The following is a 57,671-nucleotide window of genomic DNA, read 5'->3' on the forward strand; positions in this document are numbered from 1 at the left end:
ATTTTCGCCACGGGCATCGGTGTATACGATTCGAATCTTGCTGTTTTTTCCTTCTTCGCTAGGAGCAATAGGGAAAGCAAAGGTATATTCGATCGTCTCCGGTGAGTATCCGGTACTTACATAGATTGTAATCTCTGTACCAGGTGCAACCGAAGCCCCTGCATCAACCGGCCATTGCTGAGTAACTTTCCCTTTTTCCACTTCAAAACTGGCTTCTTCCTTGACTTCAGCAAGCTTCAGGTTGTTATTCTTAAGCAGTTTTTCAGCTTCAGAGCGTGTTTTATTAATTAAATCCGGCACAGTAACCATTTCTGGACCTTTGCTGACCGTTAGAACAATCTCTGCCGTTTCTGGGTCAAAATCTAAACCTGCAACGATAGACTGGCTAATCACAGTCCCAGTTGGTTTGTCACTAAAACCTTCTTCTTTTTTGATCTGATTTTCATTCAATTCAAGACCAAGCAGCTTCTGAACAGCATCTTCGTAATTTTCTCCCGTTACATCAAGCATCTTTTCTAGTGGTTTTTCAGCACCAATGGTCAGATCAATCAATGAGCCTTTCTTGACGACACTACCCTCAGGTCTGCTCTGCTCAAATACAATTCCAGGATCGACTCCTTCCTTGTATTCCGCAACCACTTCATCGACTTCCAGTCCAACTTCGGTAAGAAGCTGGCGAGCTGCATCTTCGTCCAGCGTAATAACACTTGGTACTTCAACATTAGGTACAACTAGTACCTTCTCTACGTACCAGACAACTCCAGCAAGGGCAATGAGAACAATAAGGGTTAAAGTCACCCAAAAAGCAGCCCTCTTCTTAGATTTCTTACTTGGCTTTGTTTTCTTATCTGTACCCTCTTGCTTCACTTCGGTTGATTCCGTCTGAACTGCTGTAAGCTGATCAGGCTTGATAGCAGGAATGACACGAGTTTGATCCGTGTCAAACTCATCATCAAAGAGAAGTTTGGGCTCTTCCAACCGGTCAGGGAACAAACATGTCTCAAGATCGCTTTGCATCTCCAGCGCAGATTGATATCGTTCACTCGGATTTTTACGCATCGATTTGAGAATAATATTCTCAACACTTTGCGGAATGAGTGGATTTACAAGCCTTGGCTCTTCAAAATCTTCCTGCAGATGTTTCAGTGCAACACTGATTGGACTCTCCCCTAGGAAAGGTAATTGCCCTGTCAGCATTTGATAAAGAACAATACCAAGTGAATAGAGATCTGACTTTTCGCCTGTCACTACCCCTTTTGCATGTTCAGGAGAAAAATAATGCACCGAGCCGACAACCGACCCGGTTTGTGTAATGGTCGTAGACGTCACGGCTCGCGCGATACCAAAGTCTGTCACTTTGACCCGGCCGTTTCTTCCAATAAGAATATTATGTGGCTTAATATCGCGATGAATAATCTGGTTATGATGCGCATGATCTAATGCATCCGCAATTTGACATGCAATTCTTACAGCCTCTTCCACTTGCAGTGGTGCACGTTCTTTAATAATCTCGTTCAGGTTTTGTCCTTCAATATATTCCATTACGATGTAATGAATCTCATCTTCCTGACCTACATCATAAATACTGACCACATTCGGATGAGACAAAGAAGCAGCAGATTGTGCTTCTCGGCGAAAACGCCTAATGAACTCTTCATCATGAACAAACTGCTGACGCAGGACTTTAATGGCTACATTACGGTTCAGCAAAATATCATGCGCCTTGTAAACCAAAGCCATTCCGCCTCCACCAACACGTTCAATCACTTCATAACGACCGCCAAGTTGGTGCCCGATCATAAGTTACCCCCCTCTTCCGTGCCGCCATGTACCGTTTCAGGCATTTCAAAAAGGGCAACCGTAATATTGTCATCTCCGCCAGCAAGCAGTGCGAGCTGAAGCAGTCTTTCTGCTCTTTCAGAGAGTAAAAGATCAGCTTGTCCAACAACGGTGCTGATCTGTTCACTGCTCACTAAATTGCTCAAACCGTCACTGCAGAGCATAAGTACATCTCCAGGCTCCATTTGAACAGGATAGAGGTCTACATTGACTTCCTCATCTGTGCCGAGCGCTCTTGTAACCACATTTTTAAGCGGATGAACATGAACTTCTTCTTCGCTGATCTGACCGTTCTTAAACAGCTCATTCACAAGTGTGTGATCTTCAGTCAGCTGTATCGTTTTACGACCAGATATCAGATAAGCTCTGCTGTCACCAATATGGCCAATAATGCCTGATGAATCACTCATCAGAACAGCAACGACCGTGGTCCCCATATTATGAAATTTCTCATCTTCTGCTGCCTGACGAAATATAACCTCATTCGCATGCAAAATTGCATCACTAAGCGCAGCTGATAACGTCGATATAGGCAATTCAGTCTCGAGTCCGGCTAGGTCCTGTGAGACGGTTTCTACCGCAAGACGACTTGCTGTATCACCGGCTAGATGACCACCCATGCCATCCGCTACGATACCAAGAATATAACCTTGATCCAATTGGTGGACCCAGGCTGAATCTTCATTCACGGAGCGAACCCGCCCTACGTGGCTGACATGTACTGTATTCATCACCGTAATCACTCACCTCATGCTTCCATGTGCTTGGCGCGCAGCTGTCCGCATGCTGCCGCAATATCGTGTCCTTGCTCTCTACGGATCGTTACATTAACGCCTTGCTCGGCAAGGATTTTTTGGAACTGGAATATATCTTTACGCGCAGTTCTTACGTATTTTCTCTCCGGTACATGGTTAACTGGAATCAGATTCACGTGACATATCATGTCTTTAATTACGCTTGCGAGTTCCTCAGCATGTTCAGGCTGATCATTGACTCCACCGATTAGTGCGTATTCAAATGTAATTCGGCGTCCTGTTTTTGCCTGATAATAACGCAAGGATTCCATTACATCGTCAAAAGGAAAACGGCGATTTACTGGCATCAGTTTTGAACGTAATTTATCATTCGGTGCATGAATGGAAATCGCGAGATTAATCTGCGTATCCTCATCAGCAAATTGATAAATATTAGGAACGATACCGCTTGTGGAAACCGTAATATGACGTTGACCAATATTAAGTCCTTTTTCATGGATCATCGTTCTAAGGAATTTCATTGTTTCATCATAGTTCTCAAACGGTTCACCCGTTCCCATGATAACAATACTGCTTACACGTTCACCGCGTTCATCCAGGATCTGCTGGGAGCGGACGACCTGTGCAATAATTTCACCTGCAGTAAGGTTACGCTTCAATCCCCCTAGTGTGGATGCACAGAAAGTACAACCTACACGGCAGCCGACTTGAGTCGTTACACACACACTATTACCATAGTTATGCTTCATGATTACCGTTTCAATAGCATGGTCATCATGCAGTCCAAACAAGAACTTCACTGTTCCATCCTTAGACTCGAACTTCGTAATTTCACGCAAAGTAACAAACTGGAACTGATTATCAAGTTTTTCACGCAGTGCTTTAGAGAGATTGGTCATTTCTGCAAAGTCATTTACGCGCTTAACATAAATCCAGTCGTAAATTTGAGCAGCACGAAATTTGGGTTCTCCATTCTCAAGAGCCCACGCTTCCAACTCTTCGAGCGTGTAATCATATATAAAAGGCTTTATCATTAGTTTCAACACCTGTTCTTTCTTGAATAAAATTATCTTAGGGCATAATCATTGTCATCTTATCATTCTACCCATTTTAACATATAATCCCGCATTCATCCATGTACGCTGTCTATACCGAACCTATAATGAGAACATGAGAGGTACTTATGACAAGTATCTTCAAGCAACAAGAAGCCGCCTAAACCTTCCGGTTTACAGCGGCAATCATTCACATATCATTATAAAATCTTATAAAGCTTAGCAGACATCTGCCAAGGATACAACATCCTTTTTCATACAAAAACTATACAAGACGTGTCAGTCTGGCTATATAAAAACCGTCACTATCAAACTTCTGAGGAAGGATTTGAATACCGTATCCCTCTTCTGTAACACAGGCTTTAACCTCTTCATTCATCGTGTCTGCAAGACCAGCAACTGCATAATCGGGATGTGCTGATAAAAAGTTACGAACAACGAGGTCATTTTCTTTTTGTTCCGTAGTACAGGTACTATAGACTAAAATGCCGCCTGGTTTCAAAAGTTTTGACGCCCGGCTGAGAAGTTCGCTTTGCAAGCTGCTAATCGATTCTACATCCTCCGGAGTTTTGGTCCAGCGCAAATCCGGTTTCCGCCGAATCACGCCAAACCCTGAACATGGTGCGTCAAGCAAAATCCGGTCAAAAGAAGCTTCCGGGTAATGAGAGGAAAGGTCCAGTGCATCATGGCAAACCGTTTCAATACTTGCCAGACCAAGCCGATCTGCCTGATCCTGAATCAATTTCACTTTGTGAGGGTGAATGTCGTTAGCAATAATAGAACCACGGTCCTGCATCTTCTCACCTATATGTGACGTTTTGCCGCCCGGTGCAGCACAACAATCCAGTACTGTCATACCTGGTTCCGGTCCGACCGCCTCGGCAACGAGCATTGAACTTTCGTCCTGTACAGACAACATACCATCTTTGTACCAGGAGGTGAGTGCCATATTACCACCGCTTGTCACGATAATTCCGTCTTTGCTGAGCTTAGAAGGCAGCACGGTATGTCCAGCAGCTTCCATCTCCTGCATTAATTTATCGCGAGAGGTCATTGTCGTATTAACACGAACACTAACCGGGGGAGCTTCATTATTGGCACGGCACATCGCTTCGGCTGTATGCTCTCCGTACTGGGCGACCCATCTCTTCACTAACCATTCCGGATGAGAATGAGTTAAGGCAATCCGTTTCACTACAGGTAAATCTTCTGGAACTTGTAACTGATCGAGATTACGCAGCATATTGCGAAGTACGCCATTTACCATTCCTGAAATGCCTTGATGACCTTTACGTTTTGCAATATTTACTGCCTCACTGACTGCCGCATGATGCGGAATCCGGTCCAGATACAAAATTTGATATAAGCTGAGGCGAAGCAAATTCCGAACCCAAGGCGTCAGCTTTTTCAAACCTTTGGCTACATAGGATTCAAGAAAGAAATCCAAAGTATTGCGCCGAGCAATCGTACCATACACCAATTCTGTAGCGAGACCTGCGTCGGCGGGACTAAGGTTTGCCCCTTTTAACACCTGATTTAAGAGTAAATTGCTATATGCGCCTTCCTCTTCCACTGCGGTCAAAATGTTCATGGCAGCTTCCCGACTGGTCAGGTTCCGTTTCTTAGCTGTAGAAGGAGCGGATTGCTTCTTAAAGGCATTACGTTGCTCTGAGGACTTCACTTCAGCACCGTCCCTGCTTTGAGTGATCCGCCGCGAGCAAAATCTCCAGCTGACATCGCTTTTTTACCCGCAGGCTGTACTTCTGTAAGCCACAACGAACCATCTGATGTTTTTATTTCAACACCCAGTTTGGACAAAGATAATACTGTCCCTGCTTCCACTTCCTTTTGACCGCTGGACGCCTTAATGTACTCATCTGGCATTGCCAAAGGATTAACCGCTGCCCACACTTTAAACACCTGCTCGTCCCACAGTGTAAAAGCACCGGAATAAGGAACAAGACCACGAATCTGATCGTAAATTTCTTTCGCAGAACGCGACCAATCTATTTTCTCATCATCTCTTGTCAGGTTTTTCGCGTAGCTCGCTTCCTCATCATTCTGAGGTGTAGCAGTCACTTTACCGCTAATCAGGTTAGGCATTTCGCTGATGAGAAGATCAGATCCGGCTTCACTCAGCTTAGCAAACATTGTCCCTGATGTATCTTCATCCGTAATAGGAACTTCTACTTTGGAGATCATATCTCCCGTATCGAGTCCTTCCGCCATATACATCAGCGTAACCCCTGTAATCTTTTCCCCATTAATAATGGAACGCTGTATCGGTGCTCCTCCGCGGTATTTCGGCAGCAAGGAACCATGCACATTAACACAACCATACTTCGGCATATCAAGAACAGCTTTAGGTAAAATCTGACCGAAAGCAGCCGTAATAATTAAATCCGGCTCCCACTTCGCAAGTTCGGCAACCGATTCTTCATCACGAAGACGACGAGGCTGAAACACAGGAATTCCGTGTTTCAGCGCTGCCTCTTTTACAGGAGTTGGAGTTAATATTTTTTTGCGTCCTTGCGGCTTGTCGGGCTGAGTAACAACGAGTTTCACAGAATACCCTTCCGCCAGTAGTTTTTCTAGTGAAGGAACGGCAAAGTCCGGTGTCCCCATAAAAACAATATTCATATCCTTACCTCCTGTTGCTACGATTCGGTATTTCGTCTCCGATTTCATATATTTTCTCAGCGAGATCTGTAAAAAGAATCCCATTTAGATGATCAATTTCATGTTGGAAAGCACGTGAGAGCAGACCACTTCCTGTGATCGTAATTTCTTTTCCTTCACGATCTAGTCCTTTTACCGTTACCGTCTCTGCACGGCGTACATCACCGTTAAAACCAGGGATGCTCAGGCAACCTTCTGGACCAAATTGCTCCCCTTCCATGGATACGATCTCAGGATTAATCATTTTGATCAAACCTTGTTCGTCACCTGCATCAATAACAATGAGGCGTTTCAAAATTCCTACCTGCGGAGCAGCAAGACCTACCCCTTCAGCGTCATACATTGTATCTGCCATATCATCAAGCAACTTCTGTACATTCGGAGTAATTTTGGTAACTTCTTTAGCTACTTTGTGTAGTACTTCATCAGGCTCTTTAACAATTAATCGAATTGACATACTTCCGACACCATCCTATACGCTATAAATTATGTTCTATTCTATGATAAAACCGCTTGGCTTACATCAGCATTTGCGGATCAACATCAATACTAATTAATAAATCTTTTCCTTGAAAATCTTGTTCCAATTGGCGAGCAATGTCCCGTACAAGCCGGGTAGCATCCACATCCCCACGCCATTTTACCATACATTGAAATCTGTATCTATTTTTCAGTCTCGGCATCGGAGATGCTACGGGACCCAGCACATCTAGAGCATCCGCGCTGAACTTGTCCAAACTACCAAGCAGTCCAAGCTTTTGCGCGCGTTCCTTGAGCAGCTGTGTATAATTCTCAGCAGCTCGTACAAGAAGCGGAAGCTGCTCGTGTGAGAATGTGACAAGGATTAGGCGACAATATGGAGGATACTGTAATACACGGCGATGCTTCAGTTCGTCCCTGATAAAAGAAATAAAATCATGCTTACTTGCATGAATAATAGAGTAATGCTCTGGAGTATAGGACTGTACGAATACTTCACCCGGCAGCTGATGTCTTCCCGCTCGGCCTGCAACTTGAGTCAGCAATTGAAATGTTTTTTCTGCTGCACGAAAATCAGGTAAATTCAGTGCCGAATCGGCAGTAATAACACCTACCAGAGTCACATCAGGAAAATCAAGTCCTTTAGCTACCATCTGAGTACCTAGCAAAATATCGGCTTTTTTCTCGCGAAAAGCCTTTAGTAGTTTTTCGTGAGATCCTTTTTCCGTTGTTGTATCCACATCCATCCGAATCACGCGGACTCCCGGAAATAATTTGGCCAGTTCTTCTTCTACACGCTGAGTACCGGTTCCAAAATAACGGATATGTTCACTTCCGCAATCTGGACATGTCTCTGGCGCCATCTCGGCATAACCGCAATAATGACAACGCATATTGTTTGTTCGCTGATGATAAGTTAAAGAAATATCACATTCCGGACAGCTTGCTACATAACCGCAGCTTCGGCACATCACAAATGTAGAATAACCTCTTCGGTTCAACAGCAATACCGTTTGTTCTCCTTTTTCAATACGCTCCTCAATGCCTTTATGCAGAGCTCTACTGAACATGGAGCGGTTACCATCCTTCAGCTCTTCTCTCATATCTACAATCCGGACTACAGGCAGTTCATTACCCAGCGCACGGGTAGGCATCTCAAGCAGAATAGGAGCAAAATGATCATTGCTTTGTGATCTTGCAGCATAGTAACTTTCCAACGAAGGTGTTGCGGAGCCCAATATAACAACAGCTCCATGCTGACGCGCACGTTCAACGGCTACATCCCTCGCATGATACTTCGGCGTTTCTTCCTGTTTATATGAGGTTTCATGTTCTTCATCAATAATAATAAGTCCTATATGTTCAAAAGGAGCAAATATAGCTGATCGAGCTCCGATCGCCACCTTCACTTTGCCTTCACGGATTTTGCGCCATTCATCGTACCTTTCACCGCCCGATAGCCTGCTGTGCATCACAGCAACCTGATCACCAAAACGCCCCTTAAATCGCTCTACCATCTGAGGAGTGAGTGATATTTCAGGGACGAGGACAATGGCTTGGCGGTCTTGCTCGATTGCACGTTGAATCGTCTGTAAATACACTTCTGTCTTACCACTTCCAGTTACTCCATGCAGAAGAAAAACACCTTGTTTTCGTTCTGCAAGCTTCATCACAATTTTATCATATACAGCCTGCTGTTCCTCCGTCAGAGAAAGAGGCTTCGTAGGTGTAAAGTGACGCCCCTTATAGGGATCGCGAAATACTTCCACATCCTCTAGAACAACAAGTCCCTTGTCTTGCAATCCTTTTACTGTAGCAGCAGATACCTGAAGACCCGATAGCACTTCCTTCAAAGCCATTGGTAAAAAAGAACTCATCTCCAGCAAATAAGATAGCACTTCTTTTTGACGTTTTCCTTTCGCAGGAAAATCGGCCAGCGCGGCTTCCGCTTCCTCGGGAGAAACAGCGAGATCGATAGATCGAAGCGTTTTCTTTTGCAGCTTGTCTTTAATAGACTGACTTTCCTGAAGTACCCCTGAGAGAAGGAGTTCTTTGATAAGGTCAGCGTGCTCTGGATAGCGTCTGCCTAAATGATCTAACGTGACTTTTTCCTTACTTTGAACATAACGCACAATTTCGTTTTGGGACTTAGCTTCTACCTTATCCTCAGGTAAATCAAATAATACATCGCGAGACTTGTCAGCTATCCCTGTAATAGAAGCTGTTCTATCGCTTACCGGGCTTGTGTAAGAAGGTTCGGATGCCTCATCGCTGACAGAAATATAGCGTTTCGCTTTTCCTTTTAATGCTGTCGGGATCATCGCCTGCAGTGTCATAATCGTATTGGATGCATAACGCTGACTCATCCATCTTGCGAGCTCAATCAGATCCGGCGCAAGCGGAGGAACGAGGTCCAGTAGTTCTCCAATTGGCTTCAGTTTGAACGTAGTGTTTGTACTATCTGCTAGAGAGACGACAAACCCCTGAACCGTACGATGTCCAAAAGGTACACCCACCCTGCTTCCTACTTCAACCCAACCTAGGAGGGAGTCCGGAATCAGATAATCGAATTCGCGGTCAGTATCCTTGGCTGGTACATCCACGATTACCTTCGCGATCTTCACGGGTTTACTCCCTCCCATCCATTTGTGAAGCAGCAATCATCAGTACTTGTCTTGCTACTTCGTCTTTCGACGTTACAGGCAGCTCTTTGACTAAACCATGTTTGTCATAGATTTCAACAGCATTGGTGTCAGTCCCAAATCCCGCTCCTGGTTTCGTTACATCGTTTGCAACAATAAGATCAGCATTTTTTCGTTCTAGTTTGCCTTTCGCATGAAATTCAACATCATTCGTTTCCGCTGCAAAACCAATAAGGAACTGGTGGGATTTTTCTTTGCCGAGCGATTCTAGAATGTCTACTGTTTTGACAAGCGAAAGCGTGAACGTATCGCCTTTTTTCTTTATCTTCTGTTTGGCTGCTTCTGCCGGCCTATAATCAGCCACGGCTGCAGCTTTGACCAAAATATCCGTCTGCGGCCATAGTTTATGAACCGCCTCATACATTTCTTGTGCAGATTGAACAGATACCACTTCCAGATCTATTGGACAAGATGTTTGCATATTGGCAGCAACAAGTGTTACTTCTGCTCCCATTGCCTTAGCAGCGACCGCAAAAGCAACTCCCATTTTCCCAGAGGAATCATTCGTAATATACCTCACCGGGTCAATGCGCTCTATTGTTCCACCCGCTGTAACCACCACTTTTTTTCCTGCTAGCAATCCTTTTTGGGATTTCGTTTCAAAAAATTGTTCCAACGCCGCTACGATCGTTTCGGGTTCTTCCAATCTTCCTTTTCCTACATAACCGCAAGCGAGCTGTCCCACGCCTGGTTCAATAAAATGAACCCCTCTAGAACAAAGCGTATTCATATTCGCGATAACCGCAGGATGCTCATACATATGAACATTCATGGCAGGAGCGACAATCACAGGAGCGGTGGTTGCAAGGAGTGTTGTCGTCAGCATATCATCGGCAAGGCCGTGAGCCATTTTCGCAATGGTGTTTGCTGTTGCCGGTGCAACGAGTACAAGATCAGCGGTATCAGCTAAATGGATATGAGAGACAACCGAAGCATCTCGCTCATCAAATGTATCCGTATAAACCGGATTTCGCGAGAGTGATTGCAGGGTGAGTTCAGTAATAAACTTTTTCGCAGATTCAGTCATGATGACATGTACCTCCGCACCCTTTTGCACGAGCTTGCTTGTCAGCGCTGCCGCTTTGTAGGCCGCAATGCCTCCGGTCACTCCAAGTACGATTTTTTTACCCTTCAACATGTGCTATCCCCCTGTTCTTGTCATAAATTCTGGTATGTCTGACCCTGTTCTCCTAGATAACAGAGCATGAAAAAAAGAAACGGAAAGAAAAAAATAACAACCTTCCGGTTGTCACTTTTATCAGGGTAATACCTATTTTGTAATGTATATAAGGATGTAGAACTATTCTTCTTTCTCGTCAGTACCTGGTTCTACTTTAATAATATCGTTATAAATCTCTTCAAGAGCAATACCTACTTGTTTGTGAGACTTCGTGTTTCTAAGTTCGGTTTTTTCACCTTCACGAAGCTGTCTAGCACGTCTTGATGCAGCAACAACAAGAGAATACTTACTGTCGACTTTGTTCATCATTTCATCAATAGATGGATATAACAATACGAACACCTCATTCAATTCTATTTTTTCGCTACTTTACAATGTTCGGCGATGATGATGGATTCTATTCGCTTACACGCCAAATCAATTTCATCATTCACCACAGCGTAATCATATTGTTCTAAAAGACTGATTTCTTCCGCAGCTACTGTCATCCGGTGATCAATCGTTGCCTGATTCTCAGTGCCACGACCTTGAATACGGTCTTTTAGTTCATCAAGTGAAGGTGGAAGCAAAAATACGAAAATCCCTTCTGGGAACTTTTCTTTTACTTTGAGTGCCCCTTGCACTTCAATCTCCAGAATAATATCTTTGCCTGATTCAAGCGTCTGCTCAACGAAATCACGCGGTGTTCCATAGTAGTTGCCCACATATTCCGCATGCTCCAGAAGTTCATCTTTTTCAATCATATCAAGAAATTGTTCACGGCTTTTGAAAAAATAGTTCACTCCATTTTCTTCGCCAAGTCTTGGCTGACGTGTCGTTGCTGACACGGAGTAAGTTAAGTTTGGAACTTGTTTACGCAAAGCGGTACACACAGTTCCTTTTCCCACACCAGATGGGCCAGATAATACAATAAGTAATCCCTTAGACATATTACACTCCATTTTATTCGTCGTTGTCATCGTCTTTAGAAGATAGACGATGGGCCACCGTCTCCGGTTGCACTGCGGACAAGATCACATGATCACTGTCAGTAATAATTACAGCACGCGTTCTGCGTCCATATGTAGCATCAATCAGCATATGACGATCTCGTGCTTCCTGGATAATTCTTTTGATTGGCGCTGATTCAGGGCTAACAATAGAAATGATACGATTCGCTGAAACAATATTACCAAATCCTATGTTAATGAGTTTAATCGCCATATTCAGGTTCGTCCCCCTATAACTTTTGATCCTTCTCGCAAAGCATTGTTGTTATTTGGCAGCAAGCTTACCATCATTCTAGATTACTCTAGATTTGCAGCCTGTTCCCTAATTTTCTCAAGCTCGGCCTTCATCTCCATCACGAGATTAACCAAAGTCAGGTGATGAGCTTTCGAGCCGATGGTGTTCACTTCACGATTCATTTCTTGAATCAAGAAATCCAGCTTTCGACCTATAGGGTCCGGACTGATCAGTAATTGCTTGCACTGCGTCAGATGACTAGAGAGACGAGTAAGTTCCTCATCTATGTTGGATCGGTCCGCGAAAATCGCAATCTCCATACCAAATTTATGTTCATCAAAAGGTCCATCTGAAATTTCGGTTAATCGCTGCCTCAGTTTGTTTCGGTACTCTACTACTACACTGGGTGCAAGTTGAACCATCTCTTCATGATAGGCTTGTAAACTTGAAATCCGGGTCTCTATATCTTCCGCAAGGTGACTTCCTTCACGAGCTCGCATTTCCACCAGTTCCTCAAGAGCATATCCAAGCCCCTCTTGTAATGTGGTGTCCCATGCTTCATCTTCTGCTGCCACACGAAGCACTACTTCCTCCGGTTTCAGAAGTACACCAGGAAGCGATAGTAAATCTGATATTTGAAGATTGCCTTCCATTCCATAACGAAGTTGCAGTTCCTTAGCCGCTTCTATATAAGAAGCAACAACCTCTTCGTTAAGTATGGGGCTCAGATTACTCTCAGCTGAAAGTTCCTTCGTTATAAATACGTCAATCCGTCCACGCCTGAGCTTGCGCTGTATCATTTTGCGAAGTCCTTCTTCGTAGCGTGTCCACTCTCGTGGCATCCGGAAAACCACTTCACAAGATCTGTGGTTTACAGACTTCATTTCAAACAATACATTGTAGCCGCCATAGCTGAGCGAATATTGACCGTATCCGGTCATGCTGAATGACATCGGCATCACATCCATTACACTATTGTATCGGATTATAGTGGTTGAAACAAGTATGAACATTATGCCTAACTCCCGTTTAATTCCTACCATTATTGCCTAAATTAGGGCTTCCTATTAGAATAAATAAAAACGATCCATAAATAATGATGTCTAACTTTTGTCAGGAGAACCATTTCATGAAAACCGAACTCAAGCTCATCGTTCGTTCCACCGAAATCGACGTCAATGGTCATGTCAATAACGCTAAATATTTGGAGTATCTTGAATGGGGAAGAGAAGAATGGTATGAAGCCGGAGGACTTTCCTACAATAAGCTGCTCCAAGAAGGATACCAAACGGTTACCGTTAATATTAATATCAATTATCGTAAGGAATGCCTTCAGAATGATTGGCTCACCGTCATTACAGAACCGGCAAAAGCCGGCAATTCCAGTTATGTGCTGAAACAAACGATTATGAATGAGGAAGGTGTGGTCTGTGCTGATGCCGCTATAACAAGCGTAACGATGGATACATCCACCCGTAAAAGCAAGCCAATACCTCAGCTACTTCGCAATCTTTTTGAAAAATCCTAAGAAAAGGTATCCTCTCCTGCTATGCTCAGCAGCGAAGATACCTTTTCAAGTAATTTCTAATATAATAATCAAACTTATAATTGCAATGACCCTTTTTTCTCCATTATATGACCCGACTTTTCCCACACAAATTTCGTCAGCTCTTCACTCATGCCATAGAACATAAACGGAGTCATGATATAAATTCCATTAAAATGTTCCATTGCTACTTCAAGCAGCTCCTTGGCAATCTTCGTCCCCATTGCCCTGCCTTCTTCCCCTTCAAGTCCAGCCATCCGCTGCCTTACTTCATCTGACAACTGAATACCAGGCACTTCGTTATGCAAATACTCGGCATTTCGTCCGCTGGCAAGAGGCATGATTCCAATGAATATAGGAATATCAAGATGTTTGGTTGCTTCCTTGAGCGCAACGATAAGTTCCTTGTCATACACAGGCTGGGTCATAATATAATCGGCGCCTGCCGCTATTTTTTTCTCCAAACGCTGTACTGCTTTTTCCAAATATTTTACATTCGGATTAAATGCAGCGCCGACAACAAAATCGGCTTTTTGTTTCAATGGCTTACCTGAGAAAGCAATTCCGTCATTCAACTGCTTAATCATGCGAATAATTTCAAAAGAAGTCATATCGTAAACCGAACTTGCACCAGGCAAATCACCGAACCTTGCCGGGTCACCGGTTACTGCAAGTACATGATCGATACCAAGCGCATCGAATCCCATAAGATGAGACTGTGTTCCAATCAAGTTTCTATCCCTGCAAGCAATATGAATCAGGGGTCTCATTCCTGTCTGTTCCTTCACCAAATACCCGAGAGCCATGTTACTCATACGAGTAACTGCTAGTGAATTGTCTGCAAGAGTCAATGCATCGACACCTGCTGCTTTCAAACATTTGGCGCCTTTTAGAAAACGTTCGATATCCAGGTCTCTAGGCGGATCGAGTTCTACGATAACCGTGTGACGTTCTTTTACCAGATCAACGATGGTCGGTTCTGTACGTATTTTTCCATTCTGGTTAGCAGGTTCAAATGAACTATTAATTTCATCTCTCGCGTGTAACGCTTCTTCATCAAGAGGCGGAAGAACGGGTGGTATGTATGTTGCCAGAGCTTCCGCGATAGCTTTGATATGTTCAGGGGTTGTACCGCAGCAGCCACCAATAATGCGGGCACTTAGATCAGCAAAACGAACCGCAGTCTGGCCAAAGTATTCAGCTGATGCTCCATAACGAACCTCACCATCAACGAAGTCTGCTATCCCCGCATTTGGGAATACGGACATTGGAATACCTAAGTCTGAAACAGATTCCATGGCACGCATAATAGCATTGGGTCCCGTGCGGCAGTTAAAACCGATTACATCTGCTCCTTCTCCGTGCAAAATCGAGAAAGCCTCCGGCATCGTATAGCTATCAAGTGTTCTGCCAATGTCATCAATAGCAAACTGACAGATCACAGGTAAATCAGACTGCTTCCTTACACTACGGAGTGCGATCAAAAGCTCTTCCACGTCATAAAAAGTTTCAAGTAAAATTCCATCGACCCCTTCATCCAAAAGGGCGGTTACTTGCTCCTCAAAATAATAACCTAGCTTGCTCTTTGAAATATCTGAACGTTTACCAGCTCGAATGGAACCAGCCGCTCCTACAACGTAACCCTGCCCATTTAACGCTTCTTTCGCAATACGAACCCCGGCTCGGTTGATGCTCGCCACTTTATCTTCTAGTCCAAATTTGGAAAGCTTGTCGTAATTGGCTGAAAACGTATTGGTTTCAATTAGCTGGGCTCCAGCTTCGATATACCGTAAATGTACATCCCGAATGACATCGGGCGATTCCAAATTCAATTCCTCGTAAGAAATACCTACAGGAAAACCCTTTTGATACAAAAAGGTACCTATTGCTCCATCTCCAATAAGTATCTTCTTTTGCAACACTTCACGTAAGTTCACCCTCATTCTCCTCCCGCCAAACTCCCTATATTTCACACTAATGTAACATAAAAACACAAAAAGAGGGAACATCCCTGTTCCCTCTTTTGATCAATATCAGTTTTCGTTCGTTGTGCCCGTAAATACTACTTCTGCTGGACCTGTCATATATACGTGGTTATCCTCTTCGCTCCACTCAATAAATAGATCGCCGCCTTTCAGACTAACCCAGGCTGCCCTATCAGATACGTCATTCAGGACGGAGGATACAAGCGTCGCACAAGCCCCAGTACCGCAAGCCAGTGTAGGACCAGCGCCACGTTCCCATACTCGCATATCAATATGCTCCCGATCTTTTACTGTAGCAAATTCAACATTTATTTTTTTAGGAAATAAAGGATGAACTTCAAGCTTTGGTCCCCAAGAGGCTAAATCAAAATTCACCGCATCATCCACATAAATAACGCAGTGCGGATTCCCCATAGATACCGCGGTGAATCGGAAGCCGCTTCCCCCTGCTTCAATGGCTTGGTTTACAACGGGACTTGCATCGATCATCGTTGGGATCTGTAAACCATCCAGTATCGGAGCCCCCATATCCACACGAACCTTACTTACTTTCCCATCCTCTACTGTCAAAAGTACAGGCTGAACGCCAGCTCCGATCGTTTGAATCGTAATGCTCTCACGATCAATATGACCGTGATCATATACATATTTTGCTACACAGCGGATAGCATTACCGCATTGTTCTGCTTCTGTGCCGTCTGAATTAATGATACGCATCTGAAAATCCGCTTCATCAGAAGGTAAAATATATACAAGGCCATCCGCACCGATGCCGAAAAATCGATTGCACCATTTTATCGCTAATTCTGCTGCATTATGAGGCAGCTCCTTCTCGCCATAAACAACAACAAAATCGTTGCCAAGTCCGTGCATTTTCGTAAATTCCATGACGTAACCCCACTCCTTTTGGCTCTCTTGGCCAAGCTGTACTCATAAGCCTAATATTTAAAAATCAGAGACCTGATATACAGCTTTTTCAAGATAGCATATCCCAAGGAGTGAAGGAAATCTATTGATTTTATGCAGAAAATTTTGTACTTTTCGGAGTGTATCCACTAGCAGCTAATCTGCGGCGGCTTCTCCGGCCTCCCCATACACTTCCTGCACCAAGTAAGAACGTAGGTATTCCTGCCGCTACGATGACAAGAGCCCACTCTCTAAGGTCAAGCGGAACCGTTTTGAAAATCGGCTGCAGCTGAGGCGTGTACATTACACCAAGCATCAGAATGACAGATGAGAGGACTGCAAGTACCAAGTATTTGTTTTGCAATGGATTACGGTGAAAAATGGATCTGGAGCTACGGCAATCAAAAACATGGATCAGCTGTGCCATTACCAGCGTTGCAAATGCTACCGACTGTGCCTTCACAAGCTGCGTAGCACTACTCGGATCCACTCGAAGCGTTAGCCAGAATGCAGCAAGCGTGCATACTCCGATGAGTACGCCACGGCTGATAATTTTCCAGCCCAGTCTTCTTGCAAAGATGTTCTCCTTCGCAGAACGCGGCTTATGTTCCATAAGATCCTTTTCCGCCTGATCTACACCTAGTGCCATCGCAGGCAGACCATCTGTAACGAGATTCACCCAGAGAATCTGAATGGGAAGGAGTGGCAACGGAAGTCCTGCCATCATCGCGAAAAACATCGTTAAAATCTCGCCCACATTGGAAGCTAGCAAATAACGTATAAACTTACGGATATTCTCATAGATGTTTCGCCCCTCTTCAATGGCAGAGACAATCGTAGAAAAGTTATCATCGCTCAGAATAAGTGCGGAAGCCTCTTTAGTTACATCGGTACCTGTAATTCCCATAGCAATTCCGATATCTGCTGCTTTAATAGCCGGTGCGTCATTCACCCCGTCACCTGTCATGGCAACAACATGTCCTTTACGCTGAAGGGATTTGACGATGCGAAGCTTATGCTCCGGTGATACTCTGGCATAAACGTATACCTGATCCACTTCTTTATCCAGATCATCATCACTAAGTAATGACAATTGCTGTCCGGTAAACACTTTACCTCCGCGAGGCAAAATGCCGAGCTGATGCGCAATGGCTTCTGCGGTTAGAGAATGGTCTCCTGTAATCATGACGGTCTTGATTCCGGCTCGTCTACAAGTTGCGATGGCATCTCTTACCTCCTTGCGAGGAGGATCAATCATACCAGTAAGTCCGACAAATACGAGCTGACTTTCGGCCTTGCTCTCACTGTCGATTTGTTCTTCCGATCTTACTTCACGGTAGGCCATTCCCAGTACCCGAAGTGCCGAACTTGCCATATGCTCATTCGCCTGAACCACTTGCTGCCGCATGGTTGCCGTGAAAGGAACAACCTTGTCATCCCATAAAATGTATGCACATTCTTTAACGAGCACATCGGGCGCACCTTTCGTAAAAAGCAGCTTACCTCCCTGATGTTTCGTCAGTACCGACATCAGCTTGCGTTCCGAATCAAATGGAAACTCATTGACTCGTTCATATAGACCCGACAGACTCTGAGGTGACATGCCTAACTTGGACGCAAGTGTAACCAGTGCTCCTTCAGTAGGATCACCTTTTAACACCCACTCTGTTTCATCCGAATTTTTCTTGTTGCGAGTGTCATGAACCGGTATTTCTTCAATTAATGCATTATTACATAAGCTACTAATTTGAAGGAGTCTGCGTAAGGATTGATCATTCTTCAGATCAATGGGCTGATCTTGAAGCAAGATATGTCCTACCGGTTTATAGCCTTCCCCTGTAACTTTCAAGTGTCGTCCACCCTGCCATACATCTGTTACCGTCATTTTGTTCTGAGTCAGTGTCCCTGTCTTATCAGAACATATGACAGAAGCTGAACCGAGTGTTTCTACCGAGGGAAGCTTGCGAACAATTGCTTTTCGTTTAATCATTCGCTGTACACCAAGGGCAAGTGCAATAGTAACAATAGCGGGTAGTCCTTCAGGTATGGCTGCAACCGCAAGACTGACGCCAGCTAGGAACATGCCAATCGCAGGCTGTCCATGTAAAATACCAGCTACTACGACAAGTACAGTCAGAACTAGGGAGACGATAATGAGGATCTTCCCTAGCTGTTCCAGACGATGCTGAAGCGGTGTCTCCTGTGCCTCTGTATTCTGTATGAGATCCGCGATTTTACCCATCTCGGTATCCATACCTGTTCGAATAACGATTCCTCTTGCCGTCCCCCTCGTGACCATCGTCCCCATGAACCCAATATTTTTCAAATCCCCTAGCGGAAGATCATCTTGCTGAATGACTCTACTGTGTTTATTAACCGGAACGGATTCTCCAGTCAATGCTGATTCTTCCACATCACAGTTACTTGTCATGATAAAGCGAATATCCGCAGGTACACGGTCTCCACTTTCCAGCAAAATAATATCCCCCGGGACGAGATTTTTGGCGGGGATCTGATCTACTTTCCCATCTCTGATCACTTTGGAGGTTGGAGCAGATAACTTTTTCAAAGCGCTTAGCGAACGCTCAGCTCTGAATTCCTGAACAAAACCAAGAATTCCGTTCAGTAAAATTATGGCGATAATCGTTATAGCATCCAGGTATTCACCCAGCAATCCGGACACAAGGGTGGCTCCCACAAGAACAAGAACCATAAAATCTTTAAATTGATTTAGAAAAAGGGTGATCGGAGAAATTCCTTTGCCCTCCGACAGCTCATTTACGCCTGCCTTCTTCTGTCTGTCTGCAGCCTCATCCTTGGTTAGACCTAGCTGCGGCTCCACATTCAGTTCTGACTCCAATTCGTCTACACCCATCTGATGCCACTTCTTCTGTTCCATGTTCCAAGGTTCCCCTCCCGCTCTTTAGTCCTGTGCCTGTCCAGCGTTTCTCACATAAATGAGTACCTACATCAGCGAAAATGAAAGATCGTCTGCGTGCCGGACAAACTTCTAAAACTACTGTATTCGGACAAGAGCCGAAATATCACAAGAGAGGGCCCTTAAGTTTTTGTCCAAACTATGGCATGATAGAAAGAGAGGAAAACTACACATAGCAAAAATAAGTCGAAACCAACCTAGTATAAGATGGGAGAACATAGATTATGGCATTAGACGGAATTGTCGTTCGCGCAATCGTTCATGAGCTTCAAGTGCTCGTTGGCGGACGTATGAATAAAATACATCAACCTAACAGTCACGATATCGTTGTTAGTCTTCGGGCAGGGCGGGAGAATACCAAACTGCTCATATCAGCAAGTCCTACTTATCCACGTGTTCAATTTACAAAACAAACTTTTGTGAATCCTACAGAAGCTCCCATGTTCTGTATGTTGCTACGCAAACATTGCGAAAGTGCGATTATCGAAAAAATCAGCCAAGTGGGTATGGAACGCATTATTCATATCGATGTTCGGCAGCGTGATGAGCTCGGAGATATTTCTACAAAGAAAATTATTATTGAACTGATGGGCAGACACAGTAATATCATTTTGGTGGATCCTTCCACAGGTAACATCTTGGATGGAATTCATCATGTGACCCCTGCCATCAGCAGTTACCGTGTAATTATGCCTGGATTCTCTTACACAGAGCCTCCACAGCAAAATAAGGAAAATCCACTCACCGCAGAAGCATCTTCATTCTCTACCTATGAAAGCTATGAGGGAACCGCTGTGAAATGGCTGGTAGAATCCTTTAGCGGACTCAGTCCTTTGACAGCAGAGGAGATAGCCTCACGGGGTGGTCAAGCTGATCCTGAAGCATCAAGGGATAAAGAACAGCTCTGGAAAGGTTTTACCGAGGTAATCAATCTAGTATCTGCTAACGAGTTCACACCGGTCATCGCAACAAATGCGAAAGAGAAAATGGTGTTTTCTGCTATTCCTCTGACACATCTGGATGAGAATAAAACCTATGATTCTATCAGTGCGTGTATGGAAGCATACTATGGAGAAAAGGCAGAAAGAGACGCAGTAAAACAAAAAGTTAGCGATCTCCTTCGTTTTCTTCAGAACGAACGTAACAAGAACATTAAGAAACTGGATCATCTGAATGCTGACCTCGCAGAAGCCGATGATGCGGATCAATACCGAATTTTTGGAGAATTGCTGTTTGCTTCTCTTCATGCCATTCAAAAAGGAGATAAAGAAGCTGTTCTCACGAACTTCTATGATGAAGATCAAGCCGAAGTTCGGATACCGCTGGATCCATTATTGACCCCTTCGGATAATGCGCAGCGTTATTTCAAAAATATAATAAATATAAAAACAGCCTTCAAGTCATTCAAGAACAACTGCTCAAGACACGAGATGAAATTTTGTACTTGGACAATTTACTGCAACAGCTGGCTTCCGCTTCCATGAACGATATTGAAGAAATTCGGGAGGAACTGGTTTCCGGAGGATATCTTCGAGATCGGAATAAAAAAGGGAACAAAAAGAAGAAGAAAAACCAACTTCCTTCTCTTCAGGTATTTACGTCTACTGATGGAACCGAAATCTATGTGGGTAAAAACAACTTACAAAATGAGTACCTAACGAATCGGCTAGCTAATTCTAACGACACATGGCTTCATACAAAAGACATCCCAGGCTCTCACGTTGTGATCCGCTCTACTTCCTTCTCTGAGAAGACCTTGGAAGAAGCAGCGATGATTGCTGCATATTACAGCCAGGCCAAGGAGTCAAGCAGTGTGCCTGTCGATTATACGAACATTCGTCACGTGAAAAAACCAAGCGGAGCGAAACCCGGCTTTGTTATTTACGATAATCAAAAAACGCTGTTTGTTACACCAAGCGAAGACTTAGTTAAAACACTTCCAAGTTACATTAAAAACGGATAAATGATATTCAAAAAAAGCAGCGTTACCCTTGAAATAAGGAACGCTGCTTTTTTTATTTTACAGATCTAGCTTGGTAAAGTTCACTCAGCACCGAAGCTTCCACCGTGACGCTGCCGAGATCTCCATGAAATACAACTCCTTGCCTTGCTCCATGAAAATCAGAACCGCCTGTTACAATAAGGTTGTACTGTTCAGCCATAGCAAGATAGCGTTTCTCCTCTTCAGGCCCATGATCTGAATGATAGACTTCAATCCCAGCCGGATGTCCATGTTCGATCAACTTCCGTATCAAATCATCATTCCCATAGAGACCTGGATGGGCGATGACAGGTGTTCCTCCTGCAGCTCGGATCCACGCAAAAGCATCCTCCGGAGTCACCCGTGGAACACTGACAAACCCCGGTTTGCCTTCAGCCAAATAGAGATCAAAAGCCTCTCGCATGCTACTTACGTATCCTTTATCCACCAGTGCATCTGCGATATGAGGACGTCCAATGGTTTCATCTTTCTCTAGAGGTCGTCCCATGACCCGGACCACATCCTCCATAGAAACAACAAGTTCGAGGTCATTCAATCTCTCTAAAATCCGAATATTGCGTTCTTCACGTGTCCGGCGCAGCGTCTCAAGTCTAGTAAGAAATTCACGATCCCTAATATCAATATAGTAACCGAGTACATGTATTTCTTTACCTTCAAGTCTGGTGCTGATTTCCACTCCAGGAACTACCGTTATTCCGTATTTTTCACCCGCAATAAGCGCCTCTTCCACTCCTGCTACTGTATCGTGATCCGTGAGTGCCACTGCAGCAAGCCCCTTTTCACTTGCAATTCGCACATTTTCTGATGAGGGCTGCATCCCGTCAGAAGACAAACTATGCGTATGAAGATCGCATCTCCCTGTAAGAGAAACTTCTTTTCCAGTTGTATTCATGTTCACTCCTCCTTAAGGTTCTTTCCACTTATCCTACAGTGTTTTAGTTCTGAGTTTGTTTCTTAAGATAGTTTAAGAAAGTAACCGCAGAGATCGGTAACATAGAAGACTTGGAGTATACCTCATAAAATTCTCTAGAAAACGTAATATCCTTCAAGTTTAGTACCTTTACAAGGCCAAGAGCCACTTCGTGTTTGACAGAGGATGGTGAAATAATCGTAATCCCTACACCGGCTTCTACCGCTGATTTAATAGCCCCCGTACTCCCCAGTTCCATAACTGTATTCAAGTTAGATGGATCGACGCCATTTTCCTTCATCGCGTCCTCCATCACTTGTCTCGTGCCGGAACCTTTTTCTCTTAATATAAAAGGATACTCCAAAATATCTTGCAGCCTCACCTCATTTTGCAAAACTAGTGGGTGCTGGGCAGGAACAATCAGTTTCAGCTCATCATGCATACCCGGTTCTACAATGAGGTCTGGATGGGACAGTGGCGCCTCTATCATGCCAAAGTTTAGCTGATTCTTCATGATTCCTTCGACAATCTGGGTTGTATTCATTACATTCATCACGATTGAGATATCTGGGTATTTTTTGCCAAAAGGACCTAATAACCGGGGTAGCACGTATTCACCGATTGTCAAACTCGCTCCAATGAGCAAACGACCTTGCAGCTTGTCCGTATACGAGGCTACCGCCTCATCCGTTTCACGGAATAATTCCATACTTCGCAGTGCATAAGGAAGTAAGGCTTTTCCTGCTTCAGAAAGCTCAATTTTTTTCGTTGATCGGTGGATTAATTTTGTTCCAAAATAATCTTCAAGTGATTGGATTTGCATAGTTACCGCAGGCTGTGTCATGTGTAAAGCTTGTGCTGCCGCAGAAAAGCTTCCTTTTTCCGCTACCGTATAAAATATATGCAGCTGGTGAAAGTTCATCCATTCTTCCCCCTTACCTTCCTATGTATTGTACCCGATTTTATACTAAAAAAGGTGTGCAGCATCTGCACACCTCTCCAAACTCACTTTAAGCTATTATACCTTATTTACGTTTACGGCTGTTCTTGACCAGTGTCATACGTCTTGAATGACGTAACCAGGAATAATAAGTCTTTAGATCTCGAAGTTCAATCGTCTCCGACATTCTTCCGAGAAACGTAACAATAATCATTTTGTGAAGGGGATTCCCTGTAATATCATATTCACCAGGCAATTCCGTAAATTCCGCAACTACGACAAGATCGCCATCAATCAAATATACATCTTGTTCGTTTCGATAGTAGGGTGAAATCCTGTTCTGCTTGAGGCACTCCCACAACCATGCTGCGATGTTCTCAAAATCATTATTATCTTGCCTGACTCGGTCAACATATCGAAGTTTCGCATGGTTCGTAATGACAATGTCAGCCACTTTCTTATCACCTAGAGCTACATAAAAAGGTTCGTAGGTGCTCCAACGCTGCATTAACTTGTCACGCATGGGATATCACTCTCCACAAGATAGGTCTTTCTATCTACATATTTATCCAATATATTACATCATAAGTCCCGGAATCTCAAGGTAAAAATTGAATCCGAGCTCACAATCTTCTATTATAAGTAGCTTTCTGTATGAAAAATCTAAGTCACAAGCCCTACTTGTGCATGTCCCGCTATAAAATAACAGGAGCGACCTGGGTAGGGCCGCTCCTCATTACTGCATGTTTTCATCTTTAATCAAGTTAATCTATGCTTATCTCGTTCCTATCCGATGCCACCATAAAAACTTGTTTTGTCAGGAACATCTTTACTATACTCTGTTTTAATTTCATTTCGATATGAACGCTCTATTTTACGTACATAAGAGAGTCTACGTACATTTTTCATAGTATCTTCCGCACGTTCTGCATTAACATACATCACTACATAATGCATCTTTCTAGAAATATAATGTACAGTTCCATACTTCTCTAGATTGCGTGCAGCTTTCACATCGCTTACCCATATGATATACCCTGTTCGTTCCGCAAACATGCGAATTTCACCTCTTTAGTAGGATTTGCATCTCTTTCTATCTATTGCAAAATCCTCTTGCCTGAAACTAAAAGACCCGGCAAGCGATTCTATAAAAGCTAACCTCCGCAACCACAGCTTCCGCCGCCTCCACATCCACCTTTTGGTGAATGATTGTTGCTTGGTACTTTAATTGTGTTTGATACAGAGAAAGCGATCGTTTCAGACATTTGATGTAATAAACTATCAAGTTGCAGTTCCGCTTCTTTAAAACGGACCACTTCTTCAAAAGTTTCCAGCTTGTCTTCCACTGCCTTCACTTCGTCCTTAGCGCTATGGTAATTAGGATGGAAATGACCAAAACGTTGTGTTTCAGCAAACAGTTCCTTCTTATCTTCAAGTCTTCGTACCCATTCCTGTATTTCTGGATTCATACGAACCCGTTCTTTCCAATATAAATAATCTGAAACCAACGTCGACTCGTTGATCATATCGCCCAGTTCATAGGCGTAAGTCAACACTTGGGCCATATCAACCGTGTTAAGTTCAGATACGCTCATGAAATTCATCCCGATCTATATTAAAGTTCCCCTTCACGATGTGAAGCGGACTATATCTATCATACCATACCCGTTAGTCCATAAGAAGAGTTTTGTTCATAAACGTTCTCAATATTTTACTTATTATGGTAAAATAAGGATCACATTTGTCCATTCAATGGGTACAAGTGTACGTTTCTCGGCAACGTTACCATCCTTAGTCAGCAACCATCCGTTTACTGCCCAAGGTTCTCCTTTTCCGATGGATTCAGGAATGAACTGTTGCCTTGCACCCTGTATCTCGACTCCCATTCGAGTTCGCCACTCAATTGCCTGCTGTACCAACTGTTTTGCTGTTGATGGGTGATACTCTCTCCATTCATCCAGCCACATCTTCGGAACCTCAGCCTTATTAGGCAATAGCGAAATCAATTCCCTATCTTCAGGTATTGATTCATAGTAGTGTAGGTTGCGACCTGTGTAGACAAATCCCTGTCTTCCTTCTTCATAAAACTTGATCCTATGCAGGTCATCATCAAAGGGGGCCGTAGAATCTCTATCTAAAGAAATAGCAGGATATCTTCGTACTTCTGCGTCGATCCCCTTCACTGCCTTTGCAGGGGCAAGTCCCATTAAAGTAAGGCGTTTTCTCACTTCCGCCATTTTCTCCGGTTCCAGGATGAAATATAGCGGTCCGATTCTTTGGATGGCACCGTTCCATGCTGGATAAGCCTCTATTTTGTCAGCATCCTGTTCACTTTCCGCCCGCAGCAGCATCACTTGTGCAAAAGAAGTACGACCTAGCTCGGCCCCCCATTGATTCAGTGCTAGGAAGACATTCTCCGGAACATTCCCTTGAGAATACCGATTAAGCCATTCCAGCACCAACGATGGCGTTAGTCCAAGCTCGGCTCCTTCTAACAGGCGCTCTCGAGTTAATTTGTAGATGGTCATCTGATCCCGTACTATAAGATCGGAGCAACCTTCAAGTAGCCACCTTATCTGATAGGACGCATCTGGGGGAACAATGACCTCGAAATCAGGCTGTACATAGATGATGGGCTCTGTAATTTCCTTTTCTAATCGATCACTCGCTTCCGTTTGTTCTGCCTCTTCTGCAATGAAGAATACCGGGCTTGTCCATCGATAAAATGTAGCATCTTCCGAAGCAGAACATACCCCTGTATCCCCATAACCGAAGGCCGCAAGGAGCATGGTCCAGCCTTTAGCGTAACTGAGTAATTCGGCATACTCCCTTTCATCACACATACCATGCTGTACAAATATAAGACAGATCTGATGGACATCAAGCCACTGACCCGCATATTGACTACTAAATAAACTCAAAAGATATCGAAAATGCTGGAGTGCAGATTCTTGCACACTATAACGTTCCATGAATGCTTCATAAATATATCGTTCCATCTGATGACTATTTAACTGTATCCACTTGCTTACATAAGGCTCGTTTAGGATGATTTCTGCCTCTTCTCTCCGAGCAAGCCCAAGACTAAACACCAAATCAAGCAGCACAGCTACATGTACCGGATACAGATCAGGATGAGAATACGATAATTTCAACGCTTTGAAATCAGCACTCGTTAGCACCGTTAAATTCTCAATTTTCCCGAGTGTTTTTTTATGAATTGTCCCCTTTGCAGTCAGCTGAACACCTTGGTTAGCAATATAAGATAACAAGTGAAGAATTTCCCCTGCAATTTTCGGTTTTGCTTCTACAAATACTTCTATATCGCTTGAAGAAGAAAGTGGAGGCGATCCTTGAAAAAACGGCAGAACATAATGTTCTGTCAAAAAGGGGAGGTGCAGAGAAGGAATAAAATAGATATGTTCTCCCCACGTTTTTTTTGCGGCATTGATCCATCCTTTTTTACGCAAGCCGAATAATGCAATCTCAAGTTCAAGTCCACTCAGCTTTCCTGCAAGTAAACTTGCAAGACGTTCCATCTGAAGTGGATTCCCGCCGAACTCTAAAAAAGCCGTCTGTAATAACAGATCTTCGTCCTTTGACCATGGTCTTTCATCCAAATTGTGTGTAGATACTTCATTCATCAACCGGAGGCAACCTCCCTCTCACCCGTCACGTGATATTCATATCCCTGCTCTATTAGGAACAATTGTCTCTTCAAGGCAAAATCCTGTTCTCTTGAATCCTCCGAAACCAAAGTGTAAAAGTAAGCTCTGTTATCGCCTTCTTTAGGTCTAAGAATTCGGCCTAATCGCTGTGCTTCTTCCTGACGAGAACCAAAACTCCCCGAAACTTCGATTGCCAGAGCAGCATCAGGCAAATCCACAGCAAAGTTAGCTACTTTGGACACAACTAATGTGGAAATTTCTTTTTGACGAAAAGCAGTAAACAACCGTAAGCGTTCCTGTTCACTAGTTGCTCCCGTAATTAGCGGGACGCCCAGTTCTTTAGCCATCGCCTTTAATTGACCGACGTATTGTCCGATAATGAGAGCCGGTACATTCGGATGTAGCGCAAGCAGCCTCTTTACTACTTTGTTCTTCGCTGGATTCTCGGATGCAAGTCTAAACTTCTGCCTGCTTTCGGCGTACATATACGCTTCCTTAAGTTCATCTGACATCGGAACACGCACTTCCTTGCAGTCCACTTCAGCAATCCACCCCTGCTGTTCTAGCTCTTTCCAGGGTAGTTCATAACGCTTCGGACCAATGAGTGAAAATACATCCTCTTCACGGCCATCCTCTCTCACCAGCGTAGCCGTAAGTCCCAGCCTTCTTGTTGCCTGGATATCTGCTGTTGCACGAAACACCGGAGCAGGAAGAAGATGCACCTCATCATAAACAATAAGCCCCCAGCTCCGTTCACCAAACAACTTCATATGAGTAAACTCGCTATCTTTTGATTTTCGGTGCGTCATAATTTGATAGGTAGCTACCGTCACTGGTTTGACTTCCTTATTATGACCGGAATATTCTCCTATCGATTCCGCTGGAATCGTCGTTTTTTGTTCAATCTCGCGAATCCATTGCCGGACTGAAGTCGTATTAGACGTAAGAATAAGCACTTCTGACTGAAGTTTTTCCATCACGGCCATGCCGACAATTGTTTTTCCTGCTCCACAGGGCAGAACAAGAACTCCGCTGCCACCGAAACCATCTTTTCCTTCAAAGGCACTCGCTGCCTCCTTTTGATAGTCACGAAGTCCAAAGGTTTTGCTGCCTTTGCCATCTAAGGAATTCATCTTATCTCTCCACGTAAAAGAAAGCGGACTCCCGTGTTTATATCCTGCAAGGTCCATGACCGGGTAACCGAGTCTCGTAAGGTCTTGTTTCAGCAGACCTCGGTACTCTCCAAGAACTTGTAGCTCTGTATTTGACAATCGGCATAATTGATACGCGGTCAATGATTTGTGTGACATAATTTCAGTAAGCAGCTCTGTATCTTCACTTACTAGTCGAAATTGTCCTGACTCATCGTGAGGTTCTAGTGTCAGCTTACCGTATTTCTCGATGAGTCCTCTGACCTCTTGAGAAAGTGATGCCGGTACGTTCCAGCGAGAAACAGACTCAAGTCTTTCCAAGATCTCCTCTGCTGAGTAGCCCAAAGCAGCGGCGCTCCATAACGTGAGGGGCGTCATTTTATATGTATGAAAAGCAGGAGGACTCTTAACCAGCTCAGCGAAGGGAATAATCAGTTCTCTCGCTTGATCTGACTGAGGATGTGCCGTCTCCAGCAAAATGGTAAAGTCACGCTGTACAATACATGCGTTTTGTGGGTTCATAAATCTTCCTCCTTTACTTCCAGTATTTCCTTGAATGCTATGTTTATTTCATCACCTTACCTGTCCCTAGCATAAATAAAAGGGTAAGAAAAAAGTTCATCCTTCACCATTTAGGCGAAAATGAACTTTTCTTGTGTTCCTAAGATAGTATACAGGACCTTCATCAGGTTCCGAAATATTAATGAGTGTGTGCTGAAATGTCCGTTAAGGCGATACCTGCATTGTCCTCGAAAGGAGATTGTGTTGCCAGATCTCCAAGGGACAAAATCCCTACCAGTTGTCCATTGTCAACGACAGGCAGCCTTCTTACTTGATGCTTAGCCATAATATCAGCAGCGGCATCTACAGATGCCTTCGAATCTACGGTAATTACGTCTTTTGTCATCACTTCACTTACTTTCGTAGAACCTGGGTGTTTGGATGCAATCCCGCGTAGAACAAGATCACGATCCGTCACGACACCAACCAGTTTACGGTGATCTTCCGTCTCTACAATGGGAATAAATCCAATATCATGTTCTTTCATATTCAGCGCGATATCATACACATGCTTATCCATGGAAACCGGAATAATGTTTGTGGACATCACTTCGGAAACATACTTTTTCATTAGGTGCATACTCCTCATCATCATAGGATCTAACAACTGTAACCCAAAAGCATTCTGTTAGAATACCCAATTGGACAAACAGCATTCTCTTCACCCGCAAATGACGAGACTTTATTTAAGCGTGTTCTTTTAGATAGTCTTGCGTCATCTGAATAAATAGTTTCATCGCATCCAGCATAGCACTCTCATCAAAATCAAACCTTGGATGGTGATGCGGATAAACTGCATTTAATTGTTCATTACCCGCACCCACAAACATGAAGCAGCCCGGTTTCTCTTTGAGATAATAAGCAAAATCTTCAGCAGGCATGATTTTTGGTGTCACAGCCACTCTTTCTGCCCCAAACACTTTTGACGCGGTCGCAAAAAAACGTGCTGCTTCCTTCTCATCATTAACGACAGGCGGATAACCCATAATGTACTCGATTTCAGCTTCTGTTCCGTACGCGGCAGCGATCTGTTGAGCTAATGTATGTATTCGATCCTTCATAATGTATCTCGTTTCTTCATCAAATGTGCGGACAGTCCCACTCATTTTGAACGTTTCGGCAATGACATTTTGGGCAGATCCAGCTTGAATTGTTCCAATGGTAAGCACGGCAGGCTGCAATGGATCAACGGAACGACTCACTACACTTTGCATTTGTAAAACGAGGGCAGATCCGGCAATAATGCTATCAATGCTCGTTTGGGGTACGCCTCCATGGCCGCCCTTGCCTGTAAGCTGAATATAAAAATCATCTGCGGCAGCCATCATGGCACCTGGAGTACTCGCATACGTCCCCACTGGGATTGGAGTCCACAAATGAATGCCATAAACGACGTCAACTTCATTTAACGCTCCGCTCGCAATCACTTTGGCCGCCCCACCCGGGAGAAGCTCCTCGGCAGGCTGAAATAAAAACCTGATTTCTCCAGTAAAGTCTTCCTTATGCTCACTCATATACCCGGCCGTTGCCAGCAATGTTGATACATGTCCATCATGTCCGCAAGCGTGCATCACGCCATCCACTTGTGATTTATAGGGAACTGTTTTTTCATCTTGAATGGGAAGAGCATCCATGTCAGCTCTCAGCATTACTACAGGGCCTGAACGTCCTGATTGCAAAATGCCAATCACACCGTGGCCTCCTACATTCGTTATCACTTCAAGTCCATAATATTCCAGATGTTCAGCAATAAACTTAGAGGTTTGAGACTCTTGAAAAGAAAGCTCTGGGTGCTGGTGAAGATAACGTCTCCACTCTATCATTTTGCCAAGCCATTCTTCATAGGTATGCACTGTATTCACGCTCTCCACCCCTTCAAATGATTTCTTCTATAATTGTAGCAGAATTTATACGTAAACGATATGAAATGGGAGGTTATGGAAAGCTTGCACATGTAGAGGAAACATACTAATATGAAACTAGAAATGTAAGGGAGTTTTTTATATAAGGAGGTATTGTCGTCAATGATTTTTGAAAACACAGGCCTGGACGGTTTAAAAAGTGATCTGGCGTACTTGGACGAAAGTGCCGAGAAGGTCGGATTTATTCGTTGGCAGTGGGAATATTATCGTGCTACATACGACTACAAAATTGAGGACAACAAGACAAAAAACGAATATTTCTTACGTATTAATACACGGGCAATCGAGGGCAAACTAGAAAAACCAGACACCATTCTTTCCGTAGAAGCGGTATATCTCGGAAGAGCAACATTCCCCCATGGACTAGAGTATGAGAGTGAAATCCCTACTCCTGTATTGAATGTAGCTAACGAGAAATTAAAACAACTCAAGGAACTGCTTGAAGCTTAGGCTAATATGAACTCTATGAAAAAAAACACAGCTAGGCCTCAGAGAAAAGGTTTGCCTGATTTTCAGCTACTGATCCTCACCTTGCTGTTGGTCGGCTTCGGACTGGTCATGGTTTACAGTTCGAGTTCCAGCATTGCCCTCGTGTCTGAAAATAACAACTATGACGCTCTCTACTACACGAAAAGACAAGTGGTCTTTGCCGTACTCGGCGTTATTGGCATGTTCGTTGCCATGAATATCCCTTTTACCAAATACAAGCAATTATATAAACCCTTATTTCTAATTACAATTCTAATGCTCGTTGCCGTTCTAATCGTAGGGGTAGAAATCAACAATGCCAGAAGCTGGTTTAATATCGGAATTGGGACTCTGCAACCTTCGGAAATTGCCAAGATATCAATCATCCTGTATTTGGCTGCTCTGATTACGAAGAAGGGCGAGCGTTTCCGTGATCTCAAAACCGGATATATCCCAGTTATGATTATCGTCGGATTCGTTGCTGGACTCATCATGTTGCAACCCGACTTCGGGTCTACCTTTATCCTGGTTGCAACGTGTGGACTCATTACTTATGCAGGCGGAGCAAGCATGAAACACATTATGGGTTCCATCGGACTCCTTATTCTTGGAGCTGGAATTGTCATAGGTGCTGGCTATCTTGTAGATCTGATGTCCGGTAATATATCTGGAAGTTCCGGCAGCTATAAGCTAGCACGCTTTCAATCCTTCCTGAACCCTTTTCACGATGAGTCGGGAGCTTCCTATAATCTGGTTAACTCACTTACTGCAATTGGAACAGGTGGCTTTACAGGTACTGGAATTGGACAAGGGGTTATCAAACTTCATTATTTACCCAATGCTTTTAATGATTTTATCTTTGCTGTTATCGGAGAAGAACTTGGATTCATTGGCGCCTTTATTTTCCTCGCTATTTATATTTATTTCATTTGGCGCGGGTTTACGATTGCGCTCAGGTGCAAGGACATCTTCGGTACGCTCGTTGGTGTCGGTATTATGGGCCTTATTGCAATCCAGGCTTTCATTAATATCGGTGGGGTTACCCAAACAATCCCTCTTACAGGGGTAACGCTTCCTTTTATCAGTTATGGAGGAACCTCTCTACTCGTAACAATGACAAGTATCGGGATCATGCTTAGTATTTCCCGGGAAAACAATTTGGAGACGTCTCAAGAGACGGTCAAATCCGTCCGAACCGTAACCGAGGAACGTCCCTCTCCTGCACTCGTCACGAGGAATAAGCAAAAACGCCGCTCCTCACGATAAACATATAAAAAAGGACAGTTGGTAATTACCGACTGTCCTTTTTTATGTGGCTGTCATGCCATTCATTATCAAGGTTGAAATATCTGAAATTGTAAGATACAAGTCTTATTGTTCGTCGCCACGGAAGGAAACGCCTTCTACCTTTACATTCACTTCAACGACGCGAAGTCCGGTCATGCTTTCTACCGCTTCACGTACATTTTGCTGAAGCATACGGGATACTTCATGAATAGGTGTCTCGTAAAGAACAATAATACGGAGATCAATGGCTGCTTCCGTTGATCCTACTTCTACAGTAACACCTTTTTGGACATTCTTTCCGCTGAGGCGTTTGGCCCAGCCTTCGGACAATCCTCCGGACATTGCTGCGATTCCTGGCGTCTCTAATGCTGCGAGTCCAGCAATTTTAGCTACAACATCATTGGATATCCGGATGTCGCCTGTTTCGATTTTGAGCTGCTCTGCCATGCCATATCCTCCTTTGCTTCTTTATAGATATTTTAATGCCTTTGACCCCCAAATTGCAAATAAAAGTGACATGTGAATTCTGATGCAATTATATGTCAAATGATTCATAATTGATGAAAATGGGGGAATATTGTAGTGGAGCGTTTCTCCTCTTCATTTCTTATACCCATTAAGTCAATTTTAAAAGGAGTATACATATGAGTAAAGTTAGAACCTCTCTACTGGTCATTACATTTTTACTAAGTGCTGCTTCCCACTACCTTCATTTTGATCCGCTTGTTCAGTTCGTCCTTTCCGCCATTGCTGTTGTCTTTGTGGCCGGTTTTCTTGGAAAAGCAACGGAACATGTTGCTCACTATGCAGGAGAAAGGCTCGGCGGATTTTTAAATGCAACTTTCGGAAATGCAGCTGAGCTCATTATTGCTATCTTTCTCGTTAAAGAAGGACTTTATGACATGGTGAAAGCCAGTTTGACTGGTTCTATTATCGGGAATTTGTTACTTGTACTCGGACTTAGCATTTTTCTCGGAGGAACGAAGTTTAAAATCCAGAACTTCAATCAATCCCTTGCCGGAATGAATGGCTCTCTAATGATTGTTGCGGTGATCGCACTTTTTGTGCCAGCCGTTTTTTTCAATACTCATACCATTACCGTTCCCCAAACTCAGACCCTTAGTCTGATTGTGGCCGGTATTCTCATAGTTGCTTATATCGCATGGATTATTTTCTCTATGGTAACGCATAAGGACATCCTTGCTGACAACGTAGCCGCTAACGAGGGAGAAGCTCACGAGCAGCCAGTATGGTCCAAAAAGAAATCCATCACGTATCTTATTCTAGCTACGGTGATGGTGGCTTTTGTCAGTGAATGGCTCGTTGGAACACTTGAAACGCTCACAGTGAGATTTGGCCTTAGTGAAATTTTTGTTGGTGCCTTCCTTGTCGCAATAGTAGGTAACGCAGCAGAACATAGTGCAGCTGTCCTTCTCGCCATGAAAAATAAAATGGGAGCAGCTGTAGAAATTGCTGTAGGAAGCAGTTTGCAAATTGCGTTGTTTGTTGCACCCGTGCTCGTGTTCACCAGCTTTTTCTTCGGAAACACGATGGACATCGTATTTACTACCATAGAACTTGTTGCGATTGGAGTTGCGGTCTTTATCGCTAAATCCATTATTCAAGATGGTTCGACCAACTGGTATGAAGGACTTCTGCTTATGGCCGTATACGCTATCCTTGGTGTATCGTTCTTCCTAATCTAGAGTGTACTTATACACAAAAAAAGCATGCATCTCCACTATGCATGCTTCTATAGAAGATACCAGGAGACCTACTCCTGGTTCCCTTTTTTATTAAGTGCCTCATACAGGACAGCAAGATTACGTTCGAGGTTATTAACCAGCTGCTTGCCTGTACCGACCGGAAGGAGACCTGCACGAACTGCAAAATCAACCTCTTTTGAAAAACCGAATACTTGCGTATCCAGCACTTCCTCATAGAGAGGGCAATAACGGGTTGCCAGATTCTCCATCTGAACTTGAATCAGTTTCTGTATTTTATCTGCATCTTCTTCAAGAAGACGGATTGCTTTGGAATTAAGTTGCTCTTGCAGATCTGATGAAGTCATGCACTCTTCCCCCCTACGTCCAGAATCTTGTACGACAATATACTTCTAATATTAGACGAAAACCGTTCTCAATACAAGAAGCATCTAAAAAAAGCACCCTTGCCGTGAACGGCAAAGGCGCTTCTGTTCCTGCTCGCAATTATTCTTCTACAAGCGTTACAGTAAGTCCGTGTTTTTCAAAAACTTCAGACATTTCCTTCTTAGCCTCATCTGCATCCGGTCCATGCACATGAAGTTCATAGGTTTTGCCTCCAACCAGCGTTGTAAACAGACCCAGAATGCTCTTCACATCAATGTACTTTGTGCCAGAATGAAGCACAATGGAAGAAGAGAATTTGCTCGCCGTTTGAGCAATCTCCACTACTGCCGCATTATTATTCGACATAGGAATCCCTCCGTCTAGTGTTAAGAATCTCTATTCTATATAACCACTAACAATATACATTGAATCCGCTTTCTTAGCAACCAAATTTTCCATTGCCCTGTTGGATGGAACGTTTTTTAAACTAAGTTCTCTGGATTCAATCCTTGCAGTTCAGGGATAACGAAAATTCCGTCCTTACGAATGAGAACATCGTCAAAATAAATTTCGCCACCGCCGTATTCCGGACGCTGGATCAATACCAGATCCCAGTGAATGGATGAAGTATTACCGTTATCTGTAACATCATATGCCTGACCTGGAGTAAAATGAAGACTTCCTGCAATTTTTTCATCAAACAAAATATCTTTCATTGGATGCAAAATGTGCGGATTGAATCCGATAGCAAACTCACCAATATAACGAGCTCCTTCATCGGAATCTAGAATCTCATTGAGTCGTTTCGTATCGTTACTTGTTGCTTCCACAATTTTGCCGTTTTCAAAACGGAACTTGATATTTTCAAATGTGATACCGTTGTATAGGGAAGGCGTATTGTAACTAATTGTTCCGTTCACAGAATCACGAACGGGAGCGCTATACACTTCGCCGTCTGGAATGTTTTTCTCCCCGGCACATTTTTCTGCACCAATGGACTTAATGGAGAAACTAAGGTCAGTTCCAGGACTGACAATCCGGACTTTATCCGTTCTGCGCATCAGGTCAGCAAGTGGATCTTGTGCTTTGTCCATTTTGGCATAATCGAGGTTACATACATCGAAGTAGAAGTCTTCAAATGCTTCAGTACTAGTGTTGGCAAGTTGCGCCATACTGGCATTAGGATAACGCAGGACAACCCATTTGGTACGCTTCACGCGCTCTTCGCTATGTACGGGATGAGAATATATTGCGTTATACATTTTCATTTTATCTTCAGGCACATCTGCCAGATCATTCGCATTTTCGCCTGCACGGATCCCAATATAGCCATCCATCAGTTCCATCCGTTTCAGATCAATCTCGGCCCAGGTTTTGAGCTGAGCTTCTGTTGCATTTTTAAGTGTCGCACGAAGTACGGTTTTATCTGTCAATTGAACAAATGCATTACCGCCTGCTTTACCGATTTCATCAATAATTGCATTAAGGAGATCGCGTTCTGAGCCGATCATCTCAACGAGTACATTTTCTCCTGGTTGTACATTCACAGAGTATCCGACCAAATTTTGGGCAAGTTTCTGGATTCTTGGATCTTTCATAGTGGTGTGTTACCTCCTTCAAGTTTCAAAGCTTCTATAGTGGATTAACATTCTTATTGTATCACTCAGTTTGCCTATTGGGATACATTTCACCTTCTATCCAGATCGAGTATCTACATAAAAATAGCATCAGTTTTATTTATAGCCATCAAAATAAACCTCAGTCACTAGTAATTCTTTATGCACCTTTCCTTCTTCTTTCTTATAGTTAATCGTACTTTCTGATGAAAACCTCAAGGGAAGACTCGTTTTTTTATCAATTAAGACATGATAAACCGAAGTGGCTTTTGCTTTATTTAGCTTGTCATCAAGTAATCTATTTTGTTTGTCATATAGTGTATTCAGCTCTTGTAAGCACTCCTTACGTTTTTCTTCAGGCACTGAACTCGCTAAAGTAGGAACTTCGTTCTGAAGATCCTTCATTTCTTCTTTCAGCTGATTCCTAACGTGTATAATCGCCTCTTCCCCTGCAAGTTCAATTCGGACCATCTGTTTCCCCATAGGTGTTCCTTGTTCCAAACGAAAAGTGTTGTTCTTCATTTGCTCAATGGCTTCAAGTTGCCCCAGTGGATTAAAACGATTCGTCGCAGGCTTATGTCCATCTATTGACTCTATCTGCCACTCTTTGTTTTTCCTTACCCACGTTAATGAACGCGCTCTGTTGTCAGACTTGCCTGTATCTATTTGTAACCCTGCTGCTTTGCTGCCGGGAACGATCCGACTTTCTATAACCAACTTGTTATGATTTGTTAATGTACCTGAGTATTGAAATTGATGTTCAAATAACCCTTTATCAGAAGTACGGATTCCACCTTCCCCGTTAAACACCATTTCTTCTTTACCCGCTAGGCCCGTTAATGCACGTTGAAAGATTTCTTTCGGGTCATCCTGAAACCGAGAAGTACATCCTGTTCCTCCGAACAAAGCAGCAGCACATAAGACAGAAATCAAGAAACGATATGGTAGTAAACGCATACCAAACCCAACCTTTCATCTCATTTGTCGTTAGGTTTGCCTCCGGAAGCAGCTTATATCCAAAAAAAAGAGCCTCTCTTCTTTCAAAGGGAGCGCTCATTATCTGTGTGAATTTTTATTTTCGATGCATACTTTGTTCTTGCCGCTATTCTTAGCTTCATATAATGCCATATCCGCACGATAAAACAGTGATTCCACGCTGACTTGGTCATCAAGCCAGCACCATTCTCCAATTCCGCAAGAAACCGTAATCGATGGGGAGGTCCGTTCAGGGATTTGAATTCGAATAGCTTCAGCAATTTGCTGTGCTTGCTGGGCACTAATTTGAGGTAGATAGATTGCCAGTTCTTCCCCACCCCATCTTGCGCAAAGATCATCAGAATCTGCATTGGAGCGAATGACATCACTCACCTGTTTGAGTACCGTATCTCCAATTTGATGTCCATAAGAATCATTCACTTGCTTAAAATGATCTAGATCTATAACGATAAGGGAACCACAGAAGTCGCTATTCTGTCTTTCTTCAATCATTCGATCCATGTAGTGTCTTACGTATAAACCGGTTAGGGCATCTACTGTTGCGAGTCTCTTCACTTCGGCATGGAGCGTTGCGTTCGTAACGGCAAGTCCAATATGAACACCAAGCATGTCCAAAAACCGAAAATTGTCATAAGAGAAAAATTGTTTCTTCTGGTGGGAAACCAAAATCGTACCTTCGACCTGTCCGTTTATGCGAAGTGGTACAGCCATCATCGACATTGATCCAGTATCATCCATTAAGACAGAACTAGGGCCGCTGTATTTTTCATAATCAAATATAATAAAAGGTTCACCTGTACGATAAACCTCTCCACTAATTCCGCATAGAGGGAATTTTTCATGTTTCAGCGAAGGCAGGCTTGAATTAAGCACACGAAATTGCTGATCTTCAGAATCAATCTGAAGGATACAACAAGCTTTGGCCTTAAAAATTCGCATAAGCTGTTGCACAGCATACTCATAAATGTCTGCAAGCTGCAAACTTTGATTCAAACGTTTGGTAAGTTCGTCAATCATACGGAGTTCCTGAATAAGTGTATTTGATTGCTCATGCATTTTGGCATTCTCATATGCATTTCCAGCTGTATCCGCCAACATGACGATCAGCTGTATATCCACATCCTCAATTAATTCTTGAGGAGCTTCAATATGAAATACACCATACGTCCCCTGTTTCCCTCGAAACGGAATACCAAATTCAAACTCGCCTTTCCCTAGTGGTTGAGAAATAAATCTCTCTTCCGTGTAAGCACGTGCACATACGGGGTTGTATTGTCCCTGTAGATATAGTGGCTTGACTCTAGGGTCGTCCGTGATCCCATCTTGCGACATGTATAACGTAAGACGAGCTGCTGGAAAAAGAAAAGCTACACTATCAAACACTTCTTCCAAAACAGACTGAACGTCCATGCGGTCATGCATACGCTGAACAATTTGAAACAAAATGGAACGGCGTCTATTTTCTTTTTCAGTCAGTTTATGAATATGAAGGAGATCAGACAAGAATAGGTGCTCAAAATGTCGATAAAAGCTAGACTGAAAAAAAAGTTTGCCTGCCTGTAGTACTTCTTCTAATCCTTCACGAGCTTCGGGAACAGCCACACACAACAAACCAAGCTGCTTCCCGTCCGTGCGTGTCTGAAGCGGCACCATATACAGATCGTATCGTTCGAATTCTTTTACTGATACTAGCCTGGGATAAAGTCTAATTTTCGTATGTTCTTCCTCGATCGTGTGAAAAACCGCTTCCTTTATAGGTAGGGAGTTTTCACCACTTTTTGCCAAACAGAGTTTACTACTATTCCACAAAGATATGATCGAATGCTGTAAAGAAGGAATCGACTTTACCTCTTGGTTCCATTCTTTAAAAGCTTCTCGGAGTAAACGGTCAATATATGCAGAATCAAAAGCGCTAACATCAAGATGATCCATCCACTCATCATTTTCATTCCAATAGCCTTGCTCTTCGTGTATTAGTAGAGGTTCATAGGTTTGGATCCCCTGAGATGAATGAGTCATATTCCCTGCATTATAGAAAGATTTATGTAATTGTTCTGTCATATAGGCGCTCCTTTGCACCAATGGCAAGCCCAAAGAGATGAGCAGCAGCCAAAAGGCATGGTCGATTCATAACTCATGTCTCCATATGGATACTTAAAAACATATTTTTATTAAAGTACTTGAAAATTTAAAATTAAGATACAATCTTATATTACTCTCTTTACTAGTAGTTTGCATCATTTTTAAAGAAATTGGTACTATATTTTTAGGTCCTATGACCTATCGACAAAATAAGACGAAATTCTACTTTTTCACTTCTCTTGACTTCGTACTCTAATTTAATATAATATATATTGTTGAACAAGACTGTAATGGTCTTTAATTTGGGCGTAACGTTGTGTCACCCTCACAGCTCTTTGTTGCTGATTGGACAGCGGCTGAACTTTTCAATCGGTTGTATACCTACTAAACAGGTTATACGAAACAAAAAGCGGCGCAAATAGAGCCCCATCTGATAATTTATAATAAAAGGAGTTACTCTAAACATGGCACGTTACACTGGTCCTAAATTTAAATTAAGTCGCCGTCTCGGCATCTCTCTCAGCGGTACAGGTAAAGAATTGGCAAAACGCCCTTTCCCTCCTGGCCAACATGGTCCTAACCAACGGAGAAAAATCAGCAACTACGGTATGCAACTTCAAGAAAAGCAAAAATTGCGCCACATGTACGGTTTGGGTGAAAAGCAGTTCCGTACTTTGTTCGCTAAAGCACAAAAAATGCAAGGTATTGCTGGTGAGAACTTCATGTTCCTACTTGAATGCCGTCTTGATAACTTGGTTTACCGTCTTGGTTTTGCTAACTCCCGTGCAGGCGCACGTCAATTGGTAGCTCACGGACACATTACTGTTAACGGTAAAAAAGTAGACATCGCTTCTTACGCTGTAAACATTGGTGATGTAATTGGTCTTCGTGAAAAAAGCCGCGGTCTTTCTTCTGTTAAAGAAGCAATTGAAAACCGTTCACATCTTCCAGCTTACATTGAGTACAACGAAGCAGCTCTTGAAGGCAGATTCATCCGTCTTCCAGAACGCGCTGAGCTTTCTCAAGATATCGATGAAAAACAAATCGTCGAGTTCTACAACCGTTAAGATCTGAGTCAAGCTTTAAATCCCCTGTGCTTCTGGCCAGGGGATTTACTATATACAAAGAGATTTTACAATTCGGACGTAAAGAGCACCCAAATCCTTAGGGAGATGGGTGCTCTTCTCTATTATAAGCGCCTACCTTCTATTTTTTCCCTTGATAGGAGGAACATTATGACTATGATGTGAAGTTGCATTCGTATCAGACTATGGGGTATAGGGTAATGCTACACCATAAATAAACATGATTTCTTTATTTTTTGCTATTATATAGAACACATTCCGAGCAAGGATGTCAATTTCCGAGCCTTACCACCATTTGCGGGGGTTCAAATGGCTCAATTTATGCTATAATAATGCCTGTTAAAAGGAGGAAAGCATTTGATGGTTGATGATCAGAATAAAAAACCTGAAGAAAAGCCTTCCCGCAATCGTTTTTTACGCAGGTTGGGTAGTTTTGCGAAGTGGGCGTTCGTACTTGGCATCATAGGTGTCCTATTTGCAGGGGGCGCACTAACAGGCTACATAGCTTCTATTGTAAAAGACGAACCTGTCCGCTCAAGAGCTGCCATTGAGCAAGCTGTAGGGGAAAATGCACTGACGGGGTTTGCTTATTTTGCAGACGGGTCTCCCATTGGTCAACTTCGGACCGAGGAAGATCGGCGAATTGTAGGGTTTGAGGAAATTCCTCAAAAGGTAATTGACGCAGTTATATCAATTGAAGACGATTCATTCTATGAACATAAAGGTGTCGACATAACAGGAACAATGCGTGCAGTTAAAGAACGGGTACTGAATGAACCCGTACAAACTGGAGGAAGTACACTTACACAGCAATTAGCTAGACGGGTGTTTCTGAACCTAGACAAAACAGAGGACCGGAAAGTAAAGGAAATGTTATTATCCCTTCGTCTAGAAAGATTTTTGACAAAAGATGAAATTATAACAGCCTATTTAAACAAGGTTCCTTTTGGAAATGGATCAAGCGGATATAATGTGTATGGCATTAAAGCCGCTGCCAAGGGCATTTTTAATATTAATGATCTGAATGATTTGAACATTGCGCAAGCTGCCTATTTAGCAGGCCTTCCGCAGCTCCCTTCTTCTTATTCTGCTTTTAACGGAAAAGGGGATTTCAACGAGAAGAACTTTAATAATGCCATTGAACGACAAGAGCGCGTTCTTGGACGCATGCTGGCTCTTGGCAAGATTACACAAAGTGAATATGATGAGGCACTAGCGTTTGATATCAAATCTTCGCTTGCTCCAAAAGTAGCCAAAGCGTACAACACTTACCCTTATCTCATGCTGGAAACGGAGCGTCAAGCAGCGAAGGTACTTATTGATGTGCTCTATCCAGAAGCAGCACAAAATGGCGGTACAACCACTGAACAATTGGAACAAGCACAGCTTCAGTTGCGTACCGGCGGATACCGTGTATATACGACGATTAACAAAAATGTATACAAAACAATGCGCTCCATTGCTGAAGATGACAGTAACTTCTCTGCCTATGATGAAAACAAAGGTTTAGAACAGACTGCTTCTATGATGATCGATCATAAAACAGGGAAAATTCTCGGTATGATCGAGGGTCGTGACTTTAACGTAGAGAATATGAACTATGCTACTCAGATGGTAAGACAACCAGGTTCTGCTATGAAGCCGATTGCTGCTTATCTACCAGCACTCGAAGAGGGGCTAATCCAACCGGCATCCATCATTGATGACTCGCCGATTATTCTGAAAGACGGCAGCAAAGGATATCATATTCCGAAAAATAGTAATGGAAGATACAGCGGACTTGTTACAGCAAGATATGCGCTGAATCAGTCACTTAACGTCCCTGCTCTGAAACTTTTTAATGAAGAAGTAGGTATGGAAAAAGCATGGGACTTCTCTAAGAGTCTAGGAATTACTACGCTTACCGAAAATGATTACGCCAACGCTACTACGGGTGTACTTGGTGGTCTGACCCATGGTGTAACCGTAGAAGAATTGACCAATGCTTACGGTGCAATTGCTAATAATGGTGTATTCAATGATGCTTATATGATCGAAAAAATTGTGGATTACAAAGGTAACATTGTCTATAGCCATAAAGCTGAGCCTACCCAAGTGTTCTCAGAACAAACGGCTTATCTCATGACAGATATGCTTCGTACTGCCATTTCAGATGGAACAGGTAAAGTTGTCAGAGATAACTTTAATAAATATGGTGATATTGCGATATCTGGTAAAACCGGAACCACGCAAAACTACGGTGATGTTTGGTTCCAGGGATACACTCCCGATGTTACCCTTGGGGTTTGGGTTGGTTACAAAACACAGGAGAACACTCTGGAAACCAAAGCTCAGAAAGAACGTGCACGCAAGCTGTGGGCGAAAATTATGAGTCAAGTTTCTGATACGGAACCTGATTTGTTTACAACCAAATCGTTTACAAAGCCAGATGGAATTACTACGAAAACCGTGTCGGCATACAGTGGTAAACTTCCTACTTCGGCTACAGATAAGTTGGTTACGGATATGTTCAATACCAAATTTGTACCGACAGAATACGACGATGCCGTTGGTAAAGCCAAGTATATTACCTATAACGGTGTAAACTATATTCCAAGAGATGAGACGCCTTCGGATATGCTTAAAGAACAGACCGTTATTAAACGGAAACGTCCGATTTCTGATCTCATTAAAGAACTTCAAGCTGCATTTAAGAAAATGAGCTCACACGAATCACTTTCTTATTACTTGCCAACAGATGCGGATGACGAGATGCCTAAAGAAGTCGATCCACGTCGTGATGATGGTAGCGCTCCTGACGCCCCAGGCAATGTCAGAATAAGCGTGAATAATGATAATGCAGTGATCACCTTTAATCCAAGCGGAGCAAGCGATGTCGTCGGTTACAGACTGTATCGCAGTATGTATGGCGGTCCATTCCAGAACCAAGGCAAAGTTGTGCTCGCTGGTAATTCAACGACATTCTCTTCCTATGCTGGAAGTGGTGCTCAATTCTACATCGTCGCTGTTGACGTTGCAGGAAAAGAATCGGCGCCAAGTGCAGTTGTCGGTAGTCAATCCACTACTCCACCTGTACCGCCAGAAGAAACACCAGATGATGATAATGGAGGTTCTATTGAAGTTCCTGGAGAAGTCGTCGATCCAGACGATAATTCCGATGGAGAAAACAATACAGAACAACCACCAGCCAATGCTGTACCTGCTGCTCCTAGTGGAGTTACTGCTGCGGTTACAGATCAAGGCATTATGATTAGCTGGTCTGCTCAAGAAGGAGTAACTAGCTTTAATGTATACTACAGCGAAACAGGTCAGGAACCATTTAATCTAGTGGGATCAGCAAGTTTCACTTCCTTTAAATATAATAATGCGGAAGCCAAAGGCGCTTTCCGTGTGGCTGCTGTTAATGCAGCTGGCGAATCGCCTCATTCCGCAGCTGTTAGTGTAGGAAATTAGATCTTAATAGTAAACCGTTGATTATAACGGGGAAGACAAGACAAAAGGTCGAGCAAGGGTACATACCTTGCTCGACCTTTTTTTTATGAGAAATAGAGCCGTCCACGTAGCTAACTAAGAGTACGTGGACGGCTCCTTTATATGTGGTTAAAATACAACCTATTAATCCTCAATTGTAGATAGGTCTCCCGTAGGCAAATCCAGCTCCCATGCTTTGAGTACTCTTCGCATGATTTTACCAGATCTTGTCTTCGGCAATTTCTCTTTAAATTCGATTTCGCGAGGCGCAGCATGTGCTGACAGTCCTTCTTTTACAAATCGATAGATCTCATCCTTAAGTTCCTGAGAAGGTTCATATCCCTCTCTCAGGGCGACAAACGCTTTGATGATTTCTCCTCTTACGAGATCCGGTTTACCGATGACACCAGCTTCTGCAACCGCAGGATGCTCTACTAGCTTGCTCTCTACTTCAAATGGACCAATACGCTCACCAGATGAATTGATTACGTCATCAATACGGCCTTGGAACCAGAAATACCCGTCTTCATCCATATAGGCCGAGTCTCCCGAGATATACCATCCTGGGATACGGAAATACTCTTCGTACTTCGCTTCATTATTCCAAATCTTTCTCATCATTGACGGCCAAGGCGTTTTGATTGCAAGATTCCCCATGGAATACGGTGGAAGCTCTTCTCCCTGATCGTTAATTATAGCTGCTTCAATTCCTGGTACTGGTTTCCCCATTGAACCTGGTTTGATGTTCATTCCCGGATAGTTACAAATGAGCTGCCCACCCGTTTCTGTCATCCACCATGTATCATGAATTCGCTGATTATAGGCTTTGGTTCCCCAACGAACAACTTCGGGATTAAGAGGTTCCCCTACGGATAACACATGGCGCAGTGTGGACAGATCAAACTGGTTAATAACATCCTCACCAGCACCCATAAGCATACGGAAGGCAGTAGGTGCACTATACCATACTGTCACCTTGTTCTTCACAATTGTCTGATACCAGTCCTGCGGACTGAAGCGACCACCGCGAATAACATTGGTTACCCCATTTAACCATGGAGCAAAAATTCCATAAGACGTACCCGTTACCCAACCTGGATCAGCAGTACACCAGTAAATATCATCTTCCCTTAAATCGAGAACTACCTTACCTGTATAATAATGCTGAAGCATGGCATTCTGTACATGATATACCCCTTTTGGTTTACCTGTAGATCCAGAGGTATAATGAATCAGCATACCATCTTCTAGCGTCATCCATTCTGGTTCAAGTGAATCCGAAGCCTCTGCCATCTCTGCATCAAAATCAACGAGCCCTTCCTCTTGCTGTTCCCCACCGCCTACAACAAAAATATGCTTCAAGAGTGGTAGCTCATCACGTTTGATACGCGACAACAATCCTGGGGTTGTAATTAAAGCAACGGCACCACTGTCTTCCAGTCGGTCCTTTACCGCAGTTTCCATAAATGCTTCAAACAGCGGGCCTACAATCCCTCCAACCTTAATAATACCAAGTAAACCAATGTAAAGTTCAGGGCTTCTTGGCATAAAAATAAAGACGCGCTCGCCTTTCGTAATGCCATATTTGCGTAGTACATTTCCAAATCGATTAGATGCTTCGCTCAGATCAAGAAAACTATATTTCTCATCTCTTTGAGCATCACTGTACAAAAGTGCGGTTTTCGCACCTCGCCCTTCTTCGACATGCCGGTCAATTGCCTCGTAAGCCATATTAACCTTTCCTGTCTCGTTCCATGTAAAATGCTTCTTAACTTCTTCCCAACTAAACTGATCACGAGCCTGATCGTAATCTCCTAGATTACTTCGCTCTGCGACAGTCGCGATGAATTCGTTCTGAATTTGACCCATTGTCTATCCGAGCCTCCCCTAAGCTACATCTTCACAATGTACAAGTCCGTTAGCGCTTACAAAATTGCAAATTCGATACCATCTGCATACATACTGTGGGAATAATCACTGAATTGTGAAAAATTTATGTCTGGATTATTATAGCATAAATTCCAATTATGATACTATTCCTTTTCATTTTTTTATTTATTTGCTATAAGTAGGGTATAACAAGTAAAAGGAGCATGAACAAACTGATGGAACATATGAAACAGCACAATGTCCATTCCTTCCGTAGGAACGGCCGGGAGATTGTTGTTGAAGGCCCTGTCCCTGCCTACCTTTTGCAGAGTTACGAGATGCACCCGGACCTCGACGCTTTTCGAAGACCCACAGAACAGCACGAAGCACTGGTTGAAATTGCAGCGCTAGACGAAGGAAGAATCATTCTCGCCCGCGTGGATCAAACGATAATTGGATACGTTACTTTTCATTATCCTGATGAAATGGAGCGCTGGTCTGAAGGAAATATGAAAGATTTGATTGAGCTCGGTGCCATTGAGGTTGCAGATGAATTTCGTTCTTACGGTATTGGTAGAACTTTGATCAGAACTGCTTTTGAGAACGACCAAATGGAGAACTATATTGTATTTACAACGGAATATTACTGGCATTGGGATCTTAAGGGAAGCGGCCTCTCTGTGTGGGATTACCGCAAGATGATGGAGAAACTAATGAAGACGGTCCAAATGGAATGGTATGCTACCGATGACCCGGAAATTTGTGCCCATCCTGCGAACTGCCTTATGGTCCGTATTGGTAAAAACGTGCCACTCTCTTCTAAGGAGCAATTTGATAAAGTAAGATTCAGGCAGCGCTATATGTATTAAAAAAGAGACAGAAACTCCGATTACATCGGATGGTTTCTGTCTCTTTTTTTACAAGTAAACTCTGAAATCGTATGTTGATTAACTTAGCTGAAGAAGCATTGATTCAACAATACGATGGGATTTATGTGAAGCCTTCACCGTAAATTCAGCAAAATTAACATGGGCGGAACCATCTGCCTTGTCCGACATCCCGCGCAAAATAACAAAAGGAACATCGTTCATGTAGCATACTTGTGCTACTGCTGCCCCTTCCATCTCCGCACATGCACCGTCTAGTTCTTCATAGAGTCGTTGTACGGTCTCTTTACTCGCTATAAACTGATCACCAGACAATACAATCCCTTTACGGAATGGTACAGTAAGCTGCTCACAAGCCGTCACTGCTAGACTTACAAGCTCAGGGTCTGCCGGAAATGCTGATACCTCCTGATAAGGAATTTCCCCGCGTTTAAATCCAAGCGGAGTTACATCCATATCGTGCTGAATACAAGAGGTGGACACTACAATATCTCCGATTTCAAGTTCTGGATGAACTGCACCAGCTACGCCAGTGAAAATAACACGGGAAACCCCAAATTTCTCAATAAGCATTTGTGTGGTTACTGCTGCATTTACTTTACCTACGCCAGATTTACAGACCACTACATGTTGTCCATAAATGTCTCCTTCAGCGTAATTAATACCTGCATATGTATACTGTTTCACATTTTGCATCCCTGCCAGAAGAAGTTCGATTTCTTCATTCATGGCTCCCATGAGACCGATTGTAGCTGTCATGATGATTATATCCCCTTTACTTGTTTAATCGGCAAAAAAGCCCCGAATAACCGGAGCTTTTTGGATTTCATAAAATTACACGTGGCTAACAGATAAACGCAAAATGGTTTCGTGCGGCAAAATAACACGCGGATTTTCGACGTTTTCTTTTTTCATCAGTTTCGTAAGTAGTCGCATTGCTACTGCACCTAGATCGTACATCGGTTGCGCAACTGTAGTCAGCTGTGGACGTACCATCGAAGCCATGCGAATGTTATCTACACTAATAATAGAGTAGTCATCCGGCACTTTTAGGCCATCATCTTGAATGCTATGAATCGCACCTATTGCCATTTCATCCGTGGCAGAGAAAATAGCCGTTGGCTTTTTCTTGAGACCCAAGAAGTACTTCATTGCTTCTACTCCGGACTCATAGCGGTAATTCCCGATACGAACTAAATCTTCCTGATATTCAATTCCAGCAGTTTCAAGCGCACGCTTGTACCCTTGGAATCTAGCATAACCATTCGCAGGATCTTGAAGCGTTCCACTGATCATAGCAATTTCACGGTGCCCATGACGAACGAGTGTACTTACTGCATCAAATGCTGCGGACTCATGGTCAATGTCAACGGAAGGATATGTTCCTTTTTCATCACTCGTTGCACAAAGTACGATAGGAACAGCAGAAGTTTGGAAAGCTTGGATGTGTTCATCCGTAACTGTTCCACCCATGAAGAGAAGCCCGTCCACTTGTTTTTCAAGCAGTGTGTTAATAACACGAATCTCTTTTTCCTTTTTCTTATCCGCATTACACAAAATAATGTTGTAATGGTACATATTGGCAATATCTTCAATTCCCCGAGCAATCTCGGCGAAAATCGAGTTCGAAATATCTGGAATAACGACTCCTACTGTTGTCGTTTTTTTGCTAGCAAGTCCTCTTGCTACTGCGTTAGGACGATAGCCCAAGCGTTCAATTGCTTCATAAACTTTTTTACGTGTTTGAGGTTTAACGTTAGGGTTGTTGTTGACTACCCGAGAAACCGTTGCCATAGAAACTCCGGCTTCGCGTGCTACGTCATAGATCGTTACCGTCACATTCCTTCTCTCCATTTGCAATAAATTTTCATTTCATTTTCAATTAAAATTATGATACGACATATGATTGCAACATGCAATAAAACAGGCTCTAAGACTCGCTTAAAACCGCACTTAAGCCGCTTGAAGTTATATGGGAATGAGAAGTATGCCATACGGGTGATCCATTTTTCACAAGAATTGCTTGTGGAGACTCATGTCTCACACCCAGACGTTCCGCAGCTTCCATAGAAATACTGCGCTCTTCGACGACATAGATGATACTATAGTTTACTTTATCCGCAGGATGACCTTGCAAGTAAGTCAATACTTCATCATACGCATGCGCGCTGATCGGACAGCGGGTGCTATGTTTAAATAACAAAAGCGGTACTTCCGAAGATAATGCGATACCGTCATTTAATTGTTCTATAGAAGTCATTCTTGTCAACGTTTTCATAACATATACATCCCCTTTCATAAGTTCAGCAGCCAGTGGATCGTACAAGAAAATGATGATTACTTGAATGTAAAGGGACTCCATGTAAATACATGAGAAATCGCTTTTTGTCGTGTTTTCATTCTTTTCAGAAAATCTTACACTACAACATAGTAACAAAAAATAACGAGAAAAGCTAATTTCCAGACATTTTGTGACGCATTTTTAACCCGCTTCAGAAAAATGTTCTTCAAAGCGAAATTGTGACAGCTGTTCTAGTCTTCGCTGGATATCCTTCATCCATGGCTTATCCTCCATTTGAAGAGCACATTGATATACATCAAGAAGCAAATTAATACGCTCCTGTTTGTAGGCATCCATTACATTTGCTAGCTCATCTGAGTCAAGTTCCGGCTTCCTATTACATAAATCACAAATTAGATTGGCTACTTCATTCATTTCAGAGAACATAACGACTTGATAGTTCGTAGGCTGCTCTATTGTTTGAAGATATTCGGTTAAATGAGCCTTGACCGGTTTAAGTACTTCATAAGTCGAACAAGACATGCATGAAAAGACAGGAACATTTTTAATTTCAATCTTTTTGGCAAAAATGACTGTACGTAGCTCGAGGTTCATCGTTTGTTTACAATTGCACCATCTGCGCATAGGACCACCGCCTGTAACATTGTCTCATTCAAGGTTCGTGCTTCTTCTACATAATTCTTCGACTAATGTAACATAAATCCTGCCAGTACGGGCATTGTACTATTTTCCATAACTATATTGTTATATCTATGATATTAGTCACATTATATTTTTAGATTAAATTCAAAAATAGCACATTTGGCATTTCGGTCCCATCTCCGCTACACTAGAAAGTAAATAAAGAAAAGGAGTGAAGGAAAGAAATGAGACTGACTGGAAAAAAAGTAATTGCTCTCGTTGATGAAGAGTTCGAAGATTTGGAATTATGGTATCCTGTACATCGCGTGCGCGAAGAAGGTGCCGAAGTTCATTTGGCTGGAGAAATAAAAGATAAGACCTATGTAGGTAAGTACGGGGTCCCTGCCAAGGTAGACTATAGCTTTGACGAGCTGAATAGCAAGGACTATGATGGAATCCTTGTTCCTGGTGGCTGGGCTCCGGACAAACTTCGCAGATACCCGAAAGTGATTTCGCTCGTTCAGGAAATGAACGCAGACCAGAAAATTATCGGACAAATTTGTCATGCCGGCTGGGTATTGATATCCGCCAAGATTTTGCAAGGTGTTACAGTAACTTCAACCCCAGGTATTCGAGATGACATGGAAAATGCTGGTGCAATATGGAAAGATGAAGCTGTCGTTACCGATGGACATATCGTCTCCGCACGCAGACCTCCAGATCTCCCCCCTTACGGAAAAGCATTCTGCGATCTGCTAGCGGAAAAATAAAAAAAGACTGATTTAACCGTAGCAAGCCACGGTTAAATCAGTCTTTTTTATGAATTGGAATCACTACGACAAGGTGGGACCTTTCGAATGTTCTTTAATATAATCCTCCAGCTTCGCTTCTATCTCTTGGCTTCTTGACATCGACATACAAGCTTTTGCTATTTCTTTTGCATCCTTGGCAGCCGTATTCAGAAGCCGATGCTTAACTCGAAGCAGGGACTGGGGAGACATACTCAGATTGTGAATACCTAGCTCAATCCAGATCGGAACTGCTCGTTCATCACCAGCCAGTTCTCCGCATACGCTGATTCCAATTCCGGCTGCATGTGCTGCCTCCGCAGTCATCTTAAGCATTCGCAGAATGGATGGATGGAACGGATGGTATAAATGGGCAATCTGCTCATTCATTCGGTCTACAGCAAGCACATACTGCACAAGGTCATTGGTACCGATACTGAAGAAATCAACTTCCGCAGCAAGTAAATCTGCAATGACAGCTGCAGCAGGCACTTCGATCATGATACCTACCTCAATATCCTTGTCATAAGGTACTCCTAGCCGATCAAGATCTGCTTTTGCTTCCTTAAGTACTTGATTCGCTTCCCTCACTTCATCCAGCGATGAAATCATAGGATACATAATTTTGGCTTTACCATACACACTTGCTCTCAGGATCGCAGTTAACTGAGTTTTAAATAAATCTTTCAAGTCTAGGCTAATACGGATTGCACGGTATCCAAGGAAAGGGTTATCTTCCTCCGCGAGCGGAAAATAGTCAAGCTGTTTGTCTCCGCCAATATCGAGTGTCCGGATGACGACCGACTGCCCTCCTGCTCTCTCCACAACATGACGGTATACGTCAAATTGTTCCTCAACCGTTGGGAAGGTAGCCCGGTCCATGTATAAGAACTCGGTTCGAAATAATCCTACACCTTTTGCACCGTGACGAAGAGCCATTTCCAGTTCTTTCGTTGAGCTGATATTAGCTGCAAGCTGCAGCAAAGTACCATCTTTCGTCACAGCATCAACCTCTGCCAGCACCTGAAGTTGTTCCTTTTTACGGAGTTGCTGATTCCGAATGGCCGTGTATCTCTCCATCATCTTCTCGCTCGGATTTACATATACAGAACCTTCATCCCCGTTAATAATCAACGTATCTCCTGTTTGCACCGGGAGGTTCACACTATTCTCAAGCCCCGATACCATCGGTATGCCGAGCGCCCTTGCCATAATGGCAGAATGAGAAGTCTTACCTCCAATCAGAGTCACGATCCCAAGTACATACTTGGGATTAAGATGGGCAAGTTGAGAAGGAGATAGTTCTTTGGCAACTAGAATATAAGGTTTGGTATCAGACGGGAGCGTAATTTCGGGAGCTCCCAGCAAATGTTTTAACAAGCGGTTTCCTACATCCTTAATATCCAGCGCGCGTTCTTTCATATATTCATCATCAAGTAAATCAAACATCGTCACAAAATGATCAATTGCTTCTTTGACCGCAACTTCAGCGGCCTTATACTGACGCTCAATAATCCCCTGGATTTCGTTCATGAACACAGGGTCTTCAAGTATCGCCAAATGTGCATCAAAAATGCTGGATTCTTCTGGGCCAACTACTTCATTAAACTCCTGTTTAATCGTTTCAATCTCATCACGGGAAGTTTTAATGCCTTCGTACAGCCGCTCAAATTCCTTGGCCAGGTCAACGACGTCCATTTTTTGGTCTGGTAAATCCCACTCCCAGCTGGGAAGGACAAATGCCTTGCCTATAGCGACGCCTGCCGCTCCTGAGATGCCTTGTATCATGCTTCTACCCCTCCAACATTCCTATCTTCATATAGTACAACAGACATAACCGATGCCTGGCCTTTTCTAACTTGCTTGAATGGAGCATAACTCCATGATTTCACTCGGTCAGGATTCGTAATTACCATTGGTGTTACTAAGGAAGGAGCTTCCCTCTGCAGCCCGGCATGATCAAATTTAATCATAAGTTGACCCGGTTCTACCGTATCGCCTTCTTTTACAACGGCTTCAAAGTGACCTTTGAGCTGCGAAGTATCAATCCCAATATGGAGCAGTACTTCGAGTCCTTCTGGTGTTTGAATTCCAATCGCATGCATCGTCGGATAGAGATGCATAATGGTGCCGTAAACAGGTGAAAGAAGTTCTCCATTTTCCGGTATAAAGGCTACGCCATCCCCTACAAGCTTTCCGGCAAAAATTTTGTCCGGCACGTCCTCGATTGGCAGCATTTTGCCCTGAACGGGTGCACTGAATAAAACTTGTGGCAAATCTCGTTCTAGCAGTTTGGCAATTTCTTCACGTATGAGCTCAGAATAGGTACCAAACACAACCTGTACATTTCCGCCTCCTAGCTTGATCAGACCAGCTGAACCAAGTGCCTTCATAGCACTCACATCAATCAGACGATCATTATGAACGGTAAGCCGGAGTCTAGTAATACAAGCCTCTACTTGAACAATATTTCTTTTTCCGCCTAGTGCCTCTAGAATCAGCGGGGCCTGATAAGGTATACTGCCAACCCAATCTTCGAGCACCGATCCTTCCTCACGTCCTGGAGTAGGGATCCGGAAGGTACGGATCGCCCAGCGAAATAAATAATAATAAATTAATCCGTATAAAATCCCAATCGGAATAAGTAACAGACCATTTTCAGATAAATGAAAGTTCAATATGTAGTCAATGGCTCCTGCCGAATAAGAGAATCCATGACGTATTTCAAGTAAATAACTGATCCAAAGGGCGAGACCTGACATGACTGCATGAACAATAAACAAATAAGGCGCCGCAAATAAAAAAGCAAACTCGATCTGCTCTGAAACACCTGTCAAAAAACAAACCAGTGCCGAGGTCATAAACGTTTTCTTTACTTTTGGCTTCAAATCTTCCCTAGCTTCCTGAATAATAGCAAGCGCAATAGCCGGAATGGCAAACATCATAATAGGGAACAGTCCAGACATGAAATAACCTGCTGTTGGATCCCCTGCAAAGAAGCGAGGCAAGTCCCCGGTAACAACCTGTCCGTCTACTGTCTCATAGGAGCCAAGCTGGAACCAGAAAACGTTATTCAGCAGATGATGGAGTCCAAACGCAACAAGAACCCGGTACAAAATTCCATACAAAAAAAGTCCGAATCCCCCAAGCTGATATTCCATTGAAGCAATCAAATCCAGCAAATATTGTATCATCGGAGCAATTCCAAGCATCACGCAGGAAAATAATGCTGCAATTAGTCCTACAATCAGCAAAACAAAACGCGAACCCCCAAAGAATTGTAAAATCTCAGGAAGTCGTATACTTTTAAATCGATTATGAGTAATCCCGGCGATCGCACCAAGAATTATACCGATAAGTGATGCAGGTTGAACCAATCCGTTTCCGAAGTGACTTACCACCTGGTCGTAGATAATCATCCCAGACAGGGCAGCAAGACCTGCTTGGCCGGCCTGATTGGATAAACCAAGCGCCACACCAACCGCAAATAAATACGGTAAAAAATAAAACAGGCTTTGACCTGCTACCGTAGCGATTCCGCTTACACTTTCAAATCCCCAAGAACTCCATGGCAAACTGCCTACACTCAGCAAAATAGCTGCTGCAGGTAATACCATCGTGGGGAGCATGACAGCTCTACCGAGCTGTTGCAAGGAACCGAGCCAATTCATGGCACCCTCTCCTTTCTAATCTAGATGGTAAGCGTTCCATGTCCTTTTGTCAAAATGAATCCACTATTGCTTTTGTGTCAGCAAAAAGACCCCTCCGTAAAGGGGTCTCTATTCAATCATTTACCTTTGCTCTTTGCCCAGCAAAATGGAATCCTCAACCTTGATACAACGGTCCATAATGACGGTCATTCCGTGTTCTGCACCAATCTGAGCAGCTTCTTCACTGACTACACCGAGCTGTAACCATAACACTTTTGCGTTGATCTCAGCTGCCTCTTTTGCCACCTCAGCACAGTACTCACTACGCCGGAAGACATTAACGATATCCACAGGTTCGGGAATATCTGCGAGTTTTGCATAACATTTTTCTCCGAGAATTTCATCTGCACTAGGATTAACCGGAATAATTCGATAGCCCCGGCTTTGCATTGCCTGTGAGACCATATAAGAAGTACGATCTGGCTTGTCAGACAAGCCCACAACAGCAATATTCCCAGCAGAACGAAGAAGTTCTTTGATTTCATCACGAGATGGATTTTCAAATGCCATATTTATCAGCACCTTTCTACCTTTACTATACCCATTCTACGTTTGCGCCAAGCGCCTGTAAATGATCGAAATACCCAGGATAGGATTTGGCCACGTGATGAGCATCCTTGATACGTAGCGGCTTTTGTGCACGCAGACCTACAACTGTCAGCGCCATGATGACACGATGATCATAATGTGCATTGATCTCCACGCCACCTTCAACCCCTTCAGGCCGGCCGTGTACAATAATTTCCGCCTGCTTTTCTTCCACTCTCGCTCCTGCTTTGGAGAGCTCATTCAAATAATCTGTGATTCGATCACATTCTTTATACCTTAAATTCTCCACATTATAGAAACGAGAAGTTCCTTCTGCAAAAACAGCTGCGGCAACCATCGCAAGTACCGCATCTGTTGCTACGTCTCCATCAAATTCGACAGCAGACAGTTTTCCGTTCCCTTTCACATGAACGATATTATCTTTATGCGTCAAAGGTACATTCATCATCTGTAAAACATCGACAATAGCGCGTTCGCCCTGTTTGCTTTTCTCCATCAGTCTTGTAACGGCCACATCCGACTCCGTTACCGCAGCTGCAGCCAGAATCGCTGCAGAACCGGGATAGTCCCCTTGCACTGTATAATGTGCTGCTGCATATTTTTGAGAACCTGGAACCTGGAATGACATATAGTCATCACTTGCATGAATGACAATACCAGCTTGCTCCAATACTTCGAGCGTTTGTCCGATAACGACTTTTGATTTGAGATCGTTCAGTACTTCAATCGTGCTATCCTGAGGAAGAAGTGGTGTCAGGAAGAGCAGCGCACTCAGATACTGGGAACTTACCGAACCAGATACCCGGATGACTCCACCTTGCGGTTTGCCACCCCGAATCGTGATTGGCAGTCTGCCGTCCTGGTGATCTACTTCTACGCCAAGCTGCTCTAGCGCATCAATTAAATCTTGATGCGGTCTTTTACCAAGAGATTCAGGGTATGTATTGACGAATGTGATCTCTTCTCCAAGTGCTGCAATCCCCATCAAAAATCGCAGGACGGCTCCCGCATTCCCTACATCCAGTTTTCCATGAGGACGAGGAGTAGAACCAAATCCGGTAATGGTTATTTTCTCTTCATCTTCTACAAGTACTGCTCCTAGATCTTGGATACAGCGGCGCATTGCATCGCTATCTTCACTGTGAGCAGGATAATAAATTGTGCTTGTCCCCTCTGCCAATGCAGCAACAAGCAAATAACGCGTTGTATAGTTTTTGGAAGATAGGGCATCAATTGTGCCAGTTAAGGAAGGGGTGTTATTTACGATAACGTCCATAATAATGACTCCTTTTTATATAAAATCAGTTACGCTTTGTACACGATACAAAATATCTTTTATACTCAAATTGACAGGCTCCTCTTCCCTTCGGTATCATGGAATAGTTATCCGTAAGAACGTGCCCATGAGGATCACAGAGATAAATATCTAAAGATAGAAAAGAGGAATATCCATGAATCAGGTACCTGAGATTACGCCTGCTGAGCTCAAAGCTCGTCTACAGTCAGGTGAAGTTATTCAATTGATTGATGTCCGTGAAGATGAGGAAGTCGCTGCTGGAATGATTCCAGGTGCTAAACATATTCCACTTGGACAAATTCCTAATCGTCTTGATGAGATCGAAAAAACAGAGGAAACCATCTTCATTTGCCGTAGTGGTTATCGCAGTGAGAGAGCTTGTGAATATCTCACAGACCTTGGATATCCAGGATGCGTAAACCTAGTCGGCGGAATGATAGCTTGGTCCGAATAATCGAAGACGTAAGGGGCAGGCAAAGCCTGCCCCCTTTTTCTTTTTAACATCATACTACAATGTATCTTAAAAGCACAACAGCTTAGACGCGGTAAAGCGTTAAAATATGACTAACAACCTCTTCCGGACTCAAATCCGAAGTATCGATCGATACATGTGCAAAAGAATAGGCATCTCTACGTTCTTCCATAATTTTCTTGACTCGCTCTTCGATATTTCCTGCAAGCAGTGGTCTATCATCACTAGATGAAACACGGGAAATAATTGCTTCTGGACTTGCTGTCAGGGATACAACCCAGCCTGTATTCTTCATCATCTCACGATTCGATGGACGAAGTACAGAGCCACCCCCGGTGGATACCACTTGAGAAGATCCTTCAAGAATTCTGCATAACGTCTTACTCTCTACCTCACGGAAATAATCTTCTCCTTTTTCTTGGAATAAGACAGGGATAGGACAACCTTCTTTTGCCTCTACATCAGTATCGATATCAATTAATGTGTAACCCAGTTCTTGCGCCAGCAATGTGGATACTGTTGTCTTGCCTGTGCCCATCATTCCAACGAGAATGATATTATCAGCTTTCCTGCTCACTGCCTCTCCACCCCTTCATCCTAGACCCAATTAGTCCGATTCCTTTTATTCTTCTAAACATAACACAGAAAAAAAGATCCGCCAAGAAGTCATATCAGGACATCCTTTCACGTATGGATGATAGAGATGAAAAGTAGAGATACCTGTGAGGAGTGTAAATATGATGGATGATTTGACTTGTCTTCCCGTACTGGACCAACCAGTAGTTCCTAGTAGAATTACTCGAATCTTTGAACCAGGCTATGTAATATGCCGAGATGATGTACTGCTAGTACTGCATTATGTACAACAAAAAGTGGCTTTGGAGGATCCACTGATCATGAATCTTCCAAAGCCACGTCTCATTACCAATTTTCAATACTTCAGTGAAGCTGCCATGCTGCTTTTGGGTGAACGCACAGCTACCCATTCCACGCAGGAAAGATTAAAAACCTGTCTACACGAGGCAATCTATGGCCTCCGCGGAGAGATGCAACATGAAGTCACAAATTATAGCGTATCTTAAACCGTCTTATTTATCCATCCAGTTGTGGTGGAATGTACCTTCTTTGTCCACACGTTTGAACGTATGCGCACCGAAGTAGTCACGCTGAGCCTGAAGCAAGTTCGCAGGAAGACGTTCCGTACGGTAGCTGTCATAGTAGGAAATCGCACTGGAGAAACCAGGTACCGGAATTCCATTCTCAACAGCAACGGAAATCACCTTACGCCATGCATCTTGGTAGGATTCTACTACATTTTTGAAGTATGGATCAAGAAGCAAGTTTTTCAGTTCTGCATCTTTGTCATATGCATCTTTGATGTTTTGCAGGAATTGGGAACGAATGATGCATCCACCGCGGAAGATCATTGCAATGTTACCGTATTTCAAATTCCAGCCGTACTCGTCTGAAGCAGCACGCATTTGTGCAAAACCTTGAGCATAAGAAACGATTTTACTTGCAAACAATGCTTTGCGTACATTCTCGATAAACTCTTGTTTGTCACCAGAGAATGGCTCTGTTTTCGGGCCGCTAAGCACTTTGCTAGCTGCAATACGCTCTTCTTTCATGGCAGAAAGG

General features: G+C 43.3%; 51 protein-coding genes and 1 pseudogene (2 of these 52 cut by a window edge). 11 read left to right on the top strand and 41 right to left on the bottom strand.

The annotated features are described in order from the left end of the window. The 12 genes from pknB to KFT32_RS01500 all read right to left on the bottom strand — a co-directional run. Nucleotides 1-1,800, bottom strand: partial view of a Stk1 family PASTA domain-containing Ser/Thr kinase gene (pknB, locus tag KFT32_RS01445; protein WP_211745307.1) — the 5' portion only. Its footprint begins 420 nt before the window's first position; 1,800 of the gene's 2,220 nt are visible here — the first part of the coding sequence; it begins with the start codon at nt 1,798-1,800; its stop codon lies beyond the left edge, outside the window. Continuing rightward, nucleotides 1,797-2,573: a Stp1/IreP family PP2C-type Ser/Thr phosphatase gene (locus tag KFT32_RS01450; protein WP_211745309.1), complete on the bottom strand. Its 777-nt coding sequence runs from the start codon at nt 2,571-2,573 to the stop codon at nt 1,797-1,799. The genes pknB and KFT32_RS01450 overlap by 4 nt, the downstream gene beginning before the upstream one ends. Before the next feature lie 14 nt (nt 2,574-2,587). Next, nucleotides 2,588-3,625, bottom strand: a complete 1,038-nt coding sequence (gene rlmN, locus KFT32_RS01455) for a dual-specificity RNA methyltransferase RlmN (protein ID WP_211745579.1) — start codon at nt 3,623-3,625, stop codon at nt 2,588-2,590. Between the two features lie 289 nt (nt 3,626-3,914). Beyond that, on the bottom strand, nt 3,915-5,330 hold the full coding sequence (gene rsmB, locus KFT32_RS01460) for a 16S rRNA (cytosine(967)-C(5))-methyltransferase RsmB (protein ID WP_481856285.1): 1,416 nt from the start codon (nt 5,328-5,330) through the stop codon (nt 3,915-3,917). Further along, the gene (fmt, locus tag KFT32_RS01465) at nt 5,327-6,289 is read right to left on the bottom strand and encodes a methionyl-tRNA formyltransferase (RefSeq protein ID WP_211745311.1); all 963 of its coding nucleotides are present in this window, start codon (nt 6,287-6,289) and stop codon (nt 5,327-5,329) included. The genes rsmB and fmt overlap by 4 nt, the downstream gene beginning before the upstream one ends. A gap of 4 nt (nt 6,290-6,293) precedes the next feature. Beyond that, nucleotides 6,294-6,785, bottom strand: a complete 492-nt coding sequence (gene def / locus KFT32_RS01470; RefSeq protein ID WP_211745313.1) for a peptide deformylase — start codon at nt 6,783-6,785, stop codon at nt 6,294-6,296. A 61-nt stretch (nt 6,786-6,846) separates the two neighbouring features. After that, nucleotides 6,847-9,432, bottom strand: a complete 2,586-nt coding sequence (gene priA, locus KFT32_RS01475) for a primosomal protein N' (protein WP_349304836.1) — start codon at nt 9,430-9,432, stop codon at nt 6,847-6,849. A 4-nt stretch (nt 9,433-9,436) separates the two neighbouring features. Then, nucleotides 9,437-10,648, bottom strand: a complete 1,212-nt coding sequence (coaBC, locus tag KFT32_RS01480; protein ID WP_211745315.1) for a bifunctional phosphopantothenoylcysteine decarboxylase/phosphopantothenate--cysteine ligase CoaBC — start codon at nt 10,646-10,648, stop codon at nt 9,437-9,439. Between the two features lie 162 nt (nt 10,649-10,810). Further along, nucleotides 10,811-11,023, bottom strand: coding sequence for a DNA-directed RNA polymerase subunit omega (gene rpoZ / locus KFT32_RS01485; RefSeq protein WP_211745317.1), 213 nt, complete (start codon nt 11,021-11,023; stop codon nt 10,811-10,813). A 20-nt stretch (nt 11,024-11,043) separates the two neighbouring features. After that, nucleotides 11,044-11,619: a guanylate kinase gene (gene gmk, locus KFT32_RS01490; protein WP_211745319.1), complete on the bottom strand. Its 576-nt coding sequence runs from the start codon at nt 11,617-11,619 to the stop codon at nt 11,044-11,046. A gap of 13 nt (nt 11,620-11,632) precedes the next feature. Further along, on the bottom strand, nt 11,633-11,893 hold the full coding sequence (remA, locus tag KFT32_RS01495; protein WP_006209218.1) for an extracellular matrix/biofilm regulator RemA: 261 nt from the start codon (nt 11,891-11,893) through the stop codon (nt 11,633-11,635). Between the two features lie 83 nt (nt 11,894-11,976). Further along, nucleotides 11,977-12,867 (bottom strand): YicC/YloC family endoribonuclease, encoded by an 891-nt coding sequence (locus KFT32_RS01500; protein WP_211745582.1) that lies wholly within the window; start codon nt 12,865-12,867, stop codon nt 11,977-11,979. 176 nt (nt 12,868-13,043) lie between these two features. Between KFT32_RS01500 and KFT32_RS01505 the strand changes: the two genes are divergently transcribed. Next, entirely contained in the window at nt 13,044-13,442 is a 399-nt protein-coding gene (locus tag KFT32_RS01505) for an acyl-CoA thioesterase (protein ID WP_211745321.1), read from the top strand. A gap of 74 nt (nt 13,443-13,516) precedes the next feature. On the opposite strand, the gene KFT32_RS01510 is transcribed toward KFT32_RS01505, so the two are convergent. The 3 genes from KFT32_RS01510 to KFT32_RS01520 form a co-directional block, all read right to left on the bottom strand. Continuing rightward, nucleotides 13,517-15,403 (bottom strand): bifunctional homocysteine S-methyltransferase/methylenetetrahydrofolate reductase, encoded by a 1,887-nt coding sequence (locus KFT32_RS01510; RefSeq protein WP_211745323.1) that lies wholly within the window; start codon nt 15,401-15,403, stop codon nt 13,517-13,519. Between the two features lie 90 nt (nt 15,404-15,493). Further along, nucleotides 15,494-16,333 (bottom strand): diaminopimelate epimerase, encoded by an 840-nt coding sequence (gene dapF, locus KFT32_RS01515; protein WP_211745325.1) that lies wholly within the window; start codon nt 16,331-16,333, stop codon nt 15,494-15,496. A gap of 130 nt (nt 16,334-16,463) precedes the next feature. After that, nucleotides 16,464-19,250, bottom strand: a complete 2,787-nt coding sequence (locus KFT32_RS01520; protein ID WP_211745326.1) for a calcium-translocating P-type ATPase, SERCA-type — start codon at nt 19,248-19,250, stop codon at nt 16,464-16,466. Nucleotides 19,251-19,513: 263 nt separating this feature from the next. Between KFT32_RS01520 and KFT32_RS01525 the strand changes: the two are divergent. Continuing rightward, nucleotides 19,514-21,252 (top strand): annotated as a pseudogene (locus tag KFT32_RS01525) (Rqc2 family fibronectin-binding protein). 52 nt (nt 21,253-21,304) lie between these two features. On the opposite strand, the gene KFT32_RS01530 reads toward KFT32_RS01525, so the two are convergent. The 9 genes from KFT32_RS01530 to KFT32_RS01570 all read right to left on the bottom strand — a co-directional run bounded on the left by KFT32_RS01530 (nt 21,305) and on the right by KFT32_RS01570 (nt 30,344). Next, nucleotides 21,305-22,183 carry a PHP domain-containing protein gene (locus KFT32_RS01530; RefSeq protein WP_211745328.1) on the bottom strand — a complete coding sequence of 293 codons (879 nt, stop codon included), beginning with the start codon at nt 22,181-22,183 and terminating at the stop codon, nt 21,305-21,307. A 43-nt stretch (nt 22,184-22,226) separates the two neighbouring features. Further along, complete coding sequence (locus KFT32_RS01535; RefSeq protein ID WP_211745330.1) at nt 22,227-23,123, bottom strand: selenium metabolism-associated LysR family transcriptional regulator; 897 nt, start codon at nt 23,121-23,123, stop codon at nt 22,227-22,229. 103 nt (nt 23,124-23,226) lie between these two features. Further along, nucleotides 23,227-23,664 (bottom strand): hypothetical protein, encoded by a 438-nt coding sequence (locus tag KFT32_RS01540; protein ID WP_211745332.1) that lies wholly within the window; start codon nt 23,662-23,664, stop codon nt 23,227-23,229. 263 nt (nt 23,665-23,927) lie between these two features. Then, on the bottom strand, nt 23,928-24,197 hold the full coding sequence (locus KFT32_RS01545) for a YlbG family protein (protein WP_211745333.1): 270 nt from the start codon (nt 24,195-24,197) through the stop codon (nt 23,928-23,930). 98 nt (nt 24,198-24,295) lie between these two features. Next, entirely contained in the window at nt 24,296-24,736 is a 441-nt protein-coding gene (locus KFT32_RS01550; protein WP_211745335.1) for a YlbF/YmcA family competence regulator, read from the bottom strand. Nucleotides 24,737-24,859: 123 nt separating this feature from the next. Next, nucleotides 24,860-26,785, bottom strand: a complete 1,926-nt coding sequence (locus KFT32_RS01555) for a helicase-associated domain-containing protein (protein ID WP_249435613.1) — start codon at nt 26,783-26,785, stop codon at nt 24,860-24,862. Further along, a complete protein-coding gene (locus tag KFT32_RS01560; RefSeq protein ID WP_211745337.1) occupies nt 26,785-28,482 on the bottom strand; it encodes a DNA repair helicase XPB in 1,698 nt (565 codons plus the stop codon). Before KFT32_RS01560 ends, KFT32_RS01555 begins: the two co-directional genes overlap by 1 nt. A gap of 178 nt (nt 28,483-28,660) precedes the next feature. Continuing rightward, entirely contained in the window at nt 28,661-29,092 is a 432-nt protein-coding gene (locus tag KFT32_RS01565; protein WP_211745338.1) for a CBS domain-containing protein, read from the bottom strand. Nucleotides 29,093-29,207: 115 nt separating this feature from the next. After that, entirely contained in the window at nt 29,208-30,344 is a 1,137-nt protein-coding gene (locus KFT32_RS01570; RefSeq protein WP_211745583.1) for a M20 metallopeptidase family protein, read from the bottom strand. A 201-nt stretch (nt 30,345-30,545) separates the two neighbouring features. Between KFT32_RS01570 and KFT32_RS01575 the strand changes: the two genes are divergently transcribed. Next, nucleotides 30,546-30,893: a YugN family protein gene (locus KFT32_RS01575; protein WP_211745339.1), complete on the top strand. Its 348-nt coding sequence runs from the start codon at nt 30,546-30,548 to the stop codon at nt 30,891-30,893. A gap of 15 nt (nt 30,894-30,908) precedes the next feature. After that, nucleotides 30,909-32,177: a putative lipid II flippase FtsW gene (ftsW, locus tag KFT32_RS01580; RefSeq protein WP_211745584.1), complete on the top strand. Its 1,269-nt coding sequence runs from the start codon at nt 30,909-30,911 to the stop codon at nt 32,175-32,177. A gap of 105 nt (nt 32,178-32,282) precedes the next feature. Here the strand turns inward: ftsW and KFT32_RS01585 are convergent, their stop codons facing one another. Then, nucleotides 32,283-32,645 (bottom strand): Asp23/Gls24 family envelope stress response protein, encoded by a 363-nt coding sequence (locus KFT32_RS01585; RefSeq protein WP_211745340.1) that lies wholly within the window; start codon nt 32,643-32,645, stop codon nt 32,283-32,285. Nucleotides 32,646-32,842: 197 nt separating this feature from the next. On the opposite strand from KFT32_RS01585, the gene cax reads away from it, so the two are divergent. Further along, complete coding sequence (cax, locus tag KFT32_RS01590; protein WP_211745341.1) at nt 32,843-33,904, top strand: calcium/proton exchanger; 1,062 nt, start codon at nt 32,843-32,845, stop codon at nt 33,902-33,904. 68 nt (nt 33,905-33,972) lie between these two features. Here the strand turns inward: cax and KFT32_RS01595 are convergent, their stop codons facing one another. From KFT32_RS01595 to KFT32_RS01615, 5 genes are all read right to left on the bottom strand, one after another. Then, a complete protein-coding gene (locus tag KFT32_RS01595) occupies nt 33,973-34,269 on the bottom strand; it encodes an Fpa/YlaN family protein (protein ID WP_211745342.1) in 297 nt (98 codons plus the stop codon). A gap of 139 nt (nt 34,270-34,408) precedes the next feature. Further along, nucleotides 34,409-34,654: an HPr family phosphocarrier protein gene (locus KFT32_RS01600; protein WP_211745343.1), complete on the bottom strand. Its 246-nt coding sequence runs from the start codon at nt 34,652-34,654 to the stop codon at nt 34,409-34,411. 116 nt (nt 34,655-34,770) lie between these two features. Further along, nucleotides 34,771-35,886 carry an aminopeptidase gene (locus KFT32_RS01605; RefSeq protein WP_211745344.1) on the bottom strand — a complete coding sequence of 372 codons (1,116 nt, stop codon included), beginning with the start codon at nt 35,884-35,886 and terminating at the stop codon, nt 34,771-34,773. A 135-nt stretch (nt 35,887-36,021) separates the two neighbouring features. Continuing rightward, the gene (locus tag KFT32_RS01610; protein WP_211745345.1) at nt 36,022-36,861 is read right to left on the bottom strand and encodes a hypothetical protein; all 840 of its coding nucleotides are present in this window, start codon (nt 36,859-36,861) and stop codon (nt 36,022-36,024) included. Between the two features lie 99 nt (nt 36,862-36,960). Next, nucleotides 36,961-38,961 carry a sensor domain-containing diguanylate cyclase gene (locus tag KFT32_RS01615; protein WP_211745346.1) on the bottom strand — a complete coding sequence of 667 codons (2,001 nt, stop codon included), beginning with the start codon at nt 38,959-38,961 and terminating at the stop codon, nt 36,961-36,963. Between the two features lie 485 nt (nt 38,962-39,446). On the opposite strand from KFT32_RS01615, the gene rpsD reads away from it, so the two are divergent. Both rpsD and KFT32_RS01625 read left to right on the top strand, forming a co-directional pair. Next, on the top strand, nt 39,447-40,049 hold the full coding sequence (gene rpsD, locus KFT32_RS01620) for a 30S ribosomal protein S4 (RefSeq protein WP_211745347.1): 603 nt from the start codon (nt 39,447-39,449) through the stop codon (nt 40,047-40,049). Nucleotides 40,050-40,427: 378 nt separating this feature from the next. Then, entirely contained in the window at nt 40,428-43,520 is a 3,093-nt protein-coding gene (locus KFT32_RS01625; protein WP_211745348.1) for a transglycosylase domain-containing protein, read from the top strand. Between the two features lie 162 nt (nt 43,521-43,682). Here the strand turns inward: KFT32_RS01625 and acsA are convergent, their stop codons facing one another. After that, nucleotides 43,683-45,407: an acetate--CoA ligase gene (gene acsA, locus KFT32_RS01630; RefSeq protein WP_211745349.1), complete on the bottom strand. Its 1,725-nt coding sequence runs from the start codon at nt 45,405-45,407 to the stop codon at nt 43,683-43,685. Between the two features lie 236 nt (nt 45,408-45,643). Between acsA and KFT32_RS01635 the strand changes: the two genes are divergently transcribed. Next, nucleotides 45,644-46,276: a GNAT family N-acetyltransferase gene (locus KFT32_RS01635; RefSeq protein WP_211745350.1), complete on the top strand. Its 633-nt coding sequence runs from the start codon at nt 45,644-45,646 to the stop codon at nt 46,274-46,276. 78 nt (nt 46,277-46,354) lie between these two features. Here the strand turns inward: KFT32_RS01635 and KFT32_RS01640 are convergent, their stop codons facing one another. The 4 genes from KFT32_RS01640 to KFT32_RS01655 form a co-directional block, all read right to left on the bottom strand. After that, on the bottom strand, nt 46,355-47,053 hold the full coding sequence (locus KFT32_RS01640) for a 5'-methylthioadenosine/adenosylhomocysteine nucleosidase (protein WP_211745351.1): 699 nt from the start codon (nt 47,051-47,053) through the stop codon (nt 46,355-46,357). 75 nt (nt 47,054-47,128) lie between these two features. After that, complete coding sequence (gene ccpA / locus KFT32_RS01645; RefSeq protein ID WP_211745352.1) at nt 47,129-48,133, bottom strand: catabolite control protein A; 1,005 nt, start codon at nt 48,131-48,133, stop codon at nt 47,129-47,131. Nucleotides 48,134-48,224: 91 nt separating this feature from the next. Next, nucleotides 48,225-48,572, bottom strand: a complete 348-nt coding sequence (gene ytxJ / locus KFT32_RS01650) for a bacillithiol system redox-active protein YtxJ (RefSeq protein ID WP_211745353.1) — start codon at nt 48,570-48,572, stop codon at nt 48,225-48,227. A 204-nt stretch (nt 48,573-48,776) separates the two neighbouring features. Beyond that, nucleotides 48,777-49,220, bottom strand: a complete 444-nt coding sequence (locus tag KFT32_RS01655; protein WP_211745354.1) for a hypothetical protein — start codon at nt 49,218-49,220, stop codon at nt 48,777-48,779. 242 nt (nt 49,221-49,462) lie between these two features. On the opposite strand from KFT32_RS01655, the gene KFT32_RS01660 reads away from it, so the two are divergent. Next, the gene (locus KFT32_RS01660; RefSeq protein ID WP_211745355.1) at nt 49,463-49,987 is read left to right on the top strand and encodes a type 1 glutamine amidotransferase domain-containing protein; all 525 of its coding nucleotides are present in this window, start codon (nt 49,463-49,465) and stop codon (nt 49,985-49,987) included. A 63-nt stretch (nt 49,988-50,050) separates the two neighbouring features. Here KFT32_RS01660 and ptsP read toward each other — a convergent pair whose 3' ends face one another. The 4 genes from ptsP to aroA form a co-directional block, all read right to left on the bottom strand. After that, nucleotides 50,051-51,793: a phosphoenolpyruvate--protein phosphotransferase gene (gene ptsP / locus KFT32_RS01665; RefSeq protein ID WP_211745356.1), complete on the bottom strand. Its 1,743-nt coding sequence runs from the start codon at nt 51,791-51,793 to the stop codon at nt 50,051-50,053. Continuing rightward, entirely contained in the window at nt 51,790-53,676 is a 1,887-nt protein-coding gene (locus tag KFT32_RS01670; RefSeq protein WP_211745357.1) for a glucose PTS transporter subunit IIA, read from the bottom strand. Before KFT32_RS01670 ends, ptsP begins: the two co-directional genes overlap by 4 nt. A 120-nt stretch (nt 53,677-53,796) precedes the next feature. Further along, nucleotides 53,797-54,225 carry a CoA-binding protein gene (locus KFT32_RS01675; RefSeq protein ID WP_211745358.1) on the bottom strand — a complete coding sequence of 143 codons (429 nt, stop codon included), beginning with the start codon at nt 54,223-54,225 and terminating at the stop codon, nt 53,797-53,799. A gap of 25 nt (nt 54,226-54,250) precedes the next feature. Further along, on the bottom strand, nt 54,251-55,540 hold the full coding sequence (gene aroA / locus KFT32_RS01680) for a 3-phosphoshikimate 1-carboxyvinyltransferase (protein WP_211745359.1): 1,290 nt from the start codon (nt 55,538-55,540) through the stop codon (nt 54,251-54,253). A gap of 175 nt (nt 55,541-55,715) precedes the next feature. Between aroA and KFT32_RS01685 the strand changes: the two genes are divergently transcribed. Continuing rightward, nucleotides 55,716-56,015 carry a rhodanese-like domain-containing protein gene (locus KFT32_RS01685; RefSeq protein WP_211745360.1) on the top strand — a complete coding sequence of 100 codons (300 nt, stop codon included), beginning with the start codon at nt 55,716-55,718 and terminating at the stop codon, nt 56,013-56,015. Between the two features lie 82 nt (nt 56,016-56,097). Here the strand turns inward: KFT32_RS01685 and KFT32_RS01690 are convergent, their stop codons facing one another. Then, on the bottom strand, nt 56,098-56,610 hold the full coding sequence (locus tag KFT32_RS01690) for a shikimate kinase (RefSeq protein WP_349304837.1): 513 nt from the start codon (nt 56,608-56,610) through the stop codon (nt 56,098-56,100). A 160-nt stretch (nt 56,611-56,770) separates the two neighbouring features. Between KFT32_RS01690 and KFT32_RS01695 the strand changes: the two genes are divergently transcribed. Continuing rightward, nucleotides 56,771-57,115: a hypothetical protein gene (locus tag KFT32_RS01695; RefSeq protein ID WP_211745361.1), complete on the top strand. Its 345-nt coding sequence runs from the start codon at nt 56,771-56,773 to the stop codon at nt 57,113-57,115. Between the two features lie 6 nt (nt 57,116-57,121). Here the strand turns inward: KFT32_RS01695 and gndA are convergent, their stop codons facing one another. Continuing rightward, nucleotides 57,122-57,671: the final stretch of an NADP-dependent phosphogluconate dehydrogenase gene (gene gndA / locus KFT32_RS01700; RefSeq protein WP_211745362.1), read on the bottom strand. 863 nt of this gene lie beyond the right edge of the window; 550 of the gene's 1,413 nt are visible here — the last part of the coding sequence; its start codon lies beyond the right edge, outside the window; the stop codon is at nt 57,122-57,124.

The sequence above is a fragment of the Paenibacillus sp. Marseille-Q4541 genome (assembly GCF_018310695.1).
GTDB lineage: Bacteria > Bacillota > Bacilli > Paenibacillales > Paenibacillaceae > Paenibacillus.

What these genes read in the sequence shown, in the direction of transcription:
- KFT32_RS01595 (WP_211745342.1), bottom strand. Translation starts at nt 34,269, where the DNA reads ATGACTTCATCAGATCTGCAAGAGCAACTTAATTCCAAAGCAATCCGT.
- KFT32_RS01625 (WP_211745348.1), top strand. Translation starts at nt 40,428, where the DNA reads ATGGTTGATGATCAGAATAAAAAACCTGAAGAAAAGCCTTCCCGCAAT.
- KFT32_RS01575 (WP_211745339.1), top strand. Translation starts at nt 30,546, where the DNA reads ATGATTTTTGAAAACACAGGCCTGGACGGTTTAAAAAGTGATCTGGCG.
- ptsP (WP_211745356.1), bottom strand. Translation starts at nt 51,793, where the DNA reads ATGATACAAGGCATCTCAGGAGCGGCAGGCGTCGCTATAGGCAAGGCA.
- remA (WP_006209218.1), bottom strand. Translation starts at nt 11,893, where the DNA reads ATGGCGATTAAACTCATTAACATAGGATTTGGTAATATTGTTTCAGCG.
- KFT32_RS01540 (WP_211745332.1), bottom strand. Translation starts at nt 23,664, where the DNA reads ATGCGTGACAAGTTAATGCAGCGTTGGAGCACCTACGAACCTTTTTAT.
- KFT32_RS01560 (WP_211745337.1), bottom strand. Translation starts at nt 28,482, where the DNA reads ATGAACCCACAAAACGCATGTATTGTACAGCGTGACTTTACCATTTTG.
- KFT32_RS01505 (WP_211745321.1), top strand. Translation starts at nt 13,044, where the DNA reads ATGAAAACCGAACTCAAGCTCATCGTTCGTTCCACCGAAATCGACGTC.
- ftsW (WP_211745584.1), top strand. Translation starts at nt 30,909, where the DNA reads ATGAAAAAAAACACAGCTAGGCCTCAGAGAAAAGGTTTGCCTGATTTT.
- aroA (WP_211745359.1), bottom strand. Translation starts at nt 55,540, where the DNA reads ATGGACGTTATCGTAAATAACACCCCTTCCTTAACTGGCACAATTGAT.
- acsA (WP_211745349.1), bottom strand. Translation starts at nt 45,407, where the DNA reads ATGGGTCAAATTCAGAACGAATTCATCGCGACTGTCGCAGAGCGAAGT.
- KFT32_RS01530 (WP_211745328.1), bottom strand. Translation starts at nt 22,183, where the DNA reads ATGAATACAACTGGAAAAGAAGTTTCTCTTACAGGGAGATGCGATCTT.
- KFT32_RS01545 (WP_211745333.1), bottom strand. Translation starts at nt 24,197, where the DNA reads ATGTTTGCGGAACGAACAGGGTATATCATATGGGTAAGCGATGTGAAA.
- KFT32_RS01600 (WP_211745343.1), bottom strand. Translation starts at nt 34,654, where the DNA reads ATGTCGAATAATAATGCGGCAGTAGTGGAGATTGCTCAAACGGCGAGC.
- KFT32_RS01655 (WP_211745354.1), bottom strand. Translation starts at nt 49,220, where the DNA reads ATGCGCAGATGGTGCAATTGTAAACAAACGATGAACCTCGAGCTACGT.
- KFT32_RS01635 (WP_211745350.1), top strand. Translation starts at nt 45,644, where the DNA reads ATGGAACATATGAAACAGCACAATGTCCATTCCTTCCGTAGGAACGGC.
- KFT32_RS01535 (WP_211745330.1), bottom strand. Translation starts at nt 23,123, where the DNA reads ATGAACTTTCACCAGCTGCATATATTTTATACGGTAGCGGAAAAAGGA.
- gmk (WP_211745319.1), bottom strand. Translation starts at nt 11,619, where the DNA reads ATGTCTAAGGGATTACTTATTGTATTATCTGGCCCATCTGGTGTGGGA.
- def (WP_211745313.1), bottom strand. Translation starts at nt 6,785, where the DNA reads ATGTCAATTCGATTAATTGTTAAAGAGCCTGATGAAGTACTACACAAA.
- KFT32_RS01500 (WP_211745582.1), bottom strand. Translation starts at nt 12,867, where the DNA reads ATGTCATTCAGCATGACCGGATACGGTCAATATTCGCTCAGCTATGGC.
- KFT32_RS01660 (WP_211745355.1), top strand. Translation starts at nt 49,463, where the DNA reads ATGAGACTGACTGGAAAAAAAGTAATTGCTCTCGTTGATGAAGAGTTC.
- dapF (WP_211745325.1), bottom strand. Translation starts at nt 16,333, where the DNA reads ATGGAATTTACGAAAATGCACGGACTTGGCAACGATTTTGTTGTTGTT.
- KFT32_RS01610 (WP_211745345.1), bottom strand. Translation starts at nt 36,861, where the DNA reads ATGCGTTTACTACCATATCGTTTCTTGATTTCTGTCTTATGTGCTGCT.
- coaBC (WP_211745315.1), bottom strand. Translation starts at nt 10,648, where the DNA reads ATGTTGAAGGGTAAAAAAATCGTACTTGGAGTGACCGGAGGCATTGCG.
- KFT32_RS01675 (WP_211745358.1), bottom strand. Translation starts at nt 54,225, where the DNA reads ATGGCATTTGAAAATCCATCTCGTGATGAAATCAAAGAACTTCTTCGT.
- KFT32_RS01520 (WP_211745326.1), bottom strand. Translation starts at nt 19,250, where the DNA reads ATGGAACAGAAGAAGTGGCATCAGATGGGTGTAGACGAATTGGAGTCA.
- KFT32_RS01555 (WP_249435613.1), bottom strand. Translation starts at nt 26,785, where the DNA reads ATGAATGAAGTATCTACACACAATTTGGATGAAAGACCATGGTCAAAG.
- KFT32_RS01510 (WP_211745323.1), bottom strand. Translation starts at nt 15,403, where the DNA reads ATGAGGGTGAACTTACGTGAAGTGTTGCAAAAGAAGATACTTATTGGA.
- cax (WP_211745341.1), top strand. Translation starts at nt 32,843, where the DNA reads ATGAGTAAAGTTAGAACCTCTCTACTGGTCATTACATTTTTACTAAGT.
- KFT32_RS01565 (WP_211745338.1), bottom strand. Translation starts at nt 29,092, where the DNA reads ATGAAAAAGTATGTTTCCGAAGTGATGTCCACAAACATTATTCCGGTT.
- KFT32_RS01685 (WP_211745360.1), top strand. Translation starts at nt 55,716, where the DNA reads ATGAATCAGGTACCTGAGATTACGCCTGCTGAGCTCAAAGCTCGTCTA.
- ytxJ (WP_211745353.1), bottom strand. Translation starts at nt 48,572, where the DNA reads ATGAAAACGTTGACAAGAATGACTTCTATAGAACAATTAAATGACGGT.
- KFT32_RS01640 (WP_211745351.1), bottom strand. Translation starts at nt 47,053, where the DNA reads ATGACAGCTACAATCGGTCTCATGGGAGCCATGAATGAAGAAATCGAA.
- KFT32_RS01695 (WP_211745361.1), top strand. Translation starts at nt 56,771, where the DNA reads ATGATGGATGATTTGACTTGTCTTCCCGTACTGGACCAACCAGTAGTT.
- KFT32_RS01605 (WP_211745344.1), bottom strand. Translation starts at nt 35,886, where the DNA reads ATGAAAGATCCAAGAATCCAGAAACTTGCCCAAAATTTGGTCGGATAC.
- fmt (WP_211745311.1), bottom strand. Translation starts at nt 6,289, where the DNA reads ATGAATATTGTTTTTATGGGGACACCGGACTTTGCCGTTCCTTCACTA.
- KFT32_RS01615 (WP_211745346.1), bottom strand. Translation starts at nt 38,961, where the DNA reads ATGACAGAACAATTACATAAATCTTTCTATAATGCAGGGAATATGACT.
- rpsD (WP_211745347.1), top strand. Translation starts at nt 39,447, where the DNA reads ATGGCACGTTACACTGGTCCTAAATTTAAATTAAGTCGCCGTCTCGGC.
- KFT32_RS01550 (WP_211745335.1), bottom strand. Translation starts at nt 24,736, where the DNA reads ATGAGCGTATCTGAACTTAACACGGTTGATATGGCCCAAGTGTTGACT.
- KFT32_RS01570 (WP_211745583.1), bottom strand. Translation starts at nt 30,344, where the DNA reads ATGATAGAGTGGAGACGTTATCTTCACCAGCACCCAGAGCTTTCTTTT.
- KFT32_RS01670 (WP_211745357.1), bottom strand. Translation starts at nt 53,676, where the DNA reads ATGAATTGGCTCGGTTCCTTGCAACAGCTCGGTAGAGCTGTCATGCTC.
- KFT32_RS01585 (WP_211745340.1), bottom strand. Translation starts at nt 32,645, where the DNA reads ATGGCAGAGCAGCTCAAAATCGAAACAGGCGACATCCGGATATCCAAT.